Source organism: Streptomyces sp. NPDC002574 (genome assembly GCF_042889545.1).
In the GTDB taxonomy this organism is placed as follows: Bacteria; Actinomycetota; Actinomycetes; order Streptomycetales; family Streptomycetaceae; genus Actinacidiphila.
On record NZ_JBIARB010000008.1, the window covers coordinates 342,717 to 397,732 of the forward strand.

General features: G+C 73.0%; 57 protein-coding genes (1 of these 57 only partly in view). 35 read left to right on the forward strand and 22 right to left on the reverse strand.

Going from position 1 to position 55,016, the window contains the following annotated elements:
* Positions 1-104 precede the first annotated feature (104 nt).
* Positions 105-1,871 (reverse strand): ABC transporter ATP-binding protein, encoded by a 1,767-nt coding sequence (locus ACFYXS_RS21655; RefSeq protein ID WP_389250502.1) that lies wholly within the window; start codon positions 1,869-1,871, stop codon positions 105-107.
* A gap of 209 nt (positions 1,872-2,080) precedes the next feature.
* Between ACFYXS_RS21655 and ACFYXS_RS21660 the strand changes: the two genes are divergently transcribed.
* Positions 2,081-2,266 (forward strand): hypothetical protein, encoded by a 186-nt coding sequence (locus ACFYXS_RS21660; protein ID WP_389250504.1) that lies wholly within the window; start codon positions 2,081-2,083, stop codon positions 2,264-2,266.
* A gap of 46 nt (positions 2,267-2,312) precedes the next feature.
* Entirely contained in the window at positions 2,313-2,678 is a 366-nt protein-coding gene (locus tag ACFYXS_RS21665; protein ID WP_389250506.1) for a hypothetical protein, read from the forward strand.
* Here the strand turns inward: ACFYXS_RS21665 and ACFYXS_RS21670 are convergent.
* The gene (locus ACFYXS_RS21670) at positions 2,661-3,146 is read right to left on the reverse strand and encodes a DUF1003 domain-containing protein (protein ID WP_389250509.1); all 486 of its coding nucleotides are present in this window, start codon (positions 3,144-3,146) and stop codon (positions 2,661-2,663) included. The genes ACFYXS_RS21665 and ACFYXS_RS21670 overlap by 18 nt on opposite strands.
* A gap of 142 nt (positions 3,147-3,288) precedes the next feature.
* On the opposite strand from ACFYXS_RS21670, the gene ykgO reads away from it, so the two are divergent.
* Positions 3,289-3,411, forward strand: a complete 123-nt coding sequence (ykgO, locus tag ACFYXS_RS21675; RefSeq protein ID WP_319665974.1) for a type B 50S ribosomal protein L36 — start codon at positions 3,289-3,291, stop codon at positions 3,409-3,411.
* Between the two features lie 96 nt (positions 3,412-3,507).
* Here ykgO and ACFYXS_RS21680 read toward each other — a convergent pair whose 3' ends face one another.
* The gene (locus ACFYXS_RS21680) at positions 3,508-5,667 is read right to left on the reverse strand and encodes a PP2C family protein-serine/threonine phosphatase (protein ID WP_389250849.1); all 2,160 of its coding nucleotides are present in this window, start codon (positions 5,665-5,667) and stop codon (positions 3,508-3,510) included.
* 315 nt (positions 5,668-5,982) lie between these two features.
* Between ACFYXS_RS21680 and ACFYXS_RS21685 the strand changes: the two genes are divergently transcribed.
* On the forward strand, positions 5,983-6,819 hold the full coding sequence (locus tag ACFYXS_RS21685) for a chitosanase (RefSeq protein ID WP_389250512.1): 837 nt from the start codon (positions 5,983-5,985) through the stop codon (positions 6,817-6,819).
* Between the two features lie 92 nt (positions 6,820-6,911).
* Here ACFYXS_RS21685 and ACFYXS_RS21690 read toward each other — a convergent pair whose 3' ends face one another.
* Positions 6,912-7,280: an antibiotic biosynthesis monooxygenase family protein gene (locus ACFYXS_RS21690; RefSeq protein ID WP_389250514.1), complete on the reverse strand. Its 369-nt coding sequence runs from the start codon at positions 7,278-7,280 to the stop codon at positions 6,912-6,914.
* Positions 7,273-8,544: a cytochrome P450 gene (locus ACFYXS_RS21695; RefSeq protein WP_389250516.1), complete on the reverse strand. Its 1,272-nt coding sequence runs from the start codon at positions 8,542-8,544 to the stop codon at positions 7,273-7,275. The genes ACFYXS_RS21690 and ACFYXS_RS21695 overlap by 8 nt, the downstream gene beginning before the upstream one ends.
* Before the next feature lie 271 nt (positions 8,545-8,815).
* Between ACFYXS_RS21695 and ACFYXS_RS21700 the strand changes: the two genes are divergently transcribed.
* The 6 genes from ACFYXS_RS21700 (at position 8,816) to ACFYXS_RS21725 (ending at position 13,573) form a co-directional block, all read left to right on the forward strand.
* Positions 8,816-9,721, forward strand: coding sequence for a helix-turn-helix transcriptional regulator (locus ACFYXS_RS21700; protein WP_389250518.1), 906 nt, complete (start codon positions 8,816-8,818; stop codon positions 9,719-9,721).
* A gap of 45 nt (positions 9,722-9,766) precedes the next feature.
* Entirely contained in the window at positions 9,767-11,170 is a 1,404-nt protein-coding gene (locus ACFYXS_RS21705; RefSeq protein ID WP_389250520.1) for an OFA family MFS transporter, read from the forward strand.
* The gene (locus ACFYXS_RS21710) at positions 11,167-11,334 is read left to right on the forward strand and encodes a hypothetical protein (RefSeq protein ID WP_389250522.1); all 168 of its coding nucleotides are present in this window, start codon (positions 11,167-11,169) and stop codon (positions 11,332-11,334) included. Before ACFYXS_RS21705 ends, ACFYXS_RS21710 begins: the two co-directional genes overlap by 4 nt.
* Positions 11,335-11,423: 89 nt before the next feature.
* Complete coding sequence (locus ACFYXS_RS21715; protein WP_389250524.1) at positions 11,424-12,041, forward strand: hypothetical protein; 618 nt, start codon at positions 11,424-11,426, stop codon at positions 12,039-12,041.
* 360 nt (positions 12,042-12,401) lie between these two features.
* Positions 12,402-12,671, forward strand: a complete 270-nt coding sequence (locus tag ACFYXS_RS21720) for a hypothetical protein (RefSeq protein ID WP_389250526.1) — start codon at positions 12,402-12,404, stop codon at positions 12,669-12,671.
* Positions 12,672-12,739: 68 nt separating this feature from the next.
* Positions 12,740-13,573: an endo alpha-1,4 polygalactosaminidase gene (locus tag ACFYXS_RS21725; RefSeq protein ID WP_389250528.1), complete on the forward strand. Its 834-nt coding sequence runs from the start codon at positions 12,740-12,742 to the stop codon at positions 13,571-13,573.
* Positions 13,574-13,588: 15 nt separating this feature from the next.
* Here ACFYXS_RS21725 and ACFYXS_RS21730 read toward each other — a convergent pair whose 3' ends face one another.
* Complete coding sequence (locus tag ACFYXS_RS21730; RefSeq protein ID WP_389250530.1) at positions 13,589-14,014, reverse strand: hypothetical protein; 426 nt, start codon at positions 14,012-14,014, stop codon at positions 13,589-13,591.
* Positions 14,015-14,166: 152 nt separating this feature from the next.
* Here ACFYXS_RS21730 and ACFYXS_RS21735 point away from each other — a divergent pair, with 152 nt between their 5' ends.
* The 3 genes from ACFYXS_RS21735 to ACFYXS_RS21745 all read left to right on the forward strand — a co-directional run bounded on the left by ACFYXS_RS21735 (position 14,167) and on the right by ACFYXS_RS21745 (position 17,771).
* Positions 14,167-14,526, forward strand: coding sequence for a DUF427 domain-containing protein (locus tag ACFYXS_RS21735; protein ID WP_389250532.1), 360 nt, complete (start codon positions 14,167-14,169; stop codon positions 14,524-14,526).
* A gap of 132 nt (positions 14,527-14,658) precedes the next feature.
* Positions 14,659-16,317 (forward strand): FAD-dependent oxidoreductase, encoded by a 1,659-nt coding sequence (locus ACFYXS_RS21740; RefSeq protein ID WP_389250534.1) that lies wholly within the window; start codon positions 14,659-14,661, stop codon positions 16,315-16,317.
* Between the two features lie 2 nt (positions 16,318-16,319).
* Complete coding sequence (locus tag ACFYXS_RS21745) at positions 16,320-17,771, forward strand: ATP-binding protein (protein ID WP_389250851.1); 1,452 nt, start codon at positions 16,320-16,322, stop codon at positions 17,769-17,771.
* Between the two features lie 38 nt (positions 17,772-17,809).
* Here the strand turns inward: ACFYXS_RS21745 and ACFYXS_RS21750 are convergent, their stop codons facing one another.
* The gene (locus ACFYXS_RS21750; RefSeq protein WP_389250538.1) at positions 17,810-18,121 is read right to left on the reverse strand and encodes a YkvA family protein; all 312 of its coding nucleotides are present in this window, start codon (positions 18,119-18,121) and stop codon (positions 17,810-17,812) included.
* 80 nt (positions 18,122-18,201) lie between these two features.
* Between ACFYXS_RS21750 and ACFYXS_RS21755 the strand changes: the two genes are divergently transcribed.
* Positions 18,202-19,764 (forward strand): hypothetical protein, encoded by a 1,563-nt coding sequence (locus ACFYXS_RS21755; RefSeq protein ID WP_389250540.1) that lies wholly within the window; start codon positions 18,202-18,204, stop codon positions 19,762-19,764.
* Here ACFYXS_RS21755 and ACFYXS_RS21760 read toward each other — a convergent pair.
* Positions 19,730-20,164 (reverse strand): hypothetical protein, encoded by a 435-nt coding sequence (locus ACFYXS_RS21760; RefSeq protein WP_389250542.1) that lies wholly within the window; start codon positions 20,162-20,164, stop codon positions 19,730-19,732. The two genes, ACFYXS_RS21755 and ACFYXS_RS21760, sit on opposite strands and share 35 nt — an antisense overlap.
* A 384-nt stretch (positions 20,165-20,548) precedes the next feature.
* Here ACFYXS_RS21760 and ACFYXS_RS21765 point away from each other — a divergent pair, with 384 nt between their 5' ends.
* The gene (locus ACFYXS_RS21765) at positions 20,549-22,726 is read left to right on the forward strand and encodes a discoidin domain-containing protein (RefSeq protein WP_389250544.1); all 2,178 of its coding nucleotides are present in this window, start codon (positions 20,549-20,551) and stop codon (positions 22,724-22,726) included.
* Positions 22,727-22,813: 87 nt separating this feature from the next.
* Here the strand turns inward: ACFYXS_RS21765 and ACFYXS_RS21770 are convergent, their stop codons facing one another.
* Both ACFYXS_RS21770 and ACFYXS_RS21775 read right to left on the reverse strand, forming a co-directional pair.
* Entirely contained in the window at positions 22,814-23,953 is a 1,140-nt protein-coding gene (locus ACFYXS_RS21770; protein WP_389250853.1) for a low temperature requirement protein A, read from the reverse strand.
* 124 nt (positions 23,954-24,077) lie between these two features.
* A complete protein-coding gene (locus ACFYXS_RS21775; protein ID WP_389250855.1) occupies positions 24,078-24,950 on the reverse strand; it encodes a SigB/SigF/SigG family RNA polymerase sigma factor in 873 nt (290 codons plus the stop codon).
* 213 nt (positions 24,951-25,163) lie between these two features.
* Here ACFYXS_RS21775 and ACFYXS_RS21780 point away from each other — a divergent pair, with 213 nt between their 5' ends.
* The 3 genes from ACFYXS_RS21780 (at position 25,164) to ACFYXS_RS21790 (ending at position 27,011) form a co-directional block, all read left to right on the forward strand.
* A complete protein-coding gene (locus tag ACFYXS_RS21780) occupies positions 25,164-25,535 on the forward strand; it encodes an ATP-binding protein (protein WP_389250546.1) in 372 nt (123 codons plus the stop codon).
* Between the two features lie 160 nt (positions 25,536-25,695).
* Positions 25,696-26,418: a hypothetical protein gene (locus ACFYXS_RS21785; RefSeq protein WP_389250548.1), complete on the forward strand. Its 723-nt coding sequence runs from the start codon at positions 25,696-25,698 to the stop codon at positions 26,416-26,418.
* The gene (locus ACFYXS_RS21790) at positions 26,415-27,011 is read left to right on the forward strand and encodes a hypothetical protein (protein WP_389250550.1); all 597 of its coding nucleotides are present in this window, start codon (positions 26,415-26,417) and stop codon (positions 27,009-27,011) included. The genes ACFYXS_RS21785 and ACFYXS_RS21790 overlap by 4 nt, the downstream gene beginning before the upstream one ends.
* A 76-nt stretch (positions 27,012-27,087) precedes the next feature.
* Here the strand turns inward: ACFYXS_RS21790 and ACFYXS_RS21795 are convergent, their stop codons facing one another.
* The gene (locus ACFYXS_RS21795) at positions 27,088-27,585 is read right to left on the reverse strand and encodes a DUF6328 family protein (RefSeq protein ID WP_389250552.1); all 498 of its coding nucleotides are present in this window, start codon (positions 27,583-27,585) and stop codon (positions 27,088-27,090) included.
* Positions 27,586-27,682: 97 nt separating this feature from the next.
* Between ACFYXS_RS21795 and ACFYXS_RS21800 the strand changes: the two genes are divergently transcribed.
* Positions 27,683-28,522, forward strand: a complete 840-nt coding sequence (locus ACFYXS_RS21800; RefSeq protein ID WP_389250554.1) for a hypothetical protein — start codon at positions 27,683-27,685, stop codon at positions 28,520-28,522.
* A gap of 73 nt (positions 28,523-28,595) precedes the next feature.
* Here ACFYXS_RS21800 and ACFYXS_RS21805 read toward each other — a convergent pair whose 3' ends face one another.
* Positions 28,596-28,859, reverse strand: coding sequence for a GlsB/YeaQ/YmgE family stress response membrane protein (locus ACFYXS_RS21805; RefSeq protein WP_389250556.1), 264 nt, complete (start codon positions 28,857-28,859; stop codon positions 28,596-28,598).
* 182 nt (positions 28,860-29,041) lie between these two features.
* Between ACFYXS_RS21805 and ACFYXS_RS21810 the strand changes: the two genes are divergently transcribed.
* Complete coding sequence (locus ACFYXS_RS21810) at positions 29,042-29,908, forward strand: DUF1206 domain-containing protein (protein WP_389250558.1); 867 nt, start codon at positions 29,042-29,044, stop codon at positions 29,906-29,908.
* 37 nt (positions 29,909-29,945) lie between these two features.
* Here ACFYXS_RS21810 and ACFYXS_RS21815 read toward each other — a convergent pair whose 3' ends face one another.
* The 4 genes from ACFYXS_RS21815 to ACFYXS_RS21830 form a co-directional block, all read right to left on the reverse strand.
* The gene (locus ACFYXS_RS21815; protein ID WP_319665948.1) at positions 29,946-30,392 is read right to left on the reverse strand and encodes a response regulator; all 447 of its coding nucleotides are present in this window, start codon (positions 30,390-30,392) and stop codon (positions 29,946-29,948) included.
* 4 nt (positions 30,393-30,396) lie between these two features.
* Positions 30,397-31,584 carry an ATP-binding protein gene (locus ACFYXS_RS21820; protein WP_389250561.1) on the reverse strand — a complete coding sequence of 396 codons (1,188 nt, stop codon included), beginning with the start codon at positions 31,582-31,584 and terminating at the stop codon, positions 30,397-30,399.
* A complete protein-coding gene (locus ACFYXS_RS21825) occupies positions 31,581-32,765 on the reverse strand; it encodes a PP2C family protein-serine/threonine phosphatase (protein ID WP_389250563.1) in 1,185 nt (394 codons plus the stop codon). Before ACFYXS_RS21825 ends, ACFYXS_RS21820 begins: the two co-directional genes overlap by 4 nt.
* Positions 32,766-32,998: 233 nt before the next feature.
* Positions 32,999-33,496: a MarR family winged helix-turn-helix transcriptional regulator gene (locus ACFYXS_RS21830; protein ID WP_389250565.1), complete on the reverse strand. Its 498-nt coding sequence runs from the start codon at positions 33,494-33,496 to the stop codon at positions 32,999-33,001.
* Between the two features lie 127 nt (positions 33,497-33,623).
* Between ACFYXS_RS21830 and ACFYXS_RS21835 the strand changes: the two genes are divergently transcribed.
* From ACFYXS_RS21835 to ACFYXS_RS21850, 4 genes are all read left to right on the forward strand, one after another.
* Positions 33,624-34,808 (forward strand): PP2C family protein-serine/threonine phosphatase, encoded by a 1,185-nt coding sequence (locus ACFYXS_RS21835; protein WP_389250567.1) that lies wholly within the window; start codon positions 33,624-33,626, stop codon positions 34,806-34,808.
* Between the two features lie 183 nt (positions 34,809-34,991).
* The gene (locus ACFYXS_RS21840; RefSeq protein WP_389250569.1) at positions 34,992-36,632 is read left to right on the forward strand and encodes a SpoIIE family protein phosphatase; all 1,641 of its coding nucleotides are present in this window, start codon (positions 34,992-34,994) and stop codon (positions 36,630-36,632) included.
* Positions 36,633-36,750: 118 nt separating this feature from the next.
* Entirely contained in the window at positions 36,751-37,146 is a 396-nt protein-coding gene (locus ACFYXS_RS21845; protein ID WP_389250571.1) for an STAS domain-containing protein, read from the forward strand.
* Between the two features lie 123 nt (positions 37,147-37,269).
* Positions 37,270-38,040, forward strand: a complete 771-nt coding sequence (locus ACFYXS_RS21850) for a MerR family transcriptional regulator (protein WP_389250573.1) — start codon at positions 37,270-37,272, stop codon at positions 38,038-38,040.
* Positions 38,041-38,080: 40 nt separating this feature from the next.
* On the opposite strand, the gene ACFYXS_RS21855 is transcribed toward ACFYXS_RS21850, so the two are convergent.
* Genes ACFYXS_RS21855 through ACFYXS_RS21870 form a run of 4 tightly spaced genes read right to left on the reverse strand, consistent with a single transcriptional unit; the run spans position 38,081 to position 43,920 of the window.
* Positions 38,081-40,264: a 3-hydroxyacyl-CoA dehydrogenase NAD-binding domain-containing protein gene (locus ACFYXS_RS21855; RefSeq protein WP_389250575.1), complete on the reverse strand. Its 2,184-nt coding sequence runs from the start codon at positions 40,262-40,264 to the stop codon at positions 38,081-38,083.
* Positions 40,265-40,300: 36 nt separating this feature from the next.
* Positions 40,301-41,515, reverse strand: a complete 1,215-nt coding sequence (locus tag ACFYXS_RS21860) for an acetyl-CoA C-acetyltransferase (protein ID WP_389250577.1) — start codon at positions 41,513-41,515, stop codon at positions 40,301-40,303.
* Positions 41,516-41,565: 50 nt separating this feature from the next.
* On the reverse strand, positions 41,566-42,708 hold the full coding sequence (locus ACFYXS_RS21865) for an acyl-CoA dehydrogenase family protein (RefSeq protein WP_389250579.1): 1,143 nt from the start codon (positions 42,706-42,708) through the stop codon (positions 41,566-41,568).
* Between the two features lie 30 nt (positions 42,709-42,738).
* The gene (locus ACFYXS_RS21870) at positions 42,739-43,920 is read right to left on the reverse strand and encodes a CaiB/BaiF CoA transferase family protein (protein WP_389250581.1); all 1,182 of its coding nucleotides are present in this window, start codon (positions 43,918-43,920) and stop codon (positions 42,739-42,741) included.
* 102 nt (positions 43,921-44,022) lie between these two features.
* On the opposite strand from ACFYXS_RS21870, the gene ACFYXS_RS21875 reads away from it, so the two are divergent.
* Positions 44,023-44,910: an amidohydrolase family protein gene (locus tag ACFYXS_RS21875; RefSeq protein ID WP_389250583.1), complete on the forward strand. Its 888-nt coding sequence runs from the start codon at positions 44,023-44,025 to the stop codon at positions 44,908-44,910.
* A gap of 41 nt (positions 44,911-44,951) precedes the next feature.
* Here the strand turns inward: ACFYXS_RS21875 and ACFYXS_RS21880 are convergent, their stop codons facing one another.
* Positions 44,952-45,425, reverse strand: a complete 474-nt coding sequence (locus ACFYXS_RS21880) for a DUF427 domain-containing protein (protein ID WP_389250585.1) — start codon at positions 45,423-45,425, stop codon at positions 44,952-44,954.
* 153 nt (positions 45,426-45,578) lie between these two features.
* Here ACFYXS_RS21880 and ACFYXS_RS21885 point away from each other — a divergent pair, with 153 nt between their 5' ends.
* The 3 genes from ACFYXS_RS21885 (at position 45,579) to tgmB (ending at position 48,520) form a co-directional block, all read left to right on the forward strand.
* Positions 45,579-47,102: a cryptochrome/photolyase family protein gene (locus ACFYXS_RS21885; protein WP_389250587.1), complete on the forward strand. Its 1,524-nt coding sequence runs from the start codon at positions 45,579-45,581 to the stop codon at positions 47,100-47,102.
* Between the two features lie 270 nt (positions 47,103-47,372).
* Complete coding sequence (gene tgmA / locus ACFYXS_RS21890; RefSeq protein ID WP_389250589.1) at positions 47,373-47,564, forward strand: putative ATP-grasp-modified RiPP; 192 nt, start codon at positions 47,373-47,375, stop codon at positions 47,562-47,564.
* Between the two features lie 23 nt (positions 47,565-47,587).
* A complete protein-coding gene (gene tgmB, locus ACFYXS_RS21895; protein WP_389250591.1) occupies positions 47,588-48,520 on the forward strand; it encodes an ATP-grasp ribosomal peptide maturase in 933 nt (310 codons plus the stop codon).
* 38 nt (positions 48,521-48,558) lie between these two features.
* Here tgmB and ACFYXS_RS21900 read toward each other — a convergent pair whose 3' ends face one another.
* Positions 48,559-49,782 carry a saccharopine dehydrogenase family protein gene (locus tag ACFYXS_RS21900; protein WP_389250593.1) on the reverse strand — a complete coding sequence of 408 codons (1,224 nt, stop codon included), beginning with the start codon at positions 49,780-49,782 and terminating at the stop codon, positions 48,559-48,561.
* 147 nt (positions 49,783-49,929) lie between these two features.
* On the opposite strand from ACFYXS_RS21900, the gene ACFYXS_RS21905 reads away from it, so the two are divergent.
* The 7 genes from ACFYXS_RS21905 to ACFYXS_RS21935 form a co-directional block, all read left to right on the forward strand.
* Complete coding sequence (locus tag ACFYXS_RS21905) at positions 49,930-50,700, forward strand: TetR/AcrR family transcriptional regulator (RefSeq protein WP_389250595.1); 771 nt, start codon at positions 49,930-49,932, stop codon at positions 50,698-50,700.
* Between the two features lie 204 nt (positions 50,701-50,904).
* Entirely contained in the window at positions 50,905-51,561 is a 657-nt protein-coding gene (locus tag ACFYXS_RS21910) for a response regulator transcription factor (RefSeq protein WP_319658325.1), read from the forward strand.
* Between the two features lie 5 nt (positions 51,562-51,566).
* The gene (locus ACFYXS_RS21915) at positions 51,567-52,736 is read left to right on the forward strand and encodes a sensor histidine kinase (RefSeq protein WP_389250598.1); all 1,170 of its coding nucleotides are present in this window, start codon (positions 51,567-51,569) and stop codon (positions 52,734-52,736) included.
* A gap of 49 nt (positions 52,737-52,785) precedes the next feature.
* Entirely contained in the window at positions 52,786-53,553 is a 768-nt protein-coding gene (locus tag ACFYXS_RS21920) for a DUF3152 domain-containing protein (RefSeq protein ID WP_389250600.1), read from the forward strand.
* Positions 53,550-54,077 (forward strand): VanZ family protein, encoded by a 528-nt coding sequence (locus tag ACFYXS_RS21925; protein WP_389250602.1) that lies wholly within the window; start codon positions 53,550-53,552, stop codon positions 54,075-54,077. The genes ACFYXS_RS21920 and ACFYXS_RS21925 overlap by 4 nt, the downstream gene beginning before the upstream one ends.
* A 134-nt stretch (positions 54,078-54,211) precedes the next feature.
* Entirely contained in the window at positions 54,212-54,832 is a 621-nt protein-coding gene (locus ACFYXS_RS21930; protein WP_389250604.1) for a TetR/AcrR family transcriptional regulator, read from the forward strand.
* Between the two features lie 76 nt (positions 54,833-54,908).
* Positions 54,909-55,016, forward strand: partial view of an MMPL family transporter gene (locus tag ACFYXS_RS21935; RefSeq protein ID WP_389250606.1) — the start only. It continues 2,175 nt past the right edge of the window; only the first 108 of its 2,283 coding nucleotides appear in the window; it begins with the start codon at positions 54,909-54,911; its stop codon lies off the right edge, out of view.

A 55,016-nucleotide genomic window follows, 5' to 3' on the forward strand; every position in this document is an offset into this window, starting at 1 on the left:
GTCACCCCCACCCCCACCCCCGGTCCCACCACCCCCCCCCCCGCGCCCCCGCGGCGCCTGCCCCCTGGGGGGGGGGGGGGCGGGGGGGGGCCCCCCCCCCCGCCTCAGGCCGTCTGGGCGCTGCGCAGCGCCGCGTACGAGCCGCCGGAGCACAGCAGTTGGTCGTGCGTGCCGATCTCGATGATCCGGCCGTCCTCCATGACGACGATCCGGTCGGCGTTCCTGATCGTCGACAGCCGGTGCGCGACGACGAAGACCGTCCGGTTGCGCACCAGCCGCTCCAGCGCCTGCTGCACCAGCGCCTCGGACCGCGAGTCGAGGGCCGAGGTCGCCTCGTCCAGCACGAGGACCCGGGGGTCGCGGATGAGGGCGCGGGCGATCGCCAGCCGTTGCTTCTGCCCGCCCGAGAGCCGGGCGCCGCGCTCGCCGACGACCGTGTCCAGCCCGGACGGCAGGCGTTCCACGAACTCCATGGCGTTGGCGGCGCGCAGCGCCTCCCGTACGGTCTCCTCGGCCACGCCGGGCATGCCGTAGGCGACATTCTCGCGGATGGTCCCCTCGAAGAGGATCGACTCCTGGGGGACCACGGACACGAAGCGGCGGTAGCTGCGCAGGTCCAGGCTCTCCATGTCGGCGCCGTCGAGCAGGATGCGGCCCTCGGTGGGCCGCAGGAAGCCGATCACGAGGTTGAGCACCGTCGACTTGCCCGCGCCCGAGGCGCCCACCAGCGCGATGGTCTCCCCGGGGCGGACGGAGAGCGTGAACTCCCGCACGGAGTGCCGCCCCGCGTCCTCGTAGACGTGACCGACGCCCTGGAAGTCGATCCGGCCGCGGACCGCGTCCACCGCGGTCTTGCCCGCGTTCTGCTCCAGGTCGGGCGCCTCGAGCACCTCGCCGGCCGAACGCACCGACTCCAGGCCCTTGCTGACCACCGGGGTGAGACTGAGCAGGGTGGTCACGGCGGCCGTCAGCGACGAGAAGTACGTGGTGAGCATGACGACGTCGCCGGGGGTCACCCCGAGCCAGCCGTGGTACGCGGCCAGGGCGGAGCCGAGCAGGCAGCACGTGCCCAGGACGTTGAGGATGATCCAGGCGAGGGAGCCGAAGCGGCCGTTGAGCCGGTCCAGGCGCAGTCCCGCGGTGAGCACCTGGCTGAGCGTGCCGTCGACGCGGCGCAGCGCCGTGGACTCGAGCCCGTGCGCCCGGGTGATGGGGATCAGTGTCGTCATCTCCGTTACCCGGGAAGACAGTTGCTCGACCTCCTGGCGGAACGACTCGTTGGACTCGCGCAGCCGGCCGCGCAGCCACATCACCAGGGCGGAGGTCGCGGGCACCACGACCAGGAAGACCGGCAGGAAGGACGGGGTCTGCACGGCGATGACCACGAGCGCCCCGCTGAGGGTGGCGAGGGCCGACAGGCCCATGTCGCCGGTCTGCTGCACGGCCTGCTCGATCGCCTCGACGTCCCGGATCACCTTGGTCTGCAGGACCGCGGAGTTGACCCGGGAGTGGTAGCCGATGGACAGCTGCTGCATCCGCTGGCAGAGCGCCGAGCGCAGCCGCATGCCGGTCCGCCGCGCGCTGCCGTACCAGCAGCGCACGTAGAGCAGGTGGAAGGGGTAGTTGAGCAGGAGCATCAGCAGCAGGACCGCGGTGCCGAGCATCATGCCGGACAGCGGCCGGTGCTGCACGATCACGTCGATGACCTGAGCGGTGACCAGCGGGGTCAGCCAGATCGGCGTGTGCTTGACCATGAAGGCCAGCACCGCCACGGTCAGCCGCCCGCGGTCGTGGCGGAAGAGGTAGGCGAGGGTGCGGATCGGGTGCTCACCGCGGTAGCGGTGGTCGAGCGGGCCGTGCGGCGACGCCATGCGGGGACTCCGGGAGCACGTGGGTGCGAGGGGATGAGACGGCACTGGCTCATCGTCCGGTCAAGGCGGGATCTTAGGGCGCGCGCGCTCCCGCGGTCACGGCGCGGAACAGCGGCTGTCCGGTCCCGGCCGACTGGGGACGCTCTTCGGGGGAAGCCGGTGGAGGACAGGGCGCGACATGGCGCCCGCAAACCCTTGGGGAGTCAGCCATGTTGGCCATCATCGCGACGGTCGTCTTCGCGATCGCTTTCATCATCAACGCCACCGGGACGCACACCGACGCGGTGTTCACGCCGACCAGCCTGCTCCTGGTCGGGCTGGCGCTGGTCGCCGCCCACCTCGGTGGACTGGGCACCAGTGCCCGCTGGTCCGGCTACCGCGGCCGGCGGCGCTGAGACCTCGGGACCGCGGGACCGCGGAAGATCAGAGGGGGAGGCAACGATGACCGAGCGACCCGAGAAGTCCGCGCCGGAGGAGGACGGCCCGCACCGGCCGGGCTTCTCCAGCCCCGGCTTCTCCACGTCCACCGGCGGGGAGGAGGAGGGCCGCGTGCCGCCGGCCCCGCCGGTCCCGGAGTACGAGGTGCCGGAGCCCGAACTGCCGGACGCCGACGGCCCCGGCTACGCGTCGCCCGCCTTCGAGTCCCCGGGCTTCGAGTCGCCCGGCTTCTCCAGCCCCGACTTCAGCAGTCCGGGCCCGATGGGCGCCGAGGGACGGGACGCGGATCACGACGACACCGCCGACAGCCCGCACGGCGGGGACGGCGCGCACGTCGAGGACGACAGCGGCTCAGGCCGGGGGCTTTGACGCCTGGTCGGCCATCTTGGCCCGGCTCTCCGCGATGAGCCGCTGCGCGTCCCGCTCGATCTCGACGGGGTCCAGCCCGAGCGCCCGCCCTATGTGCGTCGACCAGACCTCCGAGCGCACATTGGTCTCGAAGTCCAGGTCCGCCCGGATGGTGTCGCGCGCCGCCTGCCGGTTCTGGCTCACCATGACGAAGGTCGACAGGAAGATCGCCTCCAAACTGACGACCATCGTGAGCAGTCCGAAGGGGAACGGGTCGAAGACCGCTGTCCGGCCGAGGAGTCCCTCGTTGGCCAGGATCCAGCCCGTGAACCAGACCACGTGGACGTACACGAAGCCCATCGACCCGGCGAAACGGGTGATCACGTCCGCCACACGGTCCTGGACACCGCGGCCGCGGGCGAAGAGGTCCTGCTCGTGCGGCAGGGCGGTGATCACATGCGGCAGTGCGCCGTCGCGGTGGGACGTCATGCACACATCCTGCCCGGCGCCGTTCGCCGCGAGGTCACCGGGTGAGGAACCGGGAAGAAGCGCGCCCCCCGCTGCGTTGACATGGCCGGATCGGGTGGATCCGGTGGATCCGCCGCCACCGCGACAAACGGAAGGAGTCACCGTGAAGGTACGTGCTTCACTGCGCTCCCTGAAGAAGGCGCCGGGCTCGCAGATCGTCCGCCGCCGCGGGCGCGTGTTCGTGATCAACAAGAGGGACCCGCGGTTCAAGGCCCGCCAGGGCTGAGCCGCCGCTCTGCGGGAACGGGCGTCGTGGGCCGCTGTACGGCGGCGCGGCGCCCGTCCGCGTGTCCGGGCGCAGGTCAGGACGGGGCACGCCAGGTCACGGCACGGGGGTCAGCGCACGCAGCAGGAGCAGGACGACGTCGTCGGTGCCGCCGCGCCGTCCGGCGGTGTGCGCGAGCAGGCCGTCGGCGACGTCCTCCAGGGACAGGTGCCCGGTGAGCGCGAGGTGCTCGGCGAGGTCGGCGAGCGCGTCGTCCATGTCCGTGCCCGGGGTCTCGACCAGGCCGTCGGTGTAGAGGGCGATCACCGAGCCCGGCGGGAAGGGGATCTCGGTGGAGGGGTAGCACGCGTCCCGCTCCACCCCCAGCAGCGGGCCGCCGGCGACGTCGAGCACCCTGACGCCTCCGTCCGGTTCGCGCAGCAGCGGGTGCGGATGACCGGCACGGGCGACGAGGGCGGACTGCCCCGGCAGGTCCAGGTGCAGGTGCACACAGCTCGCGAACAGTCCGGCGTCCAGGTCGACCAGCAGCCGGTTGGTGGACTCCATGACCTGACCGGGCGACTGCCCGGCCGCGCTGTACGCCCGCACCGCGGTACGCACCTGGCCCATCAGCCCGGCCGCCCTGACGTTGTGGCCCTCGACGTCGCCCACGACCGCGGACACCCGGTCGCCGACCCCGTTCATGTCGTAGAAGTCGCCCCCGATGTCCATTCCCTCGGTGCCCGGCAGATAGCGGGCGGCGACCTCCAGGCCGCGCGGCGACGGGAGGGTGTGCGGCAGCAGGGCCGCCTGCAGTCCGTGGGCGAGGCGGTGCTTGATGTCGTACAGCCGCGCACGTTCCGCCGCCTGCGCGATCAGGCCCCCGAGGGCGGTCAGCACGGCGCGCTCGTCGGCGGAGAAGGTGTGCGGCTCGGGGTAGCCGAGCACGCAGGTGCCCACCGCCCGCCCCGAGGCGATCAGCGGCAGGAACGCCCATGAGGCCATGCCGTCGCTGACCGCCGGCCGGTCGGGGTAGAGCTGCGTGAGGCGCTGCGGGGACTCCACGAAGGACGGCGCCCCGCGCACCAGCACCTGCACGCTCGCGGTGGGCGCGGTCAGCGGCAGCCCCTCGAAGTGGTCGAGCATCCGCGGGTCCGGGTATCCGCGGTGCCCCAGCACGCGCATCCGTCCGCCCTCCGAGGCCAGCAGGGCGACCGTGCGGCCGCCGATGGCGGGCACGATCTCGCCCGCCAGCAGGTCCACGACGTCCTGCACCCCGGCCGCCTCGGTCATGGCGACGGCCAGGTTCAGCAGGTGCGAGATGGTCACCAGCCGCGCCGGGCCGCGTGCCCCGGGGTCCCCGGCGTCTTCCCGGCCGCCATTGCCGCCGGGGTTGCCGGTCGAGGTGGTCGGGGCGGGCGTGATCCGTGCGGTCACGCCGTCGGTGCCCGGGTGGAGGGAGAAGCCGAGCCAGTCGTTCGGCGGGCGCAGCGCCACGAACGACATGGGCCGCTGGCTGATCAGCGCCCCGCGGAAGCGGTCCTCGTACGCCGGGTCGTTGAGCCAGGGCATCGCGGTCCACAGCTGGGCGCCGATCAGTGCCTTGACGGGGACCCCGAGGAGGCCGGCCGCGGCGGCGTTGGCGAAGGTGACGCGGCCGTGCACGTCCAGCGCGCAGAGCCCCTCCGGAAGCCGGGCGACCATGTGCTCGGCCTGCACCGGGGGTGTCGCGGCGGTCCGCGGGGCGGTCTCGCCGGCGTCCGGGGTGCCGGGCTCGCGGCGCACCGGGCGGCCGGCCACGGCCTCACGCTCCAGGCGCAGGGCCAGCCGCCGGCAGGCGGAGGTGAGCAGGTCGCGTTCCAGGTCACCCAGCTCCGGCGGATGGGCGGCGGCCAGGATGACGAAGATCGCGCCGTAGGGGGTCTCGTCGGTGGCGACCGGCATGGCCGCCATCGTGTACGGGTACGGCAGCACCAGCGCGATCCGCGGGTAGACGCGCGCCATCTCGCTCTCGCCGCCGACCCAGACCAGGCGGCGTTCGCGCAGGGCGTCGGCCGCGGGGAGCCGCGAGGCGAGCCCGATGCGTTCCCACGGGGCGGCGAAGGCCCGCGGAAGCCCCGCGGTGACGGCCATCTCCAGGACCGGTTCGTCGGGTGCGAGCAGGTAGACCGCGCCGGCGTGGGCGTGGACGTCGTCCATCATCGAGGCCAGCGCGAGGGAGAGCAGCGCGCCGCCGGCCGTCCCCCCGTCGGGCGGGTACGGCAGGCCGGGAGGCATCCCGTCGGGCACGGGGACCACCTCCTCCGGCTCTTTCGGTCCAGCCTGCATCCGGGCGGCGCTCCGCGCATGCGGGAACCGTTCTGACCTGCTCGGACCCCGGCCTCCCTGGCGCCGCCGGCGACCGGGTTCTGGGTCAACTCCCTTGAGGCGTCGCACAGATGGAGTAGCGCGTTTTTGTTCCATCCCCTTGGCGTTCGAACGGAGCGATGCTTCAATGTGGCGCTGTTAGGAAGGTTTCCTAACTTCTGACCCCCGGAGACCACCGTGCGGATCCCCCCACACCGTCATGCACGTACCGTCAACGGCAAGCGCGTGGCGCTCTGCGCGACCGCCGTCCTCTCGGCCGGCGTGCTCGCCGTGGGCGTCGGCTCACTCGCGTCCGCCGCTCCCGCCCCGGCCACCCCCGCCCACGCCGCCACGGCGGCCAGGGTCGCGGCGACCGGCCTCGACGACCCGCACATGAAGGACATCGCGATGCAGCTGGTGTCCAGCGCCGAGAACTCCTCGCTGGACTGGAAGGCCCAGTACAAGTACATCGAGGACATCGGCGACGGCCGCGGCTACACCGCGGGCATCATCGGCTTCTGCTCCGGCACCGGTGACATGCTCGACCTCGTCGAGCTCTACACCGACCGCAAGCCGGACAACGTCCTCGCCCGCTACCTCCCGGCGCTGCGCAACGTCAACGGCACCGACTCGCACAGCGGCCTCGGCTCCGGCTTCGTGAGCGCCTGGCGCACCGCCGCCGCGGACTCGGCCTTCCAGCAGGCCCAGAACGACGAGCGCGACCGGGTGTACTTCAACCCCTCGGTGCAGCAGGCCAAGGCCGACGGGCTGCGCGCGCTCGGCCAGTTCGCGTACTACGACGCGATAGTCATGCACGGCCCCGGCGACGACAAGGTCAGCTTCGGCGGCATCCGCAGGACCGCCCTGTCCAAGGCCAAGAGCCCGGCACAGGGCGGCGACGAGAAGGCGTACATCAACGCCTTCCTCGACGCCCGCAAGGCGGCCATGAAGACCGAGGAGGCGCACAGCGACACCTCCCGGGTCGACACCGAGCAGCGGGTCTTCCTCAACAACGGCAACTTCGACCTCACCCCTCCGCTGAAGTGGAAGGTCTACGGGGACAGCTACACCATCAACCAGTGACCTCCCCGCACCACAGAACCGGGCCGGCCCCCCGTGCGAGGGGGCCGGCCCGGTCCGCGCCGGCGCTGTGGCGGCGCCGGCGGGCCCGCCGGTCAGCCCACGCAGACGCCCTGGACCGCGAGCCGCTCGTACAGGTGCGGGTGGGCCACCGTGCCGTCCGGGTAGCGCTCGGCGGCGCCGCGGAACTCGGGGCTGGTGAGCGCCGCGTGCAGATGCCCGGCGGACTCCCAGACGGCGATGTTCATCAGCGCCCGGCTGCTGCCGACACCCTTGTGCATCTGGGCGGAGATGAAGCCGGGCCGGCTCTTGAAGTACACGGAGTCCTGCGTCCAGGCGGCCAGCACCTCCGCCTCCTTGCCGTCCGGCGCCACGATGGTGTTGACCAGGACCACCGGGCCGGTCTCCTCCAGCAGCTGCTTGGGATAGGGGGACGTCTCGTCTACGTCGGCGAGCTCAATCACGGCAGTTCCTGTCGTTCGGGAGCGGTGAGGGGTCGAGCGTTATGGGGAGTTCCGCCAGTCCGCGGAACGCGGGGAAAGGGACGGCGAGCCAGCGCGCCCGCTCGGGCGGCGTGCCCAGCGCCACGTGCGGGAAGCGGCCGAACAGCGTGGCCAGGGCGATCCGCGTCTCCAGCCGGGCCAGCGGCGCCCCGACGCAGTAGTGCGGCCCGTGCCCGAACGCCACGTGGGAGCCGGTGTCCCCGCGCGTGACGGCGAAGCGGTCGGCGTCCTCGAAGGCCGCGGGGTCACGGTTGGCGGAGGCGATGGCGATCTGCACCAGCGCCCCCTTGGGGATGAGCGTGTCGCGGATCTTCACGTCCTCCGCGGCGTAGCGGAACGTGGCGTTCTCCACCGAGCCCTCGAAGCGCAGCACTTCCTCGACGGCCCGGGGCCAGAGCTCCGGGTCGCGCGTGACCGCGGCCAACTGGTCCGGGTGGGCCAGCAGGTGGTGGACGGCGTTGCCGATCAGGTAGGCCGTCGTCTTGTGCCCGGCGAAGAGCAGCACCCAGGCCGTGGAGATCAGTTCGTGGTCGGTCATGGCCCCGCCCTCGTCCTGGGCCCTGACCAGCGCGCTCATCATGTCGTCGCCAGGGTGCGCGCGCTTGCGCGCGACAAGCTCCACCAGGTAGTCGCGCAGCGCTCCCTCGGCCTCCTCCAGCGCCTGCCGGGCCTCGGGACCGAAGCCGGTCTGCGCGACGGTGGCCGACCAGTGCCGGGCCTGTTCGCGCTCGGACTCGGGGACACCGAGGAGTTCACAGATCACATTGAGCGGCAGCGGGAAGGCGAACCGCGGCAGCAGGTCGACGGGCTCGCGCGTGGGGCACCGGTCCAGCAGTTCGTCGGCCACGCGCTGGATGCGCGGGCGCAGTGCCTCCACGCGGCGCGGGGTGAAGGCGCTGTTGACGATCCGGCGCAGCCGGGTGTGCTTGGGAGGGTCGGAGAAGAGCATGTTGTCGTCCAGCGCGACGGAGGAGTCCCCGAAGATGCGCTGGTAGGCGTCCATCGCGCCGTACATGTCCTTGCTCAGCCGCGGGTCCGCCAGCGCCGCGCGGGCGTCGTCGTACCGCGTGATCAGGTAGGTCTCCACACCGTGCGGGGGGCGCATCGGGCACACCGGGGCCGTCCGCCGCAGCGCCGCGTAGACCGGGTGCGGGTCGACCCGGAACTCCGGTCTCCCCTCCGCGACGGCGGCGGCAGCGTCGCCGGGGGTGGATGCGTGTGTCATGGCTCGTCCTGACATTCGGGCTGCCGTCGGTCACTGCAGCGGGGAAACGTGCGGCACGGTCGCATCCGCGCATGCTGTGGGGCATACCGGGAACCAATGGATGATTCACCGGAAACGCCGCCTCCGGACATCGTAGGAAGACTCCCCGCGGTCCAAATCCGGAAGGCGGCAAATGGATGAAACGCGCGAGCGAACGAACACCGGCCGGACGGCCGTACCTGGTAGTGGCAGGGCCAGGTTGTGCGAGGGGCGACCGCCTACGGTGGAACGCATGAGCGGTTCGAACGAGCTGGGCGCCTACCTGCGGGCCCGCCGCGGCCTGGTGAGCCCGCAGGACGCGGGCCTGCCGCCGACCGGGCGGCGGCGCGTGCCGGGGCTGCGACGCGAGGAGGTCGCACTGCTGGCCGGAATCTCCTCGGAGTACTACCTGCGCCTGGAGCAGGGCCGCGACCAGCACCCCTCACCGCAGGTCGTGGACGCGCTGGCACACGTGCTGATGCTCGACGCCGACGCCACGGGCCATCTGCACGGGCTCGCGCAGCCCCGGCGCCGCCGCGCCCCGGTGCGGCGGCCGGAACGCGTCGCCGAGGGCACCCGCCGGCTGGTGACGGGGATGTCCACCCCCGCGTTCGTCCAGGGCCGCCACCTCGATGTCCTGGCGGCCAATCCGCTCGCCGGCGCCCTGTCGCCGCACTACGTCGAGGGCGCCAACCTGCTGCGCTCCGCCTTCCTCGACCCGGCGGTACGGGCGATGTACCGGGAGAGCGAGTGGGAACGCACGATCGCGGGGACCGTCGCCTCCCTCCGCGCGCTCGCGGGCCCGGAGACCAACGACGCCCGGCTGACCGAGCTGGTGGGCGAACTGTCGGTGCGCAGCGAGGAGTTCCGCCGCCTGTGGGCGCGGCACGACGTGAAGCCGCGCACCAGCGGCACCAGCCTGCTCCTGCATCCGCAGGTGGGACCGCTGGAACTCGACTACGAGAAGCTGGCGGTCACCGGCGCCGACGGGCAGCTGCTGGTCGTCTACCACGCCGCGCCCGGCAGCGCGGCGGAGCAGAGCCTCCAACTGCTGCGCCATCTCGTCCCGTCGGACGCCACACCGGACCCCTCCGTCTCCCCCGTCACCTCCGCATCGGCGCAGGGCACTTCGGAAAAGGGCCTACCCAGGGATGGATGAAAGTTGTACGGTCCACGGGGCCACGTGTCGCCAGGAAGGACTGTCATGGCCCCATCAGCATTAACGACCGCACCCGCGGTACTCAGCCGCGCCCGTACCGTCGCACCGCCCGGCTGGAGCCGGTGGCTCGTACCGCCCGCGGCGCTCTCCATCCACCTCGCGATCGGTCAGGCCTACGCCTGGAGCGTGTTCAAGCCGCCGCTCGAGGGCTCCCTCCACCTCAGCGGCACCCAGTCGGCGCTGCCCTTCCAGTTGGCGATCGTCATGCTGGGGCTCTCCGCGGCCTTCGGTGGCACCCTCGTGGAGCGCAACGGCCCGCGCTGGGCCATGTGCGTGTCCGCGCTCTGCTTCTCCTCCGGCTTCCTCATCTCCGCGCTCGGCGCCGCGACCAGCCAGTACTGGCTGATCGTGCTCGGGTACGGCTTCGTGGGCGGGATCGGGCTCGGCATCGGCTACATCTCCCCGGTCTCCACCCTCATCAAGTGGTTCCCCGACCGCCCCGGACTGGCCACCGGCATCGCCATCATGGGCTTCGGCGGCGGCGCCCTCATCGCCTCGCCCTGGTCGACCCAGATGCTGTCGTCCTTCGGCACCGACACCTCGGGGATCTCCCAGACCTTCCTGGTGATGGGCCTGGTCTACGCGGTCTTCATGACGTTCGGCGTGCTGCTGGTGCGCGTACCGGCCGACGACTGGAAGCCGGCGGGGTGGACGCCCGCCGCGGACGCGGTGCGTCCCCTGGTCACGACCGCCCAGGTGTCGGCCCGCACGGCGCTGCGCACGCCGCAGTTCTGGTGCCTGTGGGTCGTTCTCTGCATGAACGTGACGGCGGGCATCGGCATCCTCGAGAAGGCCGCGCCGATGATCACCGACTTCTTCGCCGACACCTCGACGCCGGTCGCGGCCACCGCCGCCGCCGGTTTCGTCGGCGTCCTGTCGCTCGGCAACATGCTCGGCCGGATCACCTGGTCGACCACCTCCGACCTGGTCGGACGCAAGAACATCTACCGCGTGTACCTCGGCGTGGGCGCCCTGCTCTATCTGCTGATCGCGCTCGTCGGCGACTCCTCCAAGCCGCTGTTCATCCTGGCGGCCGCCGTCATCCTGTCCTTCTACGGCGGCGGATTCGCCACGATCCCGGCGTACTTGAAGGACCTGTTCGGCACCTACCAGGTCGGCGCGATCCACGGACGACTGCTGACCGCGTGGTCCACCGCCGGCGTGCTCGGGCCGCTGATCGTGAACGCGATCGCCGACCACGAGAAGTCGGCCGGCCGCACCGGCCCGGACCTCTACACCACGTCCTTCGTCATCATGATGGTCCTCCTGGTCGTCGGCTTCGTCGCCAACGAACTGGTACGGCCCGTCAACCCCCGTCACCACGACGGCCCCTCGGCCGAACCCGCCGTCGAGGCGTCCGGCCCCGAATCGGAAGGAGCCGTCCGATGACCGAACCGTCCACGCCGCCCGCACCCGCCGCGACCGCGCCGGCCACCGGCGGTACGCCGGACCGCCGCCCCCTGATGGCGCTCGCATGGCTGTGGGTGGGCGCCCCCTTCGCCTACGGCGTCTACGAACTGGCCCTCAAGCTGAAGCAGTTGTTCGGCGGCTGAACCCGGCGGCCGGCCGTGGTTGTTGCGGATTCCTTACCCCTTCCGCCGGGGCCGGGCGGGCCCGCGGGCGCACTCGTACGCTCGCGGGCATGCCCGCCTCCCTCACCGCCAGGCTCGCCCTGGTCACAGCCGTACCGCTGGCCCTCGCGGCCGTCGGCCTCCTGGCGCACCCGCACACGCTGACTGCCGCGACAGCCCACCACTGGGCCGAACTGCACGTGTGGCTGCTGCCGTTGTTCCCCCTCCTGCCGCTCGGCCTGGTCGTGCCGCTGCGGGGTCACCACCGGCGCGACGCGGCGGGCCTGGCCACCTCGCTGGCCTGGGTGGGGGCGTACGGCTACGCGGTCCTGTACACCGGACTTGACGCGGTCGCCGGCATCGCGGGGGGAACCGTGCGGGAGCATGCCGCGCCGGGCCAAGCGACCCTGCTGGAGCCCCTGTTCACCACCGCGGACGCCCTCGGCCGGGCGGCCGTCCTGGCCTTCGCCGGAGCCGTGCTCGCAACGGGGGCGGCGCTGCTGCTGCGCGGTGGCGTCCGGGACGGACTGCGGGCCGCGCCCGGCACGGCCGTCCTGCTCGCCGCGTGCTGGTCCTTCCGGGACAGCCACATCTTCTGGCCCCGGGGGGTGTTCACCATGCTGGCCTTCGCCGCCGGCTTCGCCCTGCTGCAGTGGCCGCGCCGTCCCGCCCGCACGGACGGAACGTGACCCTGCCGGCGACGGCGAAGGGCCTGCGCCCGGTCGCCACCTGCCCGCCGGCCCAACGGCGCTCCTCCAGCCTGCGGCGAGGGGAGTCGTCGAATCGTCCCGGCGCGCCGCCACGCCGACCCTGAGGGGCGACCCGATGCGACGGCCGGGGCCCCAGCCGCGGTCCGGTCGCACGCTGACGGCCGCGCACCGCGGAACCCGCCGTGCGTGCCCACCCGATCGGCCCTCCCCCGCCGGCTTCACCACCCGCGCCGGGCCGACGATCCGACGGGCACTAAGCGGCCGCAGAGCGGGGTAACCGGATTCCGTAGCACCGCGCGCGCTCGCGCCGTCGAGCGCCGGACACGGAGGAAACGAACCATGCCCCACAGCCCCCGGACGAGCACCCGCACCGACCGCGACACGCTCGGCATCATCGGTCTGATCTGCGCCGTCGCCGGCTTCTTCGTCCTCGGCATCCTGCTCGGCCCGGCCGCCGTGGTCTGCGGCTGGCTCGCCATGGGCCGCACCTGGCGGGGCGCCAAGCCGCTGCTGCCGCTGATCGCCGTGGTCCTGGGGGCGATCGACACCCTCGTCGCCCTGCTCTGGATGACCGGCCCGCACTGGAGCGGTGGCGGCGGCATCCTCTGACCGGCGCCTTCCCGCCGTTGCCGGGGCGCGACAATGGACAGCCCGTCCCCGGTCCCCCAGGAGCCCGTGTGCCCACCTCCGCCGTCCCGTCCCCGCGCAGGACGGCGGCCCTCCTGACCGCGCTCGTGCTGGCCACCGCGGCCGCCGGGTGCGGCACCGGCCGACGCCCCGCCCGGGACGCCCCCGTGACCCCGCCGGCGGCCGGCGCGCGCTTCGACTACCAGATCGGCGGCGGCTACCAGCCCGCCAAAGGCGTCCGCGTGGTCTCCCGCGACCGCGCCGACCGGCCCGCCGAGGGCGTCTACTCCGTCTGCTACGTCAACGCCTTCCAGGCCCAGCCGGGCGAGTTGCCCTGGTGGCGGCGGCACCACCCGGACCTGCTCCTGCGCGACCGGCGCGGTGCCCCGGTCGTCGACGAGGACTGGGGCGAGGTCCTGTTCGACGTCTCGACGGCCGCCCGGCGCACCGCGCTGGCCGCGGTCGTCGGCCGCTGGATCGACGACTGCGCCGAGCGGGGTTTCCGGGCCGTCGAACCGGACAACCTCGACTCCTTCGAGCGCTCCCGGGGACTGCTGACCCCCGGGCAGAACGCCGCGTACGCCCGGCTCCTGGTGGCACGGGCGCACGCGGCGGGACTGGCCGTCGCGCAGAAGAACACCGCCGAGCTGCTCCCCCGGCACGCGGCCATCGGCTTCGACTTCGCCGTGGCCGAGGAGTGCGGGGAGTTCGACGAGTGCGGCGACTACGCCGCCGCCTACGCGGACCGCGTCCTGGTCGTCGCCTACACCGCGGCCGACTTCGGCCGGACCTGCCGCCGCTGGGGCGGCCGTCTCTCGGTGGTGCTGCGGGACCGGGACGTCACGCCCGCCGGGGAGCGCGGGCACGTCTTCCGCACCTGCTGAGCGGCGGCGGGCACCTCACCCCCCGGACACCGCGTACCAGCGGCCCTCGCGCTGGTGCACGAGTTCCGCGGCGACCAGGGTGTCGATGTGGCGCACGATGGTGGCCGGCTGGTACCCGACGCTGGCGCTCAGGTCGTCGATGGTCGTGCCGTCACCGCCCGCGGCACGCAGCTGCTCCAGGGTCTTGAGCGCCGTACGCGGCAGGGCGGGTTCCGGCCGGCGCTCCGGGCTCCGCTCCGACCGCGGCGCGGGGGCCGCGGGCGAGGGCGCGGGGGCCGTCGCCGGCGCCGGAACGGCGGCGGGGACCGCCGTCGCGGGGGCGGCGGGCGAGGCCGTGCGGGAGGCGGGCCGTCCGGCGACCGGGGCGCCGGCCGCGACAGGGCGGGGGGTCCGGTTGACCGTGCGGTGCTTGCGGCCCTTTTGGTGACGTCGGGTGCTCATCTCACGCTCCTCCTTGGCTGCGATCTTGCAGGGCCAACGGGCGAACGCGGTTTCGGTCACGCGGATACGTGCATGCGGGGGACACCGCCCCGGGGAATGCGCTCCCGTTCCGTGAGGTTGCACGACGAGAGCCGAGCGAAAAGGGGAGCCTCATGGCGTCCACCCACAGCACTCAGGGGCACACCGTCAAGGCGGTGCCCAGTACGCAGCATGTGAGGGTCGAGATCGACGGGCAGGTGGTGGCCGACACCCGGCGCCCGCTCCTCGTCCACGAGACGGGCCTGCCCGTCCGCTACTACATTCCGCCGGAGGACGTCGACCTGGCGCTGTTCCAGCCGACCGACACCCACACCACCTGCCCGTTCAAGGGCCTGGCGTCGTACTGGTCGTACGGCGACCACACCGACGTGGCCTGGGCGTACCCGGAGCCGATCGGCACGGTGCCCGAGATCAAGGACCACGTGTCGTTCTACGACACGATCGCCGAGATCAAGGTGACGGACGGCGTCTGACCGACCGCCCCCCGTGGGCCCGCGGCCGTCGCGGTGCGTGACGCGGCGCGACGTACGGTGAAGCATCGCCCCACCAGGCACGAGTGTTCGTTTTGGGGCGCGCCGCGGGCCGTCGGGAGCAATGATGGTCACATGGCGAATCCGACCATCCTCACCGTCGACGACGATCCGGCAGTCTCCCGGGCGGTGGCCCGCGACATTCGCCGCCGGTACGGGGACCGGTACCGGGTGGTGCGCGCGACCTCCGGCGACGAGGCCCTGAGCGCGCTGCGCGAGATCAAACTGCGGGGCGAGCAGCTGGCCGTGATGCTGGCCGACTACCGCATGCCGCAGATGAACGGCGTCGAGTTCCTCGAGGCCGCGATGGATCTGTTCCCCCTGGCCCGGCGGGTGCTGCTGACCGCCTACGCGGACACCGCGGCCGCCATCGACGCGATCAACATCATCGATCTGGACCACTACTTGCTCAAGCCGTGGAGCCCGCCGGAGGAGAACCTCTATCCGGTGATCGACACCCTGCTCGAATCATGGCTGTCCACACCCGACCCCACCGCCAGCGAGACCCGGGTCGTCGGGCACCGCTGGTCCGCGCCCTCGTTCAAGGTGCGCGACTTCCTCACCCGCAACCTGGTGCCCTACCGCTGGCTGCCCTCGGAGGACCCGGAGGCCGTCCAGCTGCTGACCGCCGCGGGGCTCACCCCGGACGACGTGCCGCTGGTGGTCACCGACGACGGCTCGACGCTGGTGCGGCCGAGCGAGGCCGAGCTCGCCGCGCACGTCGGCCTCAGCACCACGCCGTCCGCCGACTTCTACGACCTGGTCGTGGTCGGCGGCGGCCCGGCCGGCCTCGGCGCGGCCGTGTACGGCGCGTCCGAGGGCCTGCGCACGGTGCTGGTGGAGCGCCGGGCGACGGGCGGGCAGGCCGGCCAGAGCAGCCGGATCGAGAACTACCTGGGCTTCCCGGACGGTGTCTCCGGCGCCCAGCTCACCGACCGGGCGCGCCGGCAGGCGCTGAAGTTCGGCGCGGAGATCCTGAGCACCCGCGAGGTGACGGGCCTGGAGGCGGCGGGCGCCGGACGCGTGCTGTCGTTCGGGGACGGCTCGGCGATCACGGCGCACACCGTGGTGCTCGCCACCGGCGTGGCGTACCGCAGGCTGGAGGCGCCGGGGCTCGCCGAGTTCACCGGGGCCGGGGTGTTCTACGGCTCGGCCATGACCGAGGCCATGAACTGCGCCGGCCAGGACGTCTACATCGTGGGCGGCGCCAACTCGGCCGGGCAGGCCGCCGTGTACTTCGCGCGCAACGCCCGCCGGGTCCACCTGCTGATCCGCGGCGCCGACCTGGGACGGTCGATGTCGCGCTACCTGATCGACCAGATCGCCGCGATCGACACCATCGACGTGCATCCGTGCACCGAGGTGGTCGGCGGCAAGGGCGGCGACCACCTGGAGCAGCTGATGCTGCGCGACGCGAAGACGGGCGCCGTGACGACCGTGGACGCGGAGTGGCTGTTCGTCTTCATCGGCGCGGAGCCGCGGACGGACTGGCTGGAGGGTGTCGTGGAACGCGACGCGCGCGGCTTTGTCATGACCGGCCCCGATCTGCTGACCGGCGGGCGGCGGCCGGCGCGCTGGCCGCTCCCCCGGGACCCGTACCACCTGGAGGCCAGCGTCCCCGGTGTCTTCGCGGCGGGCGACGTCCGCGCGGAGTCGGTCAAGCGGGTGGCGTCGGCCGTGGGCGAGGGAGCGATGGCCGTATCGCTCGTGCACCGTTATCTGGAGGCGCAGTGACCATGTCGGACCGGCTCGCGCCGGAGCAGCTGAAGACCCTGTTCCTGTTCGAGTCGCTCGGGGACAAGCAACTGGACTGGCTGGCCGAGCAGGGCTGTGTGGAGCGGACGGCCGGCGGCACCAACGTCTACTCCGAGGGCGAGCCGGCGACCTGCTTCTACATCCTGCTGAGCGGCACCGTGGCGCTGACCCGGATGCTCCACGGCGACGAGGTGGAGGTCAACCGCACGGACCAGCGCGGGGTGTACGCGGGCGCGACGCAGGCGTACCTCGGGGACCGGGTGGATCAGATGTACCCCAACTCGATGCGGGCCATCGTCGACAGCGAGTTCTTCGTGCTCCCGGCGGACGAGTTCGCCGGGGCGATGCGCAAGTGGTTCCCGATGGCGGTGCACCTGCTGGAGGGGCTGTTCTTCGGCGTCCGCCAGCAGAACACGATCATGGGCGAGCGCGAGCGCCTGCTGGCGCTGGGCTCGCTCTCCGCGGGCCTGACGCACGAGCTGAACAACCCGGCGGCGGCCGCGGTGCGCGCGACCTCCGCGCTGCGCGACCGGGTCGCCGGTATGCGGCACAAGCTGGCCCTCATCGCGGACGGCCGGCTCGACACCCGGCAGTTGCACGAACTGGTCGAGCTCCAGGACGCCGCGATCAAGCGCCTGGCGTCGGCACCGGAGCTGTCGGCCCTCCAGGCGTCGGACGCGGAGGACGAGCTGACGGACTGGCTCGACGACCACGGCGTCAACGGCTCCTGGGAGATCGCCTCGACGCTGATCGCGGGAGGGGTGGACATCGAGTGGCTCGACAGCGTGGTGGAGACGGTCGGCGAGGAGCGCCTGGAGGCGTCGGTGCGCTGGCTGTCGTACACCCTCGACACCGAACTGCTCATGGGTGAGATCGACGACGCCGTCACCCGGATCTCCGGGCTGGTCGGCGCCGCGAAGCAGTACTCGCAGCTGGACCGCGCACCGCAGCAGACCGTGGACGTGCACGCGCTGCTGGACGCCACGCTGACGATGCTCCACGCGAAGATCCCCGGCGGGGTGCAGGTGGTCAAGGAGTACGACCGCACGCTGCCGCAGATCCAGGCCTACGGCGCGGAGCTCAACCAGGTGTGGACCAATCTCATCGTCAACTCCCTGGACGCGATGGCCGGTTCGGGCACCCTCAGCATCCGCACCCACTGGGACGGGACGGACCGGCTGCTCGTCGAGATCGGCGACACGGGGCCCGGCATCCCCGACGACATCCGGCCACGGATCTTCGAGCCGTTCTTCACCACGAAACCGGTCGGCGAGGGCACCGGGCTCGGCCTCGACATCTCCTACCGCATCGTGGTCAACAAGCACCACGGCGACATCCGCGTGGAGTCCTCCCCCGGCGACACGCGCTTCACCGTGTGCCTGCCGGTCGCCCTGGGGAACTCCGGACCGGGCGACGCCGCCGCCCGGAGCTGAACCGGGAGCAGAGGACCCGGGCCGGCGGCCGGCGGCCGTCAGCCCAGCGACTTCCGGGACTTCGCGAAGTGGGCGGGCAGTTGCTGGTCCGCGGCGCTCTTGAGCGACCGCAGGGCCAGCAGCAGCACCCCGATGTCGTCGATGAGGATCGGGTCGGGCAGCAGGTCCACCGGGCACACCAGGTAGACCAGCGCGGCCCAGAAGGCGAGCTTGCCCGAGCGCGGGACGTCGGCGCTGCGCAGCAGGCTCCGGACCCGTGCCATCTTCACCACCAGCACCACGGCGACCGCGAGCATGGCCGCGACCGCCACCCCCGCGATGACCAGCACTGTCGTGGACCAATCACCCATGGCTGCCTCCCTCGTCCGCGTCTACCCCCGAGGGGTGCGCAGAAACGGTACCCGACCCGGCACGAAAGGCCGCCCACCGCATGATCGCGTCACACCGGATCGCCGCCACCACCGACCTCGGCGAGCGCAGACTCGCCGGGCTCGCGCTCAATCCCGCCGCCCCCGACGACGTGTTGCTGCGCCTGCTGGCCGACGGGCCGAAGGTGGCCCGCATGACGCTGTGCGAGGACCGGCCGCTGCCGGACACCGTCGTCGAGGCCGTGATCGCCCATCAGGACCGGTCCGTACGCGGCCGCTTCGCGCGCAATCCGCACGTCGATCCGGCCCGGCGCGTGCGGCTGATCGACGACCCGGAGTGGTTCGTGCGGGCCCTGCTGGCCGACGGTCCCGCGCTGCCGCCGCACACGACCCCCGCGCCGCTGCCGGACTGGGCCGTCCTCCACATGATCCGTACCTACGACGACGACATCCTGGGCGGCTTGTCCTCCCGCCAGGTGTCCACCGCCTTCATGTGGGCGGCGCTCTCCCATCCGGACCCCAAGGTCCGGCTCATGGGCATCGGTTGGCGTGGGGTTCCCGAGGACGCCAGGCAGGCGCTGCTCGCGGATCCCGACGATGCGGTCCGGAAGAGGGCGCGCGACCGTCTGCGCCACGAGGACCCCGAGTGGGTGGAGCGGGAGCTGCCGGCACGAAGCTGCCACGCCCGCACTCACCTGCTCCTCCACGGCGCCCTCGGCCGGAAGGTCGTCGAGAGCGTGCTCACCGCGCCGGCCGCAGGGGACGAACGCGCCATGATCGCGCGCAACCCCACGCTTCCCGCGGACGTGGTGGCGCTGCTCTCCGCCGATCCGGACGCCGAGGTCCGCCGGCGGGTCGCGGGCCACTCCCGGCTCCCGCAGCGGTGGCGCCGCGCGCTCGGAGCGGATCCCGACCCGTCGGTCCGGGAGAGAATCGCCCACCGCTCGGACCTCGCACGCGACGAGCGCCGGACGTTCGCCACCGATCCCGATCCCCGGGTGCGGCTCGCGGCGTCCATGGACCCCACACTGACCGACGCCGAGTGTGCGGCCATCGACTACGAGGTCCCCCTGGACGACTCGTTCGTCCCGTGGACGCAGCCGAGGGTGCCCGGGGACCCCGGCGCGTTGCGGCACGACGCCCTGTCCGGCCACCCGATGCGGCGCCGGCGGGCCGCCGGGGACCGCTTCCTGCCGTCCGACCTGGTGGAGCGCCTTGCCACCGACGACGACCTCGGCGTCCGCGTCCTGCTCGCGCAGAACCACCCGGAGGCACCGGCCGCCCTGCTGCTGCGCAGTTTCCTGGAGTACACCGGCCCCGGACGCGAACACCTGCTCGACCGGGGCGACTTCCCCACCGCCGGGCTGGCCCGGTACGCCGGCCACGAGGACCCGGCGGTCCGCGCGCTGGCCGGCCGGGATCCGCGGACCCCCGCGAAGACGGTGGACCGGCTCACCCTCGACCCCGACCCCCGCGTGCGGGCCGCCGCGGCACGCCACCCGAACCTTCCGCCGGCCCGGTCGGCCCAGCTCCTCGAGGACGGGGAACTGGCCCATCACGCCGCGGCGAACCCGGCGCTGGACCCCGCCGTCATGCGTCGACTCGTGGCGTCGCCTGCCGGATGAAACAGGTCAGCCGGTCGTAGGCGGCGCGCAGTTCGGCGCGGGCGTACTCCTCCCGGACGGCGATGAGGGCGCCGTGGGAGGCGGAGTGGTCGACCGAGAAGCGGTCGTGCCAACCGCCTCCCGAGGCGATGATCACGGGGACGTCGACTCCGTCGAACTGGTCGGCGGTGATGTCGACGCGCAGTCCGTTCTTCTCGATCCACGCGTGGGAGGCACCGCTCTCCCAGGCGCTGACGTACGTCCACACGCCGAGCCCGTTCTCGTGGAGGTACTCGCCGAGGAGGATCGAGGCGTCGCCGCAGGAGCCGTAGGGGAAGCGCTCCAGGGAGACCAGACCGGGATCGGGACAGTCGAGGATCGCCTGCCGGAGCCCGAGGGCGAGTGTGCGGAGTTCGGACACCCGCGGAGTGTAACGCGTGAAGATCATTAGTTCGAGTGGTGGACCGTGCGCCTCCGGCGTGCGGGTGGGGCGGTGACGCGGGGGCGACCGGCACCGGAAGCGGTGCCGGTTGCCGGGCCGGGAGTCGACTCAGCGGAGCCGGAACCGTCAAGAGTTCACGTCAGGATCAAGGCCGGGACGCCCTGCCGACGCTGAAGACCCGCCTCGTGTTCAACAAGCGAACGAAACGGACTCCCCGCAGGTCACTGACCGTTCGGGGTCCTGACGGCCATGACCATCCCTTGACCCGCCGGAAACAGTTCCTGTCGGACCACTTGACCGCGACTTCCCTCACGTCTTAACTCACGCCCTGAATTAAGTCGCGTGGCCGAGACAGGAGTTCCGATGAGACCCCACGTCAACGACGCCCACCGCAGACACTTAGGGCTGATAGCCCTGTTGTCCGTCCTGCTCGCCCTGATCGCCGTCCCGGCCGGCCCGCTGGCCAGGGCCCACGCCGCCGCCTGCGGCACCGCCAACGTCGCCCAGGGCAAGACCGCCACCGCCTCCTCCACCGAGAACGCGGGCACGGCCGCCTCCAACGCGGTCGACGGCAACGCCGGCACCCGCTGGTCCAGCGCCTTCAGCGATCCGCAGTGGCTCCAGGTCGACCTCGGCAGTTCGCAGACCCTCTGCGAGGTCGTGCTCACCTGGGAGGCCGCCTACGCCAGTGCGTACCAGATCCAGATCTCGCCCAACGGCACCGACTGGACCACCGTCGCCTCCACCACCACCGGCGCCGGCGGCACCGAGACCCGCGCGATCAGCGGCACCGGCCGCTACGTGCGCATGAACGGCACGGCCCGGCACACCCAGTACGGCTACTCGCTCTGGGAGTTCGCCGTGCACACCACCGACGGCGGCACCGGCCCGCAGATCCCCGGCGGTGGCGACCTCGGCCCCAACGTCCTGGTCTTCGACCCCTCGACGCCGAACATCCAGGCCAAGCTGGACCAGATCTTCCAGCAGCAGGAGTCGGCGCAGTTCGGCACCGGCCGCTACGCGCTGCTCTTCAAGCCGGGCACGTACAACAACATCAACGCCAACATCGGCTTCTACACCTCGATCGCCGGTCTCGGCCTCTCCCCCGACGACACGAACTTCAACGGCGACGTGACCGTGGACGCCGGCTGGTTCAACGGCAACGCCACCCAGAACTTCTGGCGCTCGGCCGAGAACCTCGCGCTCAACCCGGTGAACGGCACCGACCGCTGGGCCGTCGCCCAGGCCGCGCCGTTCCGCCGCATGCACGTCAGGGGCGGCCTGAACCTCGCGCCCAACGGCTACGGCTGGGCGAGCGGCGGCTACATCGCCGACAGCAAGATCGACGGCACGGTGGGCCCGTACTCGCAGCAGCAGTGGTACACCCGCGACAGCTCGGTCGGCGGCTGGACCAACGGCGTGTGGAACATGGTCTTCTCCGGCGTCCAGGGCGCTCCCGCGCAGAGCTTCCCCAACCCGCCGTACACCACGCTCGACACCACCCCCGTCTCCCGTGAGAAGCCCTTCCTCTACCTCGACGGCAGCGACTACAAGGTCTTCGTACCGGCCAAGCGCACCAACGCCCGCGGCACCACGTGGGGCGCCAGCGCGCCGCAGGGTTCCTCGATCCCGCTGAGCCAGTTCTACGTGGTCAAGCCGGGCGCCACCGCCGCGACCATCAACGCCGCGCTCGCCCAGGGCCTCAATCTGCTCTTCACCCCGGGCATTTACCACGTCGACCAGACGATCAACGTCAACCGTGCCAACACCGTCGTACTCGGCCTCGGCCTCGCGACGATCATTCCCGACAACGGCGTCACCGCGATGAAGGTCGCCGACGTGGACGGGGTGAAGCTGGCCGGCTTCCTCATCGACGCGGGCCCGGTCAACTCCCCGGTCCTGCTGCAGGTCGGCCCGCAGGGCGCGGCCGCCGACCACGCCGCCAACCCGACCACCGTGCAGGACGTCTTCATCCGGATCGGCGGCGCCGGCCCGGGCAAGGCGACCACCAGCATGGAGGTCAACAGCGACGACACCATCATCGACCACACCTGGATCTGGCGCGCCGACCACGGGGCCGGCGTGGGCTGGGACACCAACGCGGCCGACTACGGGCTGCGGGTGAACGGCGACGACGTCCTGGCCACCGGTCTGTTCGTCGAGCACTTCAAGAAGTACGACGTCCAGTGGAGCGGCCAGAACGGCAGGACGATCTTCTACCAGAACGAGATCGCCTACGACGCCCCCAACCAGGCCTCGATCCAGAACGGCGCCACGAAGGGCTGGGCCGCCTACAAGGTGGACGACTCCGTCACCACCCACGAGGCCTGGGGCGTGGGCAGCTACTGCAACTTCACCACCGATCCGACGATCCGCATGGACCACGGCTTCGAGGTCCCGGTGAAGGCCGGGGTCAAGATGCACGACGTCCTGGTGGTCTCCCTGGGTGGCATGGGCCAGTACGACCACGTCATCAACAGCACGGGCAGCGCGACCTCGGGGACCTCGACCGTACCGTCCAATGTGGTCTCCTTCCCCTGACCTGCCGTTGACGCGGTGACGCACGTCCGGCGCAGGCCTGACGGCACAGGGGCGCCCCGCCGCAGCGCGGGGCGCCCTCCGGCGTGTTCACCCTGATGCCGCGCGCCGGGTGGGCAGCGCCACTCCCACGGCGACCGCCGCCGCCATGCACAGGCCGGCGACCGGTACCGCCCAGCCGCCGCAGAAGGTGCTCGCCAGCACCAGCAGCGCACAGACGGGCAGGATCAGGCGCTCGGCGACACCCTGGTCGGCGGACCTGGAGTGGATCAGCCAGACCATGACGAGGAACAGCGCGGTCGGCAGCGTGACGGCGGCCGCGGCGGCCGTCTGCGAGAGGTGCGCCTTGTGCGCCTGCTGCTCGACCACCACTTCGAGGCCGGCGCCGATGGCCGCGGCGGAGCCGAAGACGAAGTAGTGGCCGTATCCCCACAGGAACGCCCGCACCCTGGTGGTCAGGTGCTCGTGCGCGGGGACGGCGAAGTAGATCCAGTACGCCGCGAAGACGATGAGCAGACCGCCCGCGGCCACCGGCAGCAACTCGGCCGGCCCCGCGGACTCGTCGAACGAGGACTGCACCGCCACCGTCGCCGCGGCGACCGTCTCGCCGAGCACGATGATGGTGAACAGGCCGTACCGCTCGGCGATGTGGTGGGCGTGCCAGTTGGTGCGCTGCGCGTGCTCGGCGAACATCGGGACCGACAGGTCCGCGACGATCAGGAGTGCGTACCCCCACGCCCACATCGACTGGGGCAGCAGCAGCCACAGCAGCCATCCGCACTGCACGACCACGAGACCCGCCGCGTACCGCAGGGCCGCGGTCCGGGCCGCACCGGTCGCCGAGCGTGCCGCGCGCAGCCACTGGAGCGTCAGGGCGACGCGCATGATGATGTAGCCGGCGACGACCACGCCGAAGTCACGGCTGTCGAAGGCGCGCGGGACACCGGCCGCCAGCACCAGGACACCGGCGATCTGGACGAAGGTCGCGGCGCGGTAGAGCACGTCGTCGCAGTCGTAGGCCGAGGCGAACCAGGCGAAGTTGACCCAGGCCCACCAGATCGCGAAGAAGACGAAGCAGTAGCCGGCGATCCCGTGCACCGGATGGCCCTCGGCGACGGAGTGCACGAGCCGGCCGCCCGCCTGGGCCACCGCCACCACGAAGCAGAGGTCGAACAGCAGCTCCAGCGGGGTGGCGACCCGGTGCGCCTCGTGCGGGTCCCGCGGCGTCATCCGCACCAGCGGACGGTACAGGCGGCTCGACGCGCGATCGTGAGGGGTCACCCGCGCATCGTAGGCCGGGCACGACGGTGCCCGCGCCCCGGCGGGGGCGCGGGCACCGTCGTGGGGGGCGGCGTCAGCGGGCGGAAGCGTCCTGGAGCATCCCGGCGCGCAGTCGCGCGATGGTGCGCGACAGCAGGCGGGAGACGTGCATCTGGGTGCAGCCCATGATCTCGCCGATCTGGGCCTGCGTCAGCTCCTCCACGTACCTCAGGTGGAGCAGTCGCCGGTCGCGCTCACTGAGCTCGATCACCAGCGGGGCCAGCGAACGCAGATCCTCTATCAGTTCCATGCCGGGATCGGGTGCGCCGATGAAGTCGGCGAGCGCGGTCTCGCCCTCGTCGCCGTCGTCCGTGGTGAGCGCCGCGTCGAGGGACGAGGCGGTGTAGCCGTTGGACGCGACCTGCGCCTCGACGACCTCCTGCTCACTGAGGTCCATCAGCGCCGCCAGTTCGGCGACCTTCGGGGCCCGGCCGAGGCGGGAGGACAGCTCGTCCCGGGCGCGCGCCAGTTCGACCCGGCGCTCCTGCAGCCGGCGCGGCACGTGCACGGCCCACGTGGTGTCACGGAAGAAGCGCTTGATCTCCCCGACGATGTAGGGGACGGCGAAGGTGGTGAACTCCACCTCGCGCGAGATGTCGAAGCGGTCGATCGCCTTGATCAGGCCGATCGTGCCGACCTGCACGATGTCGTCCATGTCGTCGCCGCGGTCGCGGAAGCGCCGCGCCGCGAACCGGACCAGCGACATGTTCATCTCGATGAGGGTGTTCCGCGCGTACTGGTGGTCCGGCGTGCCCTCCTCGAGGACTGTCAGCCGCTCGAGGAAGAGCTTCGACAGGGCCCGTGCGTCCGAGGGCGCGACACTGCGCGGGTCGCTGATCTGCGGCAGTCCGTCCACGACGGCCTTCTCCACCCCGGCCCCGGCGCTCGTCCTGCTGACGTCCGCGATCACAGCTCCTCCTCAACCCGTCGTACGACGTGTTCCCGTGTGCTGCCGTTCGGGTACCCGGTCCCGCACCGAGCATGCCCCCCAATTCCGGGGTGACGTAAATCTGTCCACCGGATCGCGTAGGACCGGCACGGCCGGGCAGACACACAGGGACCAGTGAGGCCTACGGGGTGATCGTACGTGTACAGCCTTCAAACGGATGACGAAGGACAGGTGCCCACCACCGCACGCAGCGGCGGGGCCCTTCCCGCGTCCATCGGCGAGGCCCGCGACATGGCCCGGGCCCGCCTGACCGGGATCGATCCGGAACGGGTCGAGGACTGCCTGCTGGTGGTCTCCGAACTCGTCACCAACGCGTTCCGCTACGGCGACGGCATCGCCCGCTTCGAGGTGCTGCCCGGGCCGGACGGCATCCGCGTCTCGGTCGGCGACCGCAGTTCCCGGCTGCCCGTGACACCGCAGACGGAGGGCGGCTTCCTGCCCGGCGGCTACGGCTGGCGCCTGGTGCGCCGGCTGGCACAGGACATCCGCGTCACCCTGCTCGCCCAGGGCGGCAAGGTCATCCAGGTCGTACTGCCGCGCTGAACGCGCGCGCCACTCCATCCCGCCTCCCTTCCGGGGCGCCTCCCCCCGGGCATGTGCGTGGAGAGACGGATCGCGGATACACGCACCGTAGACACGACAAGGGACCCGAAACAAGGTCAGATCCCATTCGAGGACCCCATGGGTCCCCAGGAGGCACACCATGACCACGGGCATCATCATCGGGGCGGTCGTCCTCGTAGTCCTGATCGCCGCCGCGGCGCTGTACATGACGCGCCGTGGGCCGGGGTCCGGACATCTGAGGCGTCGCTTCGGCCCCGAATACGAACGTACGCTCGCCCGGCACGACGGCGACACGGCCGCCGCCGACAAGGAGCTGCAGGAACGCGTCGACCGCCACGGGCACCTGACGCAGCGCCCGCTGGAGGCCCGCCGCACCGAGGAGTACCGGGCCGAGTGGGCGGCCCTGCAGGAGCGGTTCGTGGACTCCCCCGCCGAGTCGGTGCGCGAGGCGGCCGGCCTGCTGGACCGGCTGGCGCGCGAGCGCGGCTTCCCGGCGGCCGACTCCGGCGAGCAGATCGACGCGCTGTCGGTGCACCGCCCGCGCCACCTGCAGGCGTACCGCGACCTGCGCGGCGCCGCCCGTACCGAGCACCAGAACGGTGACCGCCCCACGACGGACACCGAGGACCTGCGCGCCCGGCTGCTGGAAGCCCGCGCACTGTTCGACGACCTCGTCGCGGGGGGCAAGGAGCCCCGGAACGCCGTGCGGGGCCGGCACGACACCGGCGAGCGGGCCGACGTCCCGACCGGTGACACCCCGTCCGAGACCGAGACCGAGAGCGGGACCGGCACCGATGGCGACACCGCCACCGGACGCCGGGGCCCCCGCCGTCCGCATCTGCCGTCCGGGAGTAATCGATGAACCCCATGAACCAGACCGGCCACGACGACAAGACCAGGACCGACGAGACGACCGACGAGAAGATCGACGTCAAGAGCAATGACGTCACGCCCGGCACCGACCGCCCCGCCGACCGCCCCGAGCGGCACTCACAGCCCACGCGGCCCGCGCAGCCCGGACCCGTGAGCGAATCCGCCGCCGAGCGCGGCCCCGTGACACCGGCTCGGACCGCCGACCCGCACGAGTCCACCGACCCGCGGGAGCCCGCGGAGCAGGCGCGGCGCGTTCCCACCGCCCAGCCGGAGCGTCCGGCGCGGGCCCCGCACACCCCTCGGGAGCCGGGTGCCCCCAAGGCGACGGCCGAGGACACCGACAAGCTGCACCGCCGGCTCCAGCAGGCGGTCGGCGGCTTCGTCGACGAGCCGCGGCACGCGGTGGAGGAGGCCGACCAGGTCCTGGAGGAGGCCACCGAGCGTCTCGTCCAGGAGCTCAAGGGCCGGCGCCACGCGCTGCGCGCGGGCTGGGACGGCGGCCAGGACGGGACCGACACCGAGAAGCTGCGGGTCGCCCTGCAGGGCTACCGCGAGCTGGTGGACCGGGTCCTGCACGTCTGACCCCGCGTCACCCGTACGGAGGAAAGCCGCCGCGAATCGCGGCGGCTTTCCTCGTGCCCGCGCCCTTCCCGCGCCCTCAGTCCCCCTTGGCGTGACCGATACGCGCCCACAGCGGCAGCCCGTACCAGCAGGCCAGGTACCAGACGAGTACCCCCGCCACGAGGTAGGGGACGTAGTCGTCGTGGCTCGCCACCCGCAGGACGAGCAGCAGCGCCGAGGTCATCGTGGCCAGCAGGAGCACGAGCCCGGCGAACGTCAGCCGCGAGGCCCAACGCACGCTCTCCGGCTTGATCCGCCGGCCGGTGACGATGCGGTGGAAGGACACCGGGCCGATCAGAGCTCCCGTCGCCGCCGAGCCGAGCACGACGGTGACGATGTAGACGGTGTGCTCCACCGTGCCCAGCCGCTGGTAGAGCGGGGTGAAGACCACGGTGAGCAGGAAGCCGAACAGGATCTGGACACCGGTCTGGGCGACCCGCACCTCCTGGATCAGCTCACCCCACATCCGGTCCGCGCGTTCGTCCTCCGTCTCGTCCCGGCCCCGTGCCCCGTCCCCGTCCGCGGTCTCGGACATCGCTGCCTCCCGGTTCCTCTGCGCGCGACTTCGGGCGATATGTGCTTAATATGCGTTTCGCTAAGCTATGTAACATCTCATCAGATTGGGACGACCGATGGCGAAGAAGTACCTTCTCCGCGGCACCGCCGCCGCCTGCCTGGCGGCCGCGGCACTCGCGTGGCCGGCCTCGGCCCAGGCCGCCACCACCCCGGCCCGCCCGGCGGCGGTCCCGTCCGTCGCACAGGACGACCGGGATCGGGGTGACGACGACAACCGCTTCGGCGACGACCGCCGAGGGGACGAACGGGACGAGGACGGCCGCGGCGACGACTTCGGCCGCGACGACGACGGCGGACGCGGCGGTCGCGGCGACGACCGAGGCGACGGACGCGACGGGCGCGACGGGCGCGGGGACGACCGAGGCGACGGACGCGACGGCCGCGGGGACAACCGCGGCGGCCGCGACGACGACCGAGGCGACGGGCGCGGCGGACGCGACGGGCGCGACGGGCGCGACGGGCGCGACGGGCGCGGGGACGACCGAGGCGACGGACGCTGCGATCGCGGGGACGACCGAGGCGACGGACGCGACGGAGGACGCGGCGGGCGTGGCGACCGGGGCGACCGACTCGGCGGGCGCGGGGACGACCGCGGTTGCCGCGACGGGCGCGGCGGCCACGGCCGGCACCACTGCAGGTGCGGCCGGCACCACGGCGGCCACGGCGGAGGCGGCCACTTCGGCGGCGGAGGCAACTTCGGCGGCGGAGGCGGCAACTTCGGCGGCGGCATCGGCGGCATCGGCGGTGTCGGTGGCGTCGGCGGGTTCCCCGACAAGGACAACCAGGCCGCGGTCGGCCAGGGGCCTGCCGGCCAGCTGGCGGGCGGCCAGCTCGCCGGCGGCCAGGGGGTCAGCAACCGTTCGCTGTTCGACCCGAGCCTGCTCGACGTGATGTGAGTTCGATCCGCACACGACGGTCCGGCCGCCCCCTCGTGGGGCGGCCGGACCGTCGTGTCGTTGCGTCAGCGCGTCAGCGCCCCAGCCGGGTCCTGGCCAGTGCCGTGACACCGACGGCCGCGAGGGCGATCTGGATCAGCCACTCGATCCAGTCGACTCCCTCGGTGTCCGCGACCCCGAGTCCCGCCGCGATGGCACTGCCGACGAACGCGGCGACGATGCCCACGACGATCGTCCACAGCAGCCCGATCGGCTGCCGGCCGGGCGCCAGCAGGCGTCCCAGCAGCCCGATGATCAGGCCGATCACGATCGCGCTGATGATGCTCGAAATCTCCATCCCTACCCCAACCCTCGCTCCCCGTTCGCATGTCTGTCCGCATCCACCCGGATACCCCGGACCGGCGACTCCACGCGGGCCGGCGTCCGTCGGCGCCGCGCCCCGCTGTTTCACCGGCCCGGTACGGGGCAGCCGACGGCCGGGGGCCCAGGTACACACGCCCAGCGCAGGGAGGTCCGGCCATGGACACGACGGGGACAGCCGCCGCGGTGCGGCCCGGCAGCGGGGGGCGGCGCGCGATCCGGGCGGGCGCCCGCGCGGGACTGACGGCCCGTGGGGTCATCTACGTACTGACCGGCGTACTCGCCCTGCGGATCGCCTTCGACGGTTCCTCGCAGCAGGCCGACCGCGGCGGCGCGGTGGCCGAGCTGGCGGCTCAGCCCCTCGGCGGCTTCCTGGTCTGGGCCCTGACGGCGGGACTGGCCGGGATGACACTGTGGCGGCTGTCCGAGGCGGCCTTCGGGGCGGCCGGGCCGGACGGCGGCAAGGTGTCCAAGCGGGTGCAGTCGGGGGCCCGCGCGGTCTTCTACGGCTTCGTCACCTACTCCGTGGCGACCTTCGCGGTGAACGGGGGCTCCGGCGGCGGGTCCGGTGGATCGGGCGCCTCCGGCAGCGGGTCCGGGGGTTCGAGCGACCAGGCCTCCAAGGACGTCACGGCCGAGGTGCTGGGCTGGCCGATGGGCCGCTGGCTGGTCGGCGCGGCGGGTCTGGTCCTGGTCGGTGCGGGCGGCTGGATCGCCGTGCGGGCGATCATGCGCCGCTTCCGCAAGCACCTGCGCACCGGCGCCATGTCGCCGCGGACCCGCAAGGTGGTCGAGGCCCTGGGTGTGGGCGGGGGCACGAGCCGCGGGGTGGTGTTCGCCGCCGCGGGCTGCTTCGCCGTCATCGCCGCGGTGCGCTTCGACCCCGGGCAGGCCAAGGGGCTGGACGACACCCTGCGGACGTTCCGCGAGACCCCCGCCGGTCCCTGGCTGCTGGCGGCGGTCGCCGTGGGCCTGGTCCTGTTCGGCCTCTTCTCCGGCGCCATGGCGCGCTGGCGCGACGTCTGAGCGACGCCGGCACCTACCGGCACCGGCCGGCGACGGGTCAGCGCCCCGGCAGCTTCACCACGGTGACGAAGAAGTCGTCGATCTGCCGCACGACCTCGATGAACCGCTCGAAGTCGACGGGCTTGGTGACATAGGCGTTGGCGTGCAGCTTGTAGCTGCGCACGATGTCCTCCTCCGCCTCGGACGTGGTGAGGACGACCACCGGGATGTCGCACAGCGAGGCGTCGGCCTTGACGTCGGCCAGCACCTCGCGGCCGTCGTAGCGCGGCAGGTTGAGGTCGAGCAGGATCAGGCCCGGCCGGGGTGCGTCCGCGTGCTGCCCGCGGCGGTGGAGGAAGTCCAGCGCCTCCTCGCCGTCGCGGACGACGTGCAGCACGTTGCGGATCTTGTGCTCCTCGAAGGCCTCACGGGTCATCAGCTCGTCGCCCGCGTCGTCCTCGACCAGGAGGACGACGATCGGTTCTGGCTGGGGCGGCACGGTCAAGGCGTCACTCCTCCAATGGGGCGGGCCGCGCGGCGGCGGGCAGGGTGAAGCGGATGCGGGTGCCCTCGCGCGGCGCGGGGTCGAGCCAGATCCGGCCGCCGTGGTGCTCCACGATCTTCTTGCAGAGTGCCAGACCGATACCGTTGCCGTCGCCCCGGGGCTCCCCCTCGCGCGGGCGCGGCACGACACCGAAGACCTTCTCGGCGTAGGCCGCAGGCACGCCGACGCCGTTGTCGGTGACGGCGAAGCCGAGCAGGCCGTCCTCGTCCGGCCCGTCCGAGGTGATGGCGATGCGCGGTGCGCGGTCCTGGGAACGGAAGGCGACCGCGTTGCCGAGCAGGTTCTGCCAGAGCATCGTCAGCAGCGTCGGGTCGCCGATCGTGCGGGGCAGGACCGGCGGCCGCTCCACGCCGGCGCCGCACTCCTCGATCGGCCCGGCGAGGTTGGCCAGTGCCTGGTCCAGCGACTCGTCCAGCGCGACCTCGACATCGCCGTCGTCGGGCCGGCCCGAGCGCGCGAACGCGAGCAGGTCGCCCAGGAGCACCTGCATGCGCTTGGCGCCGTCGACCGCGTACGCGATGTACTGCAGGCCCCGCTCGTCGAGGCGGTCGCCGTAGCGCTTCTCCAGCAGCTGGCAGAACGAGATGACCTTGCGCAGCGGCTCCCGCAGGTCGTGCGAGGCGACGTAGGCGAACTGCTGCAACTCGCTGCCGGCGCCGCGCAGCTGTTCCTCCCGGTACCGGGACTCCGCCAGTTCGGCGTCGGCGGACCGGCGGGACCCCTCCAGTGCGCGCAGGGCCTCGCGCAGCGGGGTGAGCTGCCGCAGCGCCCTGCGGTGCACGAGCACGGCGAGGCCCGCCGCGGCGAGCAGGAAGACGGCCAGTACGGCGGCGACGGCCCAGTACGGCACGGTGATCCCGGCACGGTCGTCCAGGGCGGCGGCCGTGGTCCGGGGCGGAACGGCGGACCCGGGGGCGCGGCCGGGCGCGGCCCCCTGGCGCACGGCCCGGGGGATCAGGGCGGGCGCGGGGGCGGGGTTGCCGGTGGCGACGGTGTACCCGGCCGGGTGGCCCGCGGCCGCGGCACGCGGGGGCTGGTGGTGGGCGAGGCCGGCGACGGCGCCCACCACCACGACGAGGGCGGCGGGGGCGAGGGCGATCCGGCCCGCCTGCGTGAGCCGCGTGGTGGTCATGACGTGAGGTCCCAGTCGAGGCGGACGACCGCGACGTCGTCGTCGAAGCCGCCGTGTCCGGCAGCGAGCGACTCGGCCCGGTCGATGAGGGTGTCGACGAACTCCGGCGCCGTCAGCGCGGCGTGCTCCCTGGCCAGCGCGAGCAGTCCGGCCTCGCCGAGCCGCCCGCTGCCGGTGCGGCCCTCGAACAGGCCGTCGGTGAAGAGGGTGAGGGCCTGTCCGGGGCGCAGCTCGAGCCGGCCCTGGGGCCATTTCCCGGCACCGGGGACCATGCCGAGGGCCGGGCCGCCGGGCGGCTCGGCGTACTCGACCTCGCCCTCCGCCGTGCTGCTGAGCAGGCCGTGGTGGCCGGCCCGCCAGACCGACGCGCTGCCGCGGTCCGGGCTGAGGGTGAGCACCGTGGCGGTGGCGAAGATCTCGGGCGCCGCGCGTTCGGCGACCAGCACCTCTTCCAGCAGCGACAGCTGGCGTTCGCCCTGGACGCCGCTGAGGACGAGGGTGCGCCAGGCGATGCGCAGTCCCACGCCGAGCGCGGCCTCGTCGGGGCCGTGGCCGGAGACGTCGCCGATGACCGCGTGGACGACGCCCTCCGCGGTCTCCACGACGTCGAAGAAGTCGCCGCCCAGCAGGGCGTCGGCGCGGCCGGGACGGTAGCGCGCGGTGACGGTGACGTCCTTGGTGCGCAGCATCGGCAGCGGGAGCAGACCGCGTTCGAGCCGGGCGTTCTCCTCGGCGCGCATCTGGCTGGCGCGCAGGGCGACGGCGGCGCGTTCGGACTGCTTGCGCTCCACGGCGTACCGCAGCGCACGACCGAGCAGCTCCGGCTCCACGCGCCCCTTGACCAGGTAGTCCTGGGCACCGGCGGACACCGCCGCGAGCCCCGTGCGCTCCTCGGCCAGGCCGGTGAGCACCACGACCGCCGCCCGCTGGGTGAGGGCCAGGGCCCTGCCGAGGGCGGCCAGACCCTGGCCGTCCGGGAGGTGCAGGTCCAGCAGGACGCAGTCGGCGGGGAGGGCGCGGAGGGCGTCGCCGGCCTCGGCGAGCGAGCGCACCCACCGCAGGTCGACCGGCACGCCGCTGTCGGCGACCAGCTCCTCGACCAGGAGCGCGTCGCCGGCGTCGTCCTCGACCAGGAGCACGGCGAGCCGCCGGCTCGTGCTGTCACCCGGTCTGGGGATCAACCCCCCAGGCGGAGTCAGGGTGTTGCCTTCCACATCGTCTCCCCACCCACCAGCGGTGCCCCGTGCGGGGCGATGGGATCGTACGCGAAGGACACCCTGGCCGGGCGCCCTTTGCGACACTGCAGATCATCTTCGATCATTGCCGTTTGGCAACAGTAATACCGTGCAACAGATACACGGAGCACACCCGGGTCGGGAACAGCCCGTTCAAGAAGTGAGGATGCCGTGCGCACCTATGCGCTGTGGCTCCGTCCCTCCGTCACGGCGGGGGCGGCGGCAAGCCCCGTGGAGGCCGCCGCGTTGCGGAAGGCCGCCAGCCCCTCCAGCAGGGCGCGCCGGGACCGCTCGGGCATCGCGGCCACGACGGCGGCGAGTTCCCGCTCACGGCGTTCACGCAGGTCGGTGAGGAGCCCGGCCCCGCGGGGGGTGAGCCACAGCCGTACCTCCCGGCGCGAGGTCGGGCTGATGTCCCGCGTGAGGTATCCCACAGCCTGCAGGCGGTCGCAGAGCCGGCTCATCGCCGGCGGCGCGGCGCCGAGCACGTCGCACAAGGTGCGCAGGTTGACGCCCTCGTTGCCCTCCAGCGCGAACAGAAGGCGCAGCTGCGAGGGCGGAACGGGCGGATCCCCCGCGTCCCGGCCCCGGCCCCAGAGCACCTCCAGCGCCTCGACCATCGACGACGCCTCGGCGGCGACGTCCCGGTCGGTCGGGCGACTCGCGGACAAGGTCATCTCCTGGGCGTCGTGTCTCGGGCCCGGAGCGGGCAGGAAACGGATATAGGGGTACACATCGCGGCTCCCCTCGGCCCTGCCACCGTAACCGACCCTTCCCTCCTCCCAGAAGGACCCCAGCGAACCGGTGAACACCCTCGCTCTCCACTCCGCCGAGCGCGCCCTGCGCGCCTCCGCTCCCCATGCCCTCCCCGACGCCGTCCGCCGCGTCCTGCGGCAGCACTACGGGGCGCGATCGGTGGACGTCCTGCTGGCCGACTACGGCCAGACCGTGCTCCAGCCGGTGGGCGTCCGGGCCGGTGCCGACGACCCCGTACGCATCGCCGGCACACCGGCGGGCCGGGCGTTCGGGGCACAGGAACCGGTCACCGAGGCCGTCGCCGACGGTGTGCTGCTGTACCTGCCGATCAGCGTGCGCGGCGACCGCATCGGCGTGCTGGGCGTCGGGTTCGCGGCGGAACACCGGCCGCACGACACCGACGACACCGGCGACGGCGCCGGGACGGTCGCGGACCTCGGCGAGATCGCCGAGATGCTGGGCCACCACATCCTGGTCGCCGACCGCGACACCGACCTGTACCTGCGAGCCCGCCGCCGCGACCGCCTCACCCTCGCCGCCGAGATCCAGTGGCAGTTGCTGCCCGGGCACTCGCTCGCCCGTCCCGGGTACGCGCTCGGCGCCCAGCTGGAGCCCGCGTACGACATCCACGGCGACAACTTCGACTGGTCGGCGTCCGCGGACGACCTGACGCTGACCGTCACCAACGGCATGGGCCAGGGCATCGACGCGGCCCTGCTGACCAGCCTCACCGTCAACGCGCTGCGCAACGCCCGGCGCGCCGGCGTCCCGCTCGCCGACCAGGCCGTCCTGGCCGACCAGGCGGTCTACGCCCGCTACCGGGGCGAGAGTTACGTATCGGTACTGCTGATGCGGTTCGAGCGGGCCACGGGCACGGTCGACGTGGTCGACGCCGGGTCGCCGCGCGTGTACCGGCTGCGCGCCGGAGCGGTGGAGCCCGTCCCCTTCGAACCGCAGTTGCCCCTGGGCATGTTCGAGGACACCCCGTACGTCGTCCAGCGGTTCGAGGTGCGCTCCGGCGACCGGCTCGTCATCGTCAGCGACGGGGTGTACGCCACCGCTTCCCCGTCCGGTGAGACGTACGGCGAACAGGCCCTGGCGCGGGCGATACTGGCCACCCGGCTGGTGCCGCCGACCGATGTACCGCGGGCCGTCCTGCGCGAGCTGCCCGGCTACCGCGCGGTGCCGGACGCCGAGGACGACGCGCTCGTCCTGTGCCTCGACTGGGAGTGAACCGCTGGTAGGAGCTTGCCCGGGCGCCTCCGCATGGGGAAGACTCTTGCCGCAGAGCAAATGTTTCCCCGGCTCATCGACGTCAAGGTACGAGAGGGTGAGCAGAGCGAACCCCGCCGCTCCGCAGGGCCCGGGTTGCGCTCGTACCCCACTGTGACTTCACTTCCGCCCCCACGCTCACCAGTGGCCCGACCGGCGGGTCGGGACACCTCCGCCCGGATCGGGCAGCGGGTGCTGCGCGCGCTGATCGAGTCCCTGACCGAGACCGCCGTCGTGGTGTGCGACCGCCGCGGCGTGGTGCGGGCCGTCAACGCCCTCATCACGTCCTGGGACCCGGAGATCGCCGCCGGCCGGCTGCTCGCCTCCACCGCCCCCGGCTGGCTGGCGGCGGCCGACGGCTCCGGGGCGCCGGACGCCCACGGCCGTGTGGGGGAACGGCAGGTGACGGCGCGCCGGGCGGCGCTGCCGGGCGGTCATCACGCCTGGTACCTCAGCGAGGTCACGGACACCCGGGCCGCCGACCGCGAAGTGCTCCTGGTCCATGACCGCACACGCTTCCTGGCCGAGGCCTCCGCCCGGCTGCTGTCCTCGCTGAACCTCGGCACGTGCGTCGCGGCCACCGCGGAGCTCGCGGCCGGCCGGCTGGCGGACGCCGCCGTGGTCGTCGTCCCGCCCGAACGGGGCCGGCTGCGGCTCACCCGCGCGCTCGCGGGCCGGGCCGGGGTCGAGGAGCACGCCCTGACCGCCGACCCCGCCGAGGTCCCCGGACTCACCGAGGCCCTGGCCGGCCTCCCGACCCCGCCGCCCCACCGGAGGGACCCCGGACGGGCACCGGACTGGCTGGTCCCGGCGGGCTTCGGCGAGCCCGGCCCGCTGCTGGTCGCACCGCTGCCCGGCAACGGCGTCCCGGCGGGGGCGCTCGTCCTCGTGCGCCGCGGCGGCGGTGCGTTCAACGCCGACGAGCAGACCCTCGCCCGGGCCTTCGCGGCCCGCGCCGGCGCCGCGATCTCCGCCTCCGTCCTCTACACCGAGCAGGCGCGCAGCGCCGCCGTGCTGCAGGAGAACCTGCTCCCGCCGCGACTGGAGCCCATCACGGGGACCGAGGTCGCGGGCTCCTACCGGCCGGCCGGCGAGGCACTGCGCGTCGGCGGCGACTTCTACGACGCGTACCCGGCCCGGGAGCCGGACGAGGAGAGCACGGTGGTGCTCGGCGACGTGTGCGGCAAAGGCCTCGAGGCCGCGGTCCTGACCGGCAGGATCCGCAACACCCTCAGCGCGCTGCGCCTGGTGGAGAACGACCACGTGCGGCTGCTGACACTGCTCAACCACGCCCTGCTCGACACCGCGCACGCCCGCTTCGCCACTGTGGTGCTGGCCGGGATCATGCCGCTCGGCCATGGCCAGGTGCGCCTGCGGCTCACCGCGGGCGGCCACCCGGCCCCGCTGATCCTGCGGACCTCGGGCGAGGTGGAGGAGGCGGCGACCACCGGGACGCTGATCGGCGCGGTGCCCGACGTCCAGGCGACGACGTACACGACCGTGCTGCACCCGGGCGAGAGCTGCCTGATGTACTCGGACGGCGTCACCGAGGCCCGGGGCGGGGCGACGGGCCGCGAGTTCTTCGGCTCCGAGCGCCTGAAGCACACCGTGGCCGGCTGCGTGGGCATGCCGGTGGACGCGCTGGTGGAACACGTCGAGACGCGCACCACCCAGTGGCTGGCCGACCGGCCGCACGACGACATCGCCCTGGTGGGCGTGGCCGCACCGCGCGGCACCCACCTGAGCGCGGTGAACGGCCACGGCCCGGGCAGGTTCACCGGATGAGCACACTCACCGCGCCCGCGAACAGGGCCCCGCGCATCCTCGTGCCGATCGGCGCGGGGGTCACGGCTTTCCGACGAACGGAGGAGGCGACCGGTCCGCAGGGACCGGCGAACACCGTATGACGCTCCCGCACTTCCCACCCCTGCACCTGCGGACCGAACGCCTCGTCACGGGGGCGGTGGTGATCCGCGTCGCCGGAGAGCTCGACCACGAGACCGCTCCGGACCTGCTCGACGCCGTCACGGGCGAACTCGCCGCCCAGCCGCCGCCGGGCGGCCTGGAACTCGACCTGTCGGGCGTCGCCGTGTGCGACTCCTCGGGTCTGTCGGCACTGATCGTGGCTCTGCGCAGGGCGACCGGCGCCGGCACGGGCCTGCGGCTCACCGGGCTGCCGACCCAGCTGGTTCGGGTCATCAGGGTCACCGGGCTGGCGGCCCATTTCGACGGGGCCGCGGACACCGCGGGTCTCCCGTCCGCGCCCCGCTCCCCCACCGCCCCTGACGGCGGGACCTGACGGCCGCTCCGTCCCTCGCCCGCGAACGGGCCGTACGCTGCGGCAACGGCCGACGGCCGCGCGGCCGACCGGTCATACTGGTGCCATGACCAGGGCGGCGAGCGAGAGAGCGAGATCCCGCGCATGACGCAGTCCCGCGCCGCGCGCCAGGAGGTGCCCGCGGCGGACGAACCGCGCCTGACGGTCGACGAGTTCGCGGCGCGCGCGGGGACCACCGTCCGCACGGTCCGCTTCTACAGCGCCAAGGGCCTGCTGCCGCCGCCGGAACTGGGCTCACGCCGGGTCGGCCTCTACGGGCCGGACCATCTGGCGCGGCTGGCGCTGATCGAGGAGTTGCAGCACCAGGGCCTCACCCTCGCCGCCATCGGCCGCTATCTCGACCAGTTGCCCGGTGACATCACCCCGCAGGACCTCGCCCTGCACCGGGCGCTGGTGGCCACCTGGATGCCGGACACCGCGGAGGAGGTACCGCGCGCCCGGCTGGAGCAGCGGGCCGGACGCGAGCTGAGCGGCCACGACCTGGACCGGCTGGCGGCGATGGGGGTGCTGCACCCCACCGCCGACCGGGACGTCCTGCTGGTCAACCCGGCGATGCTGCACCTCGGGGTGCGGCTGCTGGACGTGCCGATCCCGCTGGAGACGGTGCTGGCCACCCGGGAGATCGTGCTCAAGCACGCCCGCGCGGTCGCGCACGAACTGCACCGGCTCTTCCAGCGCGAGGTGTGGCAGCCGTACGTGGCCGGGGAGCCCGACCGGGAGGAGCGGGCGCGGATGCGCAGCCTCAGCGAGGACCTGCAGCCGATGGTGGTGCAGGCCCTGGTCACCGCGTTCCAGCGGTCGCTGGCGGAGGAACTGCGGGTCACGGCGGCCGGGCTGGGCACGACGGAGAAGTGAGCCCCGGGGGCGGCGGGCGCCGTCCCCCGGGGCGTGGCGGTCAGCCGTCGGCGAAGGTCTCGCCGCGTTCGGCCTTGCGCACCAGCAGCTCCGGCGCCGCGAAGCGCTCGCCGTAGGCGGCCCGCAGCTCCTCGGCACGGGCGAGGAAGCCGGCCGGGCCACCGGGGTAGCCGTTGATGTACTGCAGGACGCCGCCGGTCCAGGCGGGGAAGCCGATGCCGAGGATGGAGCCGATGTTGGCGTCGGCGACGGAGACGAGGACGTTCTCCTCCAGGCAGCGCACCGAGTCCAGGGCCTCGACGAAGAGCATGCGCTCCTTGAGGTCCTCGAAGGGCACGTCCGCCGCCCCGGGCCGGGTGAAGTGCTCGCGGAGCCCGGGCCACAGGCCGGTCCGCTTGCCGTCGGCGTACTCGTAGAAGCCGGCTCCGCCGCTGCGTCCGGGGCGGTCGAACTCCTCGACCATGCGGTCGATGACGGCGTCGGCGGGGTGCGGCTGCCAGCTGCCGCCGGCCTCCTCCACCGCGCGCCGCGACTCGTTGCGGATCTTGCGGGGCAGGGTCAGGGTCAGCTCGTCCATCAGCGAGAGGACCTTGGCCGGGTAGCCGGCCTGGGCGGCGGCCTGCTCGACGGTGGCGGGGTCGACGCCCTCGCCGACCATGGCGACGCCCTCGTTGATGAAGTGCCCGATGACGCGGGAGGTGAAGAAGCCGCGCGAGTCGTTGACCACGATCGGGGTCTTGCGGATCTGCCGGACCAGGTCGAAGGCGCGGGCCAGTGCCTCGTCGCCGGTACGGGCGCCCTTGATGATCTCCACGAGCGGCATCTTGTCGACCGGCGAGAAGAAGTGCAGGCCGATGAAGTCCTCGCGGCGCTGCACCCCTTCGGCGAGCAGGCTGATGGGCAGCGTGGAGGTGTTGGAGCACAGCAGGGCGTCGGGCGCGACGACGCCCTCGATCTCCTGGAAGACCTTGTGCTTCAGGGCCGGGTCCTCGAAGACCGCCTCGATGACGGCGTCGCAGCCCGCCAGGTCCTGCGGGTCGGCGGTGGGGTGGATCCGGGCGAGCAGCGCGTCGCGCTTCTCCGGGGTCGTACGGCCCTTGGCGAGGGCCTTGTCGAGGAGTCCGGCGGAGTACGCCTTGCCGCGCTCGGCGGCCTCGGCGGTGACGTCCTTGAGGAAGACCTCGATGCCGGCCTTTGCGCAGGTGTAGGCGATGCCCGCGCCCATCATGCCGGCGCCGAGGACGGCCACCTTGGTGACGGTGCGGGCCGGGACGTCCTTGGGGCGGCTGGCGCCGGAGTTGACGGCCTGCATGTCGAAGAAGAACGCCTGGATCATGTTCTTCGCGATGGGGCCGGTGACCAGCTCGGTGAAGTAGCGCGACTCGATGGTGAAGGCGGTGTCGATGTCGACCTGGGCGCTCTCCACGGCGGTGGCGAGGATGTTGCGCTGGGCCGGGTACGGCGCACCGGCGAGCTGCTTCCTCAGGTTGGCCGGGAAGGCGGGCAGGTTGGCGGCGAAGGCGGGGGTGCTGGGGGTGCCGCCGGGGATGTGGTGGCCCTTGGTGTCCCAGGGCTGCGCGGACTCGGGGTGGGCGTCGATGAAGGCCCGCGCCTTGGCGAGCATGTCGTCGCGGTCGGCGGCCACTTCGTGGATCAGGCCGTTCTCCAGGGCGCGCTTCGGGTCGTACTGCGTGCCCTGGAGGAGCACCTTGAGGAGCGCGTCGGTGATGCCGAGCAGCCGGACGGTGCGTACGACGCCGCCACCGCCGGGGAGCAGGCCGAGCGTCGCCTCGGGCAGGCCGATCTTCGAGCCGGGCGCGTCGAGCGCGACCCGGTGGTGGCAGGCCAGCGCGATCTCGTAACCGCCGCCGAGCGCGGCGCCGTTGACGGCGGCCACGACAGGCTTGCCGAGGGTCTCGATACGGCGCAGGTCGCGCTTGATCGCCATGCCGGCCGCGAAGATCTGCGGGGCGTCCTCGGGTCCGGCCTTGATCATGTCCTTGAGGTCGCCGCCGGCGAAGAAGGTCTTCTTGGCCGAGGTGACGATGACGCCGCGGACGCTGTCGCGTTCGGCCTCCAGGCGGTCGGCGACGGCCCGCAGGGACTCCCTGAAGGCCTGGTTCATGGTGTTCGCGGACTGGTTCGGGTCGTCGAGGACGAGGGTGACGACGCCGGTCTCGTCCTGCTCCCAGCGGATGGTGGTGTTCGTCGGAAGAGCGGTCATGTTCGGTCGGCTCCGTTGCGGGTGCGGGACAGGAGGTCAGAGGCGTTCGACGACGGTGGCGATGCCCATACCGCCGCCGACGCACAGCGTGGCGAGTCCGTACCGCTGGTCGCGGCGCTCCAGTTCGTCGATCAGGGTGCCCAGGATCATGGCGCCGGTGGCCCCGAGGGGGTGGCCGAGCGCGATGGCGCCGCCGTTGACGTTGACCTTGTCGTGGCTCAGGCCCATCTCCCGCATGAAGCGCAGGACGACGGCGGCGAAGGCCTCGTTGATCTCGACGAGGTCGATGTCGTCGATGGTCAGCCCGGCCTTGGCGAGCGCCTTGCGGCTGGCGGGGGCCGGTCCGGTGAGCATGATGGTGGGGTCGGAGCCCGAGACGGCGGCGGAGACGATGCGGGCGCGCGGGGTCAGTCCGAAGCGCTCGCCGGTCTCCCGGTTGCCGATGGCGACCAGGGCCGCGCCGTCGACGATGCCGGAGGAGTTGCCCGCGTGGTGCACGTGGTCGATCCTCTCGACCCAGTGGTACTTCTGCAGGGCGACGGCGTCGAAGCCGCCGGCCTCGCCGATCGTGGCGAAGGACGGCTTGAGGCCGGCCAGGCTCTCGGCGGTGGTGCCGGGGCGGATGTGCTCGTCGCGGTCGAGGACGACCAGGCCGTTGCGGTCCAGGACGGGCACCACCGAGCGGTCGAAGCGGCCCTCCTTCCACGCCTCGGTGGCCCGGGCCTGGGACTCGGCGGCGTAGCTGTCCACGTCGTGGCGGCTGAGGCCTTCGATGGTCGCGATGAGGTCGGCGCCGACACCCTGCGGGACGAAACCGGTGGTGTAGCTGGTCATCGGGTCCATGGCCCAGGCGCCGCCGTCGGAGCCCATGGGGACGCGGGACATGGACTCCACGCCGCCGGCCAGGACCAGGTCCTCCCAGCCGGAGCGGATCTTCGCGGCGGCCATGTTGACGGCTTCCAGACCGGAGGCGCAGAAGCGGTTCTCCTGGACGCCGGCCACGGTCTCGGGCAGACCGGCAAGGATCGCCGCGGTCTTGGCGATGTCGGAACCCTGGTCGCCGAGCGGGGTCACGACGCCGAGGACGACGTCGTCGATCGCGGCCGGGTCGAGGCCGGGCAGGCGGCGCCGCAGCTCGTCGATGAGCCCGGTGACCAGGTCGACGGGCTTGGTGCCGTGCAGGGAGCCGTTGGCCTTTCCGCGCCCGCGCGGGGTGCGGATGGCCTCGTAGACGTAGGCGTCGGTGCTCAACGTCGGATGCCTTTCGGTGAGGGTGGTGGGGAACGTACGGGCCGTGCGGGTCAGTCCAGCAGCGAGCGGCCGATGATCTCCTTCATGATCTCCGTGGTGCCTCCGTAGATGGTCTGGATACGGCCGTCGGTGAACGCCCTCGCCACCGGGAACTCGGCCATGTAGCCGTAGCCGCCGTGCAGTTGGAGGCAGCGGTCGGCGACCCGCTTCTGCAGTTCGGTCGCCCACCACTTGGCCATCGAGGCGTGCACGGCGTCGAGCCGGCCGGCGGTGTGCTCGGTCACGCAGCGGTCGGTGAAGGCACGGGTGACCGCGCACTCCGTGGCCATCTCGGCTATCTCGAAGCGGATGTGCTGGAGCCGGGCGAGCGGGCGGCCGAAGGCCTCGCGCTCCTTGACGTACCGGGTGGTGATCTCCAGCAGGTGCTCGGCGGCGGCCGCCGCGGCCACGGCGATGCCCAGGCGTTCCTGGGCGAGGTTGGCCATCAGGTGGAAGAAGGCCTGGTTCTCGGCGCCGAGCAGGTTCTCCTTGGGTACGCGCACATCGGTGAAGAAGAGCTCGGCGGTGTCCTGCGCCTTCTGCCCGATCTTGTCGAGGTTGCGTCCGCGCTCGAAGCCGGGCATGCCGCGCTCGACGACCAGCAGGCTGAGGCCCCGCGCGCCGCCCTCGGGGGTGGTACGGGCGACCACCACGACGAGGTCGGCGAGGATCCCGTTGGAGATGAAGGTCTTGGCGCCGTTGAGGACGTACACGTCGCCGTCGTCCACGGCGGTGGTGCGGATGCCCTGGAGGTCGGAGCCGGCCCCCGGCTCGGTCATGGCGATGGCGCTGATGGTCTCGCCGCCGCAGAAGCCGGGCAGCCAGCGGCGTTTCTGCTCCTCGGTGGCCAGCCCCGTCAGGTACGGGCCGACGATGTCGTTGTGCAGGGCGAGGGCGAGACCGTGCGCGCCGGCGCGGGCGAACTCCTCGGCCAGGACCACCGCGTAGCGGAAGTCGTCGGTGCCCCCGCCGCCGTACTCCTCGGGGACGGCGATGCCCAGCAGCCCCTGGCGGCCGGCCGCGAGCCATGCCTCGCGGTCGACGATGCCCGCCTTCTCCCACCGGTCGTGGTGCGGCAGGACCTCCTTGGCGAGGAAGGTCCGCACCGTCGCCCGGAACGCCTCGTGCTCGGCCGAGAAGAGCTCGCGCTGCATGCTGCCTGCCTTCCGGGAGGGACGTCGTGGTCAGGGCCGGCTGCGCCGGGCGGCCTCGGGGGCGAGCGCCGGGACGTCCCAGTCGCGGGCGACCTCGGCGGTGTGTGCGCCGGGCCGGGCCGGGGGCCGGCGCAGGCTCGCGGGGGTGGCGGAGAAACGGGGGGCCGGGGCGGGCTGCGTGATGCCGCCGGTCGTGACGAAGGTGCCGCGGGCGGCCAGGTGGGCGTGCTCGGCCGCCTCGTACAACGACAGTACCGGCGCGACGCAGGCGTCGCTGCCCTCGAACACCTCGGTCCACTCCTTGCGGGTGCGCGCGGCGAAACGCCCGGCGATCAGCGACCGCAGTTCGTCCCAGCGGGCGAGGTCGCCTCGGTCGGGCGCGTCGTCGGGCAGCCCGAGCAGCCGGGCGAACTCCGCGTAGAAGGCGGGTTCCAGGGCGCCGACCGCCATCCAGCCGCCGTCGGCGGTGGCGTAGACCGCGTAGTACGGGCAGCCGCCGTCCAGCAGATTGGCGGCGCGGCGGTCCTGCCAGGCGCCGGCGGCGAGCATGCCCCAGATCATCGCGCCGAGGTGGGCGACGCCGTCCACGATGGCCGCGTCGACGACCTGGCCCGCCCCGGTGGCGCGGGCGTGGTGGAGCGCGGCCAGTACACCGGTCACCAGGTAGAGGGAGCCGCCGGCGAAGTCGCCGAGCAGGTTGGCGGGGACGGCGGGCGGGCCGCCGGCGGGCCCGATCATGCCGAGGGTGCCGGCGGTGGCGATGTAGCCGATGTCGTGGCCCGCGCTCGGGGCCAGCGGGCCGTCCTGGCCCCAGCCGGTCATCCGGCCGTAGACGAGGCGGGGGTTGCGGGCGCGGCAGTCGGCCGGGCCGACGCCGAGACGTTCGGCGACGCCGGGGCGGTAGGCCTCCAGCAGGATGTCGGCCCGCTCGGCGAGGTCGAGGACGAGCCCGGCACCGCCCGCGTCCTTGAGGTCGACGACGACCGAGCGCTTGTTGCGGTTGGTGACGTCGTGGTCCGGGTCCACGCCCAGCACCGGGCCGCCGGGCCGGTCCACGCGGACGACGTCGGCGCCGAGGTCGGCGAGGAGCATCGCGGCGAAAGGGGCCGGCCCGATCCCGGCGAGTTCCACGACGCGTACGCCGGTGAGCGGGCCGTCCGCCGCGGACCCGCGCGCGTCCGGCCCGGGGGCGTCCGTGCGTCCCTCGGCCATCGTTCCTCCGGCCTCTTCGGCCACTTCGGCGGGACATGACAGTAATGGTGTAACACTGATGATGCTATGGAGAGCCGGAGCGGGTGACAAGGGGTGACCGACGTGGCACGGCCGGATGACGACGTACGGGTGAAGGACCTCTGGCGGGGGCTGGGGCTGCCGGGGATCGTGGACGTCCACACGCACTTCATGCCCGAACGCGTGCTGGCCAAGGTGTGGGCGTACTTCGACGGCGTGGGCCCGCTGACCGGCCGCCCGTGGCCCATCGCCTACCGGGAGGACGAGGAGGAGCGCGTCGCCGCGCTGCGCTCGTTCGGCGTCCGGGCCTTCACCTCCATGCTCTACCCGCACAAGCCCGCCATGGCGGCCTGGCTCAACGCCTGGGCCGCGGACTTCGCCGCCCGCACGCCGGACTGCCTGCGCACCGCGACCTTCTTCCCCGAGCCGGGGGCGGCGGGCTACGTGCGGCAGGCGGTGGAGTCCGGCGCCAGGGTCTTCAAGTGCCACGTCCAGGTGGGCGGCTTCGACCCCAACGACCCGCTGCTGGACGACGTGTGGGGGCTGCTCGCCGAGGCCGGCGTCCCCGTCGTCACGCACTGCGGGTCGGGCCCGGTGCCCGGCCGGCACACCGGCCCGGAGCCGGTCCGCCGGCTGCTGGCCCGGCACCCGCGGCTGCGCCTGGTCGTCGCCCACATGGGCATGCCCGAGTACGGGGACTTCCTCGGCCTGGCGGCCCGTCACCCCGGGGTGCACCTGGACACCACGATGGCCTTCACCGACTTCGCCGAGGCCGACGCCCCGTTCCCGGCCGGGATGCGCGGGCGGCTGGCGGACCTCGGCGACCGCGTGCTGTTCGGCAGCGACTTCCCCAACATCCCGTACTCCTACCTGGAGGCCGTCGAGGCGGTGGCCCGGCTGGGGCTCGGCGACGCCTGGGTGCGGGGCGTGCTGCACGACAACGGGGCCCGGCTGTTCGGGCTGGACCGCTGAGCGGCGCACGCCCGCGGCGTGCCGCGCACCCACGTGCCGTGTCACCAGCCTTCCGTTCCCGCGGCGCCCTTGAAGGGGCCGGTGACGCGTGAGGTGATCCAGCCGCCGTAGAAGCCGCCGGGCTGCGGGACGACCGTCTCGCCGTCCACCAGGCAGCGGTCCACGCGGGAGGGATGGAAGGCGAGGAATCCGGCGATCTCCTCGTAGCCGGGGCGGGGGCGCGGACAGCTCCAGGCGGCCTCGTGGGAGATCCGGCCGCCCGCCACGAGGTCCCAGTAGGCGGCCTGCCCCTTCCACTCGCAGAGGGTGCGCAGCGCAGCGGGCCGCAGCAGTCCCGCGGACACCGCGTCCGGCGGGAGGTAGTAGACCGGCGGATGGCTGGTCTCCAGCACGCGGAAGGCGGACCGGGTGTCGGCCACCACGCGGCCCGCGTACTCGACACGCACATGCTCCGCGACGGCCTCGACGGCCGGCGGTCGCGGGTACTCCCGGACGGACTCCTTCGGCGCGGGCACCGCACGCTCCTCGGTCGGATCGGCCCCCGGTCCTTCCCCTCCGTTGTACTCCCGGGCACACGTACGGGCGGTGCGGCGCGCGGCCGACGGGACGTCCGGTACACCATGGTTTGTTCCGGTATTCAGGCCACCACTCTCCGGGAGCGCAGCCCGATGACGCCCCGCACGCCCCGCCCGCACTGGCTGTTCGGCGACCAGTTGGGCCCGCACTTCCTCGACCCCTCCGACGGCGGACCCGATCCCGGGGCGCCCGTGGTGATGATCGAGGCCCGCTCGGTCCTCGCGCGCCGCCGCTTCCACCGGGCGAAGGCGCACCTGGTGCTCTCGGCCATGCGCCACCGCGCCGCGGAACTCGGCGACCGGGTCCACTACGTCCGGGCCGAGACCTACGCCGAGGGCCTGCGCAAGGCGGTCGGCAAGGGACCCGTGACCGTCTGCCGTCCGACCTCGCGCGCCGCGCTCGGCCTGGTGACGGCGCTGGACGGGGTCGAGGTGCTGCCCGACCGCGGCTTCCTGGTGCCGGCGGGCGACTTCACCGCCTGGGTGGACGGCCGGGAAGGGGGGCGGCTGCGGCTCGAGGACTTCTACCGCTGGGTGCGCCGCTCGCACGACCTGCTCATGGACGGCGACCAGCCGGTGGGCGGCCACTGGAACCTCGACCACGACAACCGGGAGCCCCCGCCGCGCGACCGCCACGGCGGCACCCTCGGCGTCCCGGAACCGTGGCGGCCCCGCGAGGACGCCGTCGACGAGGAGGTGCGGCACGACCTCGACCGCTGGGAGCGCGACGGCACGGTCCGCTTCGTCGGGCGCGACGGGCCGCGGCGTTTCGCCGCCACCCGCCGGGAGGCCCTGGCCGCGCTGCGCCGCTTCACCGCCCACCGCCTGCCGGAGTTCGGCCGCCACGAGGACGCGATGCTGGCCGGGGACCCGGTCATGAGCCACAGCCTGCTCTCGGTGCCGCTCAACCTGGGACTGATCCACCCCGCCGAGTGCCTGGAGAGGGCCGAGCGGGCACTGCGGTCCGGGCAGGCGCCGCTGAACAGCGTGGAGGGCTTCGTCCGGCAGATCGCCGGCTGGCGGGAGTACGTCTGGCATCTGTACTGGCACTTCGGCCCGGACTACCGGCACCGCAACGCGCTGCGCCACCACACCCCGCTGCCGGACTGGTTCCTCGACCTGGACGCGGACGCGGTGCAAGCCCGCTGCCTGGCGACGGTGCTGGCCCAGGTCCGGGACACCGGCTGGACGCACCACATCCCGCGGCTGATGGTGCTGGGCAGCCACGCGCTCCAGCGCGGCTGGGACCCGGAGGCGCTGACCGACTGGTTCCACCGCTGCTTCGTCGACGGCTACGACTGGGTCATGGCGCCGAATGTGACCGGCATGTCACAGTTCGCGGACGGCGGCCTGATGACGACCAAGCCGTACACCTCCGGCGGCGCGTACATCCACCGCATGAGCGACCTGTGCGAGGGCTGCGCCTACCGCCCCGCCGAGCGGACCGGCGAGCGCGCCTGCCCGTACACCACCGGCTACTGGTCCTTCCTGCACAGGCATCGCGCCCGGCTGGCGTCAAACCACCGCATGGCCAGGGCGGTTCAGGGACTGGACCGGCTCGGCGACCTTCCCGACGTGCTGGCGCACGAGGCCGGGCGCGGCGACGGACCTCCGTGACGGATGCCACGCCGGGCCCGTCTGTGACGGTGCGCAATCTTCGCCGCGCAGCGGGTATCCGAAGGGTGTTGCGCCGCGGCGCCACCTACCCATCAGAGTCGGATTGTCACGGAGAGTAGCGAACTCAATGCACTCCAGGCACGTATAGTTACCTGCGTCACACCGGTAACAGGGAACGGTTCGGACTCCCGAGCGAGTCTCATACGTAGAGCCGCAGTTGGGCGCAGGGCCCGGAACCCGCCCGGCCCGGAGTGACAGTGAGGAGAAGCCATGCGACCGTTCGCGCTGATTCATGCCCGGCCGGCTACACCGGAAACGTTCACCCCCAACTACACCTACGACTCCGCGCGCCAGTTGAACGTCCTGCCCGACGGACGTCCCGTCATCAGCGACCACAGGCTGCTGCTCGCGACCGGCGCCACCGTCTCCACCGCGGGTTCCAAGACGCACTTCGACGACTGACCCCGCCTGCCCACCCGCCGCCGATGACCGTCCTGATCCTCACCTCCCCCGAGGACGTGACAGCCGACCTCGTGGTCGCCGCGCTGCACGACCGCGGGGCGCCTGTCGTGCGCCTGGACCCCGCCGATCTGCCCGGCGAGGTCTCCATGTCGGCCGAGTACATACGCGGCGACGTGCACGGCTACCTGTCCGTCCAGGAGCGCATGGTCAGCATGGGCAGCCTGCGCTCCATCTGGATCCGCAGACCCGGCACACCCGGCTCCGGGGCCGTCGAGCAGTCCGAGTGGCTGTCCGCGGAGGCCGGGCGGGCGCTGTACGGGGCCCTGCGCTGCGTGCGGGCGCGATGGATGAACCATCCCTCCGCCGCGGAGCAGGCCCGTTACAAGCCCTGGCAGTTGTTCACCGCCCACCACGCGGGGTTCGCGGTGCCGGCCACGCTGATCACCACATTCCCGCAGGCGGCACGGGAGTTCGCCGAGCAGCATCCGCGACTGGTGGTCAAGTCCGTGTCCGGCACCCACCCGGGCAATCCGCCCATGGCGCTGCCGACCACCCTGGTCGCCCCCGACGCCGACTTCTCCGCGGTCGCGGCGGGCCCCACGCTGCTGCAGGAGTACGTCCGCAAGACCGCCGACATCCGCCTGACCTGCGTGGGGACCCGGCTGTTCACCGCCCGCAAGAAGTCCGGCCCCGACCAGGTCGACGGGCGCTTCGGCAGCCCGGACGACGCGCGGTGGGAACCCGTCGAGGCACCCGCCCGGATCGCCCGCGCCGTGCGGGCGTACATGGAAGCCGCCGGACTGGCGTACGGCGCCTTCGACTTCGCCGAGGACGACGACGGCGCCTGGTGGTTCCTGGAGTGCAACCAGGGCGGCCAGTTCGGCTTCGTCGAGCTGGCGACCGGGCAGCCGATAACGGACGCGATAGCGGGCTGGCTGGCGTACGAGGCGGGCTGACCGCGGCGACCGCCCGACATACCGTCAGGGGTCGGGGGTCAGGACTCGCGGATGCCCCAGGGCGAGCCGTAGGCGGTCAGCAGGTCCAGGAAGGGGCGCGCCGCGAACGCCTCGGGTCCGAGCACCCCGGCGCCGGTCCAGGCGCCGGAGGCCATCAACTCCAGTGCCACCACCGGGTTGACGGCGGTCTGCCAGACGACCGCCTGGGAGCCGTACTCGCGCATCGACCACTGGTTGTCGACCACGTGGTACAGGTACACCTCGCGCGGCCGGCCGTCCCGTGTCCCCTTCACCCACGTCCCCGCGCAGGTCTTGCCGTGCATCCGCTCCCCCAGGGCGGCCGGGTCGGGCAGGCAGGCGGCCACGACGTCGCGCGGGCTGACCCGGACCGGGCCGTCCTGACCCGCGACCGTGACCGGCCCGGTGCGGTCCAGGCCCAGTTGGTGCAGCGTCCTGAGGGTGCCGATGAACTCCTCCCCCAGCCCGTACTTGAAGGTCACCCGCCGGGCGTCCACCCAGCGCGGCATCAGCAGCACCTCCTCGTGCTCGACGTTCACGCACTCGACGGGGCCGATGCCCTCGGGGAAGTCGAAGACCTCCGGCTCGCTGAACGGGGCCGTGGTGAACCAGCCGCGGTCCTGCTCGTAGACCACGGGCGGGTTCAGGCACTCCTCGATCGTGGTCCAGATGCTGAACGAGGGCGCGAAGTCGTAGCCGTCGACGGTGAGGTTCGCGCCGTCGCGCACCCCGAGTTCGTCGATGGTGTCGAAGAGCTCGTCGGCCGCGTGACGGGCGAAGACGTCCGACAGCCCCGGCTCGACGCCCATGCCGACCAGGGCCAGCCGCCCGGCCTTCTCCCACTCCTCGGCGCGCTCGAACTGCGCGTCGCCGAGCTTGACCCCGCACTCCTCGTGCGGGCGCTCCGGATGCGGACGGGAGAGCGACATGGCCATGTCGAGGTAGTCGGCGCCGGCCGCGAGCGCCGAGCCGAACAGCGGCATCACGAACCGCGGGTCGGTGGCGTTGAGCAGGACGTCGCAGCGGTGCGCGGCGAGCAGCGCGGTGACCGCGGCCTCGTCGGACGCGTCGACCCGGGCGGCGGTGAACCGTGCGTCGCCGCCGGCGGACACGGCGGCGACGGCGGCCTCCGCGCGCGCCGGGTCGTGGTCGGCGACCACCATCGCCTCGAAGAACTCGCGCCGGGCCGCGATCCGGGTGATGGCGGTGCCCACACCGCCGGCTCCCACTAGCAGTACGCGCATGGCTGACCAGCCTCCGTATCCGAGGCGGTGCCGCCTCTGGCAGGGGTAATCCGACGGCCCGATCGAACGCCCTGCCCGTTCCTACGGTCAATGGTGTTGGCATAAGCTCGTGCAACGTGCGGGAAGGGTGCGAGGGAGGAGGCGGCCGTGCCGAAGAAGGTGGTACCCGAGGCGGACCGCAGGCGCCGCCGCCCGACCCGCGGCGGGGCCGTCCTGTCGCACCGCCTCATCGTGGACACCGCGCTGCGCATGCTGCGCGAGCACGGCAGCGCGGGGCTGTCCGCACGGCGGCTCGGCGCCGCGCTCGGCGCGGACCCCAGCGCCCTCTACCGCTACTTCCGGGGCATGGACGACCTGATCCTGGCCATCGCCGACGACCTCATGGGCCGCGCCGTCGACGGCTGGCACGCCACCGGTGCCTGGCGCGCCGACCTGCGCGACCTGGGCCTGCGCGTCCACTCCGCGTACCAGGCGCACCCCCAGGCGGCGGTCCTGACCGCCGGCCGCGTCTCCGGCCGCGCCCATGAGACCGCAGCGGACGAGACCATCCTCGGCATCCTCCGCACGGCCGGGTTCCCCGACCCCGACGCGGTCGCCGTCTACCAGGCCTTCATCGACCAGGCCCTCGCCTTCGCCGCGCTCGACGCGGCCACCCTCGCCCTCCCCGCGGCCGCCCGCGAGGCCGACCACGCCGTGTGGGGCGCCACCTACGCCCGGCTCCCCGCCCGCACCCACCCGCACATCGCCGCCACCGCCGGCCTGCTGGTCGCCCGCATGAACCGCAGCGCCTACCCCACCGCGCTGGAGATGCTCCTCGACAGCGCCGAGGGCCGCCTGAACCGGGCCCGCACGACCGCGGCACCGGCACCGGCACCGGCCGACCGAGGGCCGGGCGGCCCCCCGGCCCTCACGTCCTGACGAAGGACGTGACCTGGCGGCGCATCGCACTGGCCTTCGGCGGGACCCCTTCCCGGAAGCCGGACTCGGCCTCGACGAGATCGCGCCCGTGCGCCCGCCCGGCGGCGCCACCGGGGTGACGGGGTCCCGCGCCGGACTCACGGCCGGTTCACCTCGTCTCCGCATACTGGAAGGTCCGGGAAGGCCGACGGAAGAGGTCGCAGCGTGCGCGTGCTGGTGGTCGAGGACGAGGAACTGCTCGCCGACGCGATAGCCGAGGGGCTGCGGCAGGAGGCGTTCGCGGTGGACGTCGTCCACGACGGTGAGGCGGCGCTGGAGCGGCTGGGGGTCAACGAGTACGACGTGATGGTGCTCGACCGGGACCTGCCGCGGGTGCACGGGGACGAGGTCTGCCGGCGCACGGCCGCCTCCGGCGCGGACGTGCGGATGCTGATGCTGACGGTGTCGACAACAGTGGCCGAACGTGTGGCGGGGCTGAGCCTCGGGGCGGACGACTACCTGGCCAAGCCGTTCGCCTTCGCCGAACTCGTCGCGCGGATCCGGGCGCTCGGCCGGCGGGTGCGGACGGCGACGCCGCCCGTGCTGGAGCGGGCGGGCATCCGGCTGGACCCGCATCTACGGGAGACCTACCGGGACGGCCGGTATGTGGCGCTGTCGCGGAAGGAGTTCGCGGTACTGGAGGAGCTGCTGCGGGCGCGGGGCGGCCCGGTGTCGGCCGAGGAGCTGCTGGAGCGGGTCTGGGACGAGAACATCGACCCCTTCACGACCATCGTGCGCGTCACGATCCGCGGGCTGCGCCGCAAGCTCGGCGATCCGGGCGTCGTGGAGACCGTCACGGGAGTGGGGTACCGGATCCGATGAGTGCCGTGTCCCGCCCGCCGTCCCGCCCGCCGTCCCGCCGCCCGTCCGGCCGCGCCTGGCGCGGCAGCCTGCGCGTCCAGCTCACCCTGGTCTTCGGTGTGCTGTTCTTCGTCGCCGGCGGTGCCGTGCTGGCGGGGTCCTTGATCCTGGTCCGCCACAGCATGCGTTTCAGTCTGGACCTCGCCTTCAGCCCGAAGGTCTTCCCGGGGTCGGAGGTGACGAAGACGCTCATCGTGGAGTCGATGCAGTCGAATCTGCTGGCCAAGGGCGGGCTGACGGTGCTGGCGGTGGGTCTGCTGGCGACGACCGCGGGCTGGCTGGCCGCGGGCCGGCTGCTGCGGCCGCTCAACCGGATCACGTCCACCGCCGAGCGCATCGCCGGCCGGACCCTGCACCGCAGGATCGCCCTGGACCTGCCCTCGGGCGAGGTGAAGCGGCTCGCCGACTCCTTCGACCGGATGCTGGACCGCCTGGACGGCGCCTTCGCGGGGCAGGAACGTTTCATCGCCAATGCGGCGCACGAACTGAAGACCCCGCTGGTGATCAACCGCACCCTGGTCGAGGTGGCGATGAACCGCCCCGGCGCCACCGAGGAACTGGTGCGGCTCGGCGAGAACCTGCTGGCCGTCAACGCCCGCCACGAGCGGCTGATCGACGCCCTGCTCACCCTGGCCCGCGCCGAGGACGCGCTCACCGACCGGGTCGCGCTGGACCTCGCGGACGTCGGCCGCACCGTGCTGACCGCGGCCGCGCCCGAGGCCGAACGGGCCGGTGTGCGGCTGGAGTCCGACCTGGGCCCGGCAGGTGTCGTCGGCGACCCCATCCTGCTGGAACAGCTGGTGCGCAATCTCGTGGACAACGCCGTCCGCTACAACGCGCCCGGCGGCCTCGTACGGATCACCTCCACCGACCTGCCGGGCGGCCCGCGCATCGTCGTCGGCAACACCGGGGCCGTGATCTCCCGGCACGAGATCCCGGTGCTCTTCGAGCCCTTCCGCCGGCTCTCCGACCGGGTCGGTTCGGCGCGCGGCAGCGGGCTCGGCCTGTCGATCGTGCGGGCAGTGGCGCAGGCGCACGGCGGTGACGTGACGGCCGAGCCGCGTGCCGGCGGCGGCCTGACCGTGACCGTCGCGCTGCCCTCCCAGCATGGCCACGGCGGTGTGAGGGGGGCGTGAGCTCCGGTGCTCACCGCCGCTTCACCGGCCGGAGTGTGGAGTGCGGTGCATGAAGCACAGTCCGACAGATGATCGACCGACGCGCCCGGGGCCCGCACGGGGCGTCAGGGCGCGGCTGCTGGCCGTGCCGGCGCTGCTCGTCGCCGTGCTGGGCCTGGTGGCGGCGCAGCCGGACGTCCGCGCGTGGGTCGTGGCCGTGGCCTCGGGCCGCGGCAGTTCCTCGTCCCTGGACGGGTCCACCGCAGCACGCGTCCCGCAGCACGGCGACGGCAGGTTCACCGCCGCCCCCGCCGGCTCGGGGGCGATCGGGCACGGGACCTGGACCCTGCGCTACGCCGTGGAGGTCGAGGACGGCACCGGGTACACCGCCGCGTCCGTGGCCCGCGAGGTCGACCGGATCCTCGCCGACCGGCGCGGCTGGACCGCCGAGGGCATCGTCTTCCGCCGCGTGGCCGGGCCGCCGTACGACTTCGTGGTCCGGCTGGCCACCCCCGACACCACCGACCGCCTGTGCGGCTCGTACGGCTTGGACACCGGCGGGGAGGTCAACTGCAGCGGCGGCAAGGACGTCGTGGTGAACCTCAAGCGCTGGGTGCTGCTCAGCCCCTTCTACAAGAACCGGACGGCCGACTACCGCGCCCTGATCATCAACCACGAGGTCGGCCACCGCCTCGGCCACGGCCACCAGGACTGCCCGGGCCCCGGCCGGCCCGCGCCGGCGATGATGCAGCAGATCAAGGGGCTGCACGGCTGCGTGCCCAACCCGTGGCCGTACGACGCCCACGGGCAGCCGATCAGCGGTCCCGCGGTCCCGTGACCGGGCAGCTGTTCCGGGTGCTGGGCGCGATGCCGCTGTTCTGGCCGGGAGCGCTGCTGTCGTCGGTGGCCGCGGGCGTGTGCGCCCGGCGGGCCGCGCGGCGGCTGGGGACGGGGCCGGTCACCGCCTTCTGCCTGGTGCTGGCGCTGGGAGGCATCGCCGTGACCACGCTGCTGGCGGACATCACCCTGGAACCGAACGCCATGCGGCGTTTCGGAGCGGGCACCTTCGCGACCGACTGGACCCTGCCGGGCCCGGCCGACGTCGCCGGGTTCGACCAGCGCGGCCTCAATGTGCTGCTGTTCGTGCCGCTGGGCCTGGCCGTGGCTCGGGCCCGCCCGGCACGGCGGGCCCTGGGCCTGGCGGCCGCGGCCGCCGTCCTGCCGTTCGCCATCGAGGCCGTGCAGTACGAGGTCGTGTGGCTGATGCGCGCCGCGGACGCCCAGGACATCGCCGACAACCTCTGCGGCCTGCTCATGGGCCTGCTCCTCGGCACGGTCACCCGTGCCCTCGGCCGCCCGTGAGCCGGCGCGGGTCCCGACGCGGGTCCCCGTCGGAGGCGTGACACAGGACACGTACGAAACCGTTTCGTTTCGCTGAGCCCTCCCCTAGGCTCAGACGAGTACGAAACCGTTTCGTTTAGATCGGTGTGATCCCCATGTCCGAAGCCGCCGTGGAGCGTCGCTCCCGCCTCACGCCCGAGCGGGAGGCGGAGCTGTACACGAGCACGCTCGACCTGCTCCGCGAGGTCGGCTACGAGGCGCTCACCATGGACTCGCTCGCCGCGCGCTCGCACTGCAGCAAGGCGACCCTCTACCGCCAGTGGGGCGGCAAGGCCGAACTGGTGGCGCGGGCGCTGCGGCACCAGAAGCCGGTGCACGCCGCCGACGTCGACACCGGGAGCCTGCGCGGCGACTTCCACGCCATGCTGACCGTGGAGGACGACAGGCGGCTGGCGCGCGACTTCGCGCTCATGCGCGGGCTGGCGATGGCCATCCACGCCAACCCCGACCTGCTGCGCGCCTTCCGCGAGCTGATGATCGAGCCCGAGCGCGGGGGTCTGGACGTCGTACTGCGGCGGGCCGTGGACCGCGGCGAGGTCCGCGCCGACAACCCCGCGCTCGACTACGTCGTGCACATGCTCGTGGGCGCCTTCGTCACCCGCGCCGTGATCGAGGACCGGCCCCCGACGGTGGCCTTCCTGACCGGCTACCTGGACTCCGTGATCCTGCCCGTCCTCGGCGTCGCCCCCGTCGCGGCCGGCCCGCCCGCCGGCTAGCCCGGCCCCGCCGCGGCCCGCCGCACGCCCATCCCCCCGCCCCGCCCTTCCACGACCCGACCGGGAGTACGTCCTCGTGGCCACATTCCTCTACCGCATCGGCAGACTCACCTACCGGCGACGGCACTTCGCCGTCCTGATCTGGGTGGCGCTGCTCGCGCTCGCGGGCGTCGGCGCCGCCAAC

Excerpts from the sequence above, each read along its gene's own strand:
- ACFYXS_RS21715 (WP_389250524.1), top strand. The coding sequence starts at position 11,424 with ATGCCCGCCTCCCTCACCGCCAGGCTCGCCCTGGTCACAGCCGTACCG.
- ACFYXS_RS21755 (WP_389250540.1), top strand. The coding sequence starts at position 18,202 with ATGATCGCGTCACACCGGATCGCCGCCACCACCGACCTCGGCGAGCGC.
- ACFYXS_RS21695 (WP_389250516.1), bottom strand. The coding sequence starts at position 8,544 with ATGACACACGCATCCACCCCCGGCGACGCTGCCGCCGCCGTCGCGGAG.
- tgmB (WP_389250591.1), top strand. The coding sequence starts at position 47,588 with ATGACCGTCCTGATCCTCACCTCCCCCGAGGACGTGACAGCCGACCTC.
- ACFYXS_RS21765 (WP_389250544.1), top strand. The coding sequence starts at position 20,549 with ATGAGACCCCACGTCAACGACGCCCACCGCAGACACTTAGGGCTGATA.
- ACFYXS_RS21670 (WP_389250509.1), bottom strand. The coding sequence starts at position 3,146 with ATGACGTCCCACCGCGACGGCGCACTGCCGCATGTGATCACCGCCCTG.
- ACFYXS_RS21900 (WP_389250593.1), bottom strand. The coding sequence starts at position 49,782 with ATGCGCGTACTGCTAGTGGGAGCCGGCGGTGTGGGCACCGCCATCACC.
- ACFYXS_RS21730 (WP_389250530.1), bottom strand. The coding sequence starts at position 14,014 with ATGAGCACCCGACGTCACCAAAAGGGCCGCAAGCACCGCACGGTCAAC.
- ACFYXS_RS21805 (WP_389250556.1), bottom strand. The coding sequence starts at position 28,859 with ATGGAGATTTCGAGCATCATCAGCGCGATCGTGATCGGCCTGATCATC.
- ACFYXS_RS21735 (WP_389250532.1), top strand. The coding sequence starts at position 14,167 with ATGGCGTCCACCCACAGCACTCAGGGGCACACCGTCAAGGCGGTGCCC.
- ACFYXS_RS21845 (WP_389250571.1), top strand. The coding sequence starts at position 36,751 with ATGACGCTCCCGCACTTCCCACCCCTGCACCTGCGGACCGAACGCCTC.
- ACFYXS_RS21930 (WP_389250604.1), top strand. The coding sequence starts at position 54,212 with ATGTCCGAAGCCGCCGTGGAGCGTCGCTCCCGCCTCACGCCCGAGCGG.
- ACFYXS_RS21705 (WP_389250520.1), top strand. The coding sequence starts at position 9,767 with ATGGCCCCATCAGCATTAACGACCGCACCCGCGGTACTCAGCCGCGCC.
- ACFYXS_RS21785 (WP_389250548.1), top strand. The coding sequence starts at position 25,696 with ATGACCACGGGCATCATCATCGGGGCGGTCGTCCTCGTAGTCCTGATC.
- ACFYXS_RS21795 (WP_389250552.1), bottom strand. The coding sequence starts at position 27,585 with ATGTCCGAGACCGCGGACGGGGACGGGGCACGGGGCCGGGACGAGACG.
- ACFYXS_RS21865 (WP_389250579.1), bottom strand. The coding sequence starts at position 42,708 with ATGCAGCGCGAGCTCTTCTCGGCCGAGCACGAGGCGTTCCGGGCGACG.
- ACFYXS_RS21830 (WP_389250565.1), bottom strand. The coding sequence starts at position 33,496 with ATGACCTTGTCCGCGAGTCGCCCGACCGACCGGGACGTCGCCGCCGAG.
- ACFYXS_RS21800 (WP_389250554.1), top strand. The coding sequence starts at position 27,683 with ATGGCGAAGAAGTACCTTCTCCGCGGCACCGCCGCCGCCTGCCTGGCG.
- ACFYXS_RS21660 (WP_389250504.1), top strand. The coding sequence starts at position 2,081 with ATGTTGGCCATCATCGCGACGGTCGTCTTCGCGATCGCTTTCATCATC.
- ACFYXS_RS21920 (WP_389250600.1), top strand. The coding sequence starts at position 52,786 with ATGAAGCACAGTCCGACAGATGATCGACCGACGCGCCCGGGGCCCGCA.
- ACFYXS_RS21680 (WP_389250849.1), bottom strand. The coding sequence starts at position 5,667 with ATGCCTCCCGGCCTGCCGTACCCGCCCGACGGGGGGACGGCCGGCGGC.
- ACFYXS_RS21850 (WP_389250573.1), top strand. The coding sequence starts at position 37,270 with ATGACGCAGTCCCGCGCCGCGCGCCAGGAGGTGCCCGCGGCGGACGAA.
- tgmA (WP_389250589.1), top strand. The coding sequence starts at position 47,373 with ATGCGACCGTTCGCGCTGATTCATGCCCGGCCGGCTACACCGGAAACG.
- ACFYXS_RS21770 (WP_389250853.1), bottom strand. The coding sequence starts at position 23,953 with ATGACGCCGCGGGACCCGCACGAGGCGCACCGGGTCGCCACCCCGCTG.
- ACFYXS_RS21740 (WP_389250534.1), top strand. The coding sequence starts at position 14,659 with ATGGCGAATCCGACCATCCTCACCGTCGACGACGATCCGGCAGTCTCC.
- ACFYXS_RS21710 (WP_389250522.1), top strand. The coding sequence starts at position 11,167 with ATGACCGAACCGTCCACGCCGCCCGCACCCGCCGCGACCGCGCCGGCC.
- ACFYXS_RS21665 (WP_389250506.1), top strand. The coding sequence starts at position 2,313 with ATGACCGAGCGACCCGAGAAGTCCGCGCCGGAGGAGGACGGCCCGCAC.
- ACFYXS_RS21855 (WP_389250575.1), bottom strand. The coding sequence starts at position 40,264 with ATGACCGCTCTTCCGACGAACACCACCATCCGCTGGGAGCAGGACGAG.
- ACFYXS_RS21700 (WP_389250518.1), top strand. The coding sequence starts at position 8,816 with ATGAGCGGTTCGAACGAGCTGGGCGCCTACCTGCGGGCCCGCCGCGGC.
- ACFYXS_RS21745 (WP_389250851.1), top strand. The coding sequence starts at position 16,320 with ATGTCGGACCGGCTCGCGCCGGAGCAGCTGAAGACCCTGTTCCTGTTC.
- ACFYXS_RS21790 (WP_389250550.1), top strand. The coding sequence starts at position 26,415 with ATGAACCCCATGAACCAGACCGGCCACGACGACAAGACCAGGACCGAC.
- ACFYXS_RS21750 (WP_389250538.1), bottom strand. The coding sequence starts at position 18,121 with ATGGGTGATTGGTCCACGACAGTGCTGGTCATCGCGGGGGTGGCGGTC.
- ACFYXS_RS21720 (WP_389250526.1), top strand. The coding sequence starts at position 12,402 with ATGCCCCACAGCCCCCGGACGAGCACCCGCACCGACCGCGACACGCTC.
- ACFYXS_RS21810 (WP_389250558.1), top strand. The coding sequence starts at position 29,042 with ATGGACACGACGGGGACAGCCGCCGCGGTGCGGCCCGGCAGCGGGGGG.
- ACFYXS_RS21870 (WP_389250581.1), bottom strand. The coding sequence starts at position 43,920 with ATGGCCGAGGGACGCACGGACGCCCCCGGGCCGGACGCGCGCGGGTCC.
- ACFYXS_RS21885 (WP_389250587.1), top strand. The coding sequence starts at position 45,579 with ATGACGCCCCGCACGCCCCGCCCGCACTGGCTGTTCGGCGACCAGTTG.
- ACFYXS_RS21655 (WP_389250502.1), bottom strand. The coding sequence starts at position 1,871 with ATGGCGTCGCCGCACGGCCCGCTCGACCACCGCTACCGCGGTGAGCAC.
- ACFYXS_RS21820 (WP_389250561.1), bottom strand. The coding sequence starts at position 31,584 with ATGACCACCACGCGGCTCACGCAGGCGGGCCGGATCGCCCTCGCCCCC.